The 52,569-nt window shown below is 33.1% G+C and carries 44 protein-coding genes; 6 read left to right on the top strand and 38 right to left on the bottom strand.

Features of this window, described 5'->3' with window-relative positions; translation table 11 throughout:
* Positions 1–121: 121 nt before the first annotated feature.
* The 9 genes from GMA06_RS04680 to GMA06_RS04640 form a co-directional block, all read right to left on the bottom strand.
* Positions 122–733, bottom strand: a complete 612-nt coding sequence (locus tag GMA06_RS04680; protein WP_163561849.1) for a hypothetical protein — start codon at positions 731–733, stop codon at positions 122–124.
* Positions 720–1,571 (bottom strand): class C sortase, encoded by an 852-nt coding sequence (locus GMA06_RS04675; RefSeq protein ID WP_163545743.1) that lies wholly within the window; start codon positions 1,569–1,571, stop codon positions 720–722. The genes GMA06_RS04680 and GMA06_RS04675 overlap by 14 nt, the downstream gene beginning before the upstream one ends.
* Positions 1,540–2,421: a class C sortase gene (locus GMA06_RS04670; RefSeq protein WP_163561848.1), complete on the bottom strand. Its 882-nt coding sequence runs from the start codon at positions 2,419–2,421 to the stop codon at positions 1,540–1,542. The genes GMA06_RS04675 and GMA06_RS04670 overlap by 32 nt, the downstream gene beginning before the upstream one ends.
* Positions 2,402–3,589, bottom strand: coding sequence for a prealbumin-like fold domain-containing protein (locus GMA06_RS08490; RefSeq protein ID WP_163561847.1), 1,188 nt, complete (start codon positions 3,587–3,589; stop codon positions 2,402–2,404). The genes GMA06_RS04670 and GMA06_RS08490 overlap by 20 nt, the downstream gene beginning before the upstream one ends.
* Before the next feature lie 198 nt (positions 3,590–3,787).
* Complete coding sequence (locus tag GMA06_RS04660; protein ID WP_163561846.1) at positions 3,788–5,542, bottom strand: SpaH/EbpB family LPXTG-anchored major pilin; 1,755 nt, start codon at positions 5,540–5,542, stop codon at positions 3,788–3,790.
* 245 nt (positions 5,543–5,787) lie between these two features.
* Positions 5,788–6,387: a response regulator transcription factor gene (locus tag GMA06_RS04655; protein WP_163561845.1), complete on the bottom strand. Its 600-nt coding sequence runs from the start codon at positions 6,385–6,387 to the stop codon at positions 5,788–5,790.
* The gene (locus GMA06_RS04650) at positions 6,384–7,475 is read right to left on the bottom strand and encodes a sensor histidine kinase (protein ID WP_163561844.1); all 1,092 of its coding nucleotides are present in this window, start codon (positions 7,473–7,475) and stop codon (positions 6,384–6,386) included. The genes GMA06_RS04655 and GMA06_RS04650 overlap by 4 nt, the downstream gene beginning before the upstream one ends.
* On the bottom strand, positions 7,475–8,203 hold the full coding sequence (locus GMA06_RS04645) for an ABC transporter permease (protein ID WP_163561843.1): 729 nt from the start codon (positions 8,201–8,203) through the stop codon (positions 7,475–7,477). The genes GMA06_RS04650 and GMA06_RS04645 overlap by 1 nt, the downstream gene beginning before the upstream one ends.
* Positions 8,203–9,078, bottom strand: a complete 876-nt coding sequence (locus GMA06_RS04640) for an ABC transporter ATP-binding protein (protein WP_163561842.1) — start codon at positions 9,076–9,078, stop codon at positions 8,203–8,205. Before GMA06_RS04640 ends, GMA06_RS04645 begins: the two co-directional genes overlap by 1 nt.
* 299 nt (positions 9,079–9,377) lie before the next feature.
* Between GMA06_RS04640 and GMA06_RS04635 the strand changes: the two genes are divergently transcribed.
* Both GMA06_RS04635 and GMA06_RS04630 read left to right on the top strand, forming a co-directional pair.
* Positions 9,378–9,668 carry a bacteriocin immunity protein gene (locus GMA06_RS04635; protein ID WP_163561841.1) on the top strand — a complete coding sequence of 97 codons (291 nt, stop codon included), beginning with the start codon at positions 9,378–9,380 and terminating at the stop codon, positions 9,666–9,668.
* 70 nt (positions 9,669–9,738) lie between these two features.
* A complete protein-coding gene (locus tag GMA06_RS04630; RefSeq protein WP_163561840.1) occupies positions 9,739–9,957 on the top strand; it encodes a hypothetical protein in 219 nt (72 codons plus the stop codon).
* Between the two features lie 401 nt (positions 9,958–10,358).
* Here the strand turns inward: GMA06_RS04630 and GMA06_RS04625 are convergent, their stop codons facing one another.
* From GMA06_RS04625 to alaS, 8 genes are all read right to left on the bottom strand, one after another.
* The gene (locus GMA06_RS04625; RefSeq protein WP_163561839.1) at positions 10,359–10,841 is read right to left on the bottom strand and encodes a hypothetical protein; all 483 of its coding nucleotides are present in this window, start codon (positions 10,839–10,841) and stop codon (positions 10,359–10,361) included.
* A complete protein-coding gene (locus tag GMA06_RS04620) occupies positions 10,838–11,101 on the bottom strand; it encodes a hypothetical protein (RefSeq protein WP_163545752.1) in 264 nt (87 codons plus the stop codon). The genes GMA06_RS04625 and GMA06_RS04620 overlap by 4 nt, the downstream gene beginning before the upstream one ends.
* A gap of 140 nt (positions 11,102–11,241) precedes the next feature.
* The gene (gene rlmN / locus GMA06_RS04615; RefSeq protein ID WP_163545753.1) at positions 11,242–12,357 is read right to left on the bottom strand and encodes a 23S rRNA (adenine(2503)-C(2))-methyltransferase RlmN; all 1,116 of its coding nucleotides are present in this window, start codon (positions 12,355–12,357) and stop codon (positions 11,242–11,244) included.
* 275 nt (positions 12,358–12,632) lie between these two features.
* The gene (locus tag GMA06_RS04610; RefSeq protein WP_345940873.1) at positions 12,633–13,703 is read right to left on the bottom strand and encodes a serine hydrolase; all 1,071 of its coding nucleotides are present in this window, start codon (positions 13,701–13,703) and stop codon (positions 12,633–12,635) included.
* Between the two features lie 102 nt (positions 13,704–13,805).
* Entirely contained in the window at positions 13,806–14,570 is a 765-nt protein-coding gene (locus GMA06_RS04605; protein ID WP_163545754.1) for a mechanosensitive ion channel domain-containing protein, read from the bottom strand.
* 141 nt (positions 14,571–14,711) lie between these two features.
* Positions 14,712–15,746: a M42 family metallopeptidase gene (locus GMA06_RS04600; RefSeq protein WP_163561838.1), complete on the bottom strand. Its 1,035-nt coding sequence runs from the start codon at positions 15,744–15,746 to the stop codon at positions 14,712–14,714.
* 85 nt (positions 15,747–15,831) lie between these two features.
* Complete coding sequence (locus GMA06_RS04595; RefSeq protein WP_163561837.1) at positions 15,832–18,456, bottom strand: family 20 glycosylhydrolase; 2,625 nt, start codon at positions 18,454–18,456, stop codon at positions 15,832–15,834.
* 238 nt (positions 18,457–18,694) lie between these two features.
* A complete protein-coding gene (gene alaS, locus GMA06_RS04590) occupies positions 18,695–21,325 on the bottom strand; it encodes an alanine--tRNA ligase (RefSeq protein ID WP_163561836.1) in 2,631 nt (876 codons plus the stop codon).
* 758 nt (positions 21,326–22,083) lie between these two features.
* On the opposite strand from alaS, the gene GMA06_RS04585 reads away from it, so the two are divergent.
* From GMA06_RS04585 to GMA06_RS04575, 3 genes are read left to right on the top strand one after another with little or no spacing between them, the layout of a single operon-like run.
* The gene (locus GMA06_RS04585) at positions 22,084–22,578 is read left to right on the top strand and encodes a hypothetical protein (RefSeq protein WP_163561835.1); all 495 of its coding nucleotides are present in this window, start codon (positions 22,084–22,086) and stop codon (positions 22,576–22,578) included.
* 10 nt (positions 22,579–22,588) lie between these two features.
* Entirely contained in the window at positions 22,589–22,819 is a 231-nt protein-coding gene (locus tag GMA06_RS04580; protein WP_163561834.1) for a hypothetical protein, read from the top strand.
* 11 nt (positions 22,820–22,830) lie between these two features.
* On the top strand, positions 22,831–23,082 hold the full coding sequence (locus GMA06_RS04575) for a hypothetical protein (RefSeq protein WP_163561833.1): 252 nt from the start codon (positions 22,831–22,833) through the stop codon (positions 23,080–23,082).
* A gap of 344 nt (positions 23,083–23,426) precedes the next feature.
* On the opposite strand, the gene GMA06_RS04570 is transcribed toward GMA06_RS04575, so the two are convergent.
* The 8 genes from GMA06_RS04570 to GMA06_RS04535 all read right to left on the bottom strand — a co-directional run bounded on the left by GMA06_RS04570 (position 23,427) and on the right by GMA06_RS04535 (position 33,451).
* Positions 23,427–24,005: a hypothetical protein gene (locus GMA06_RS04570; RefSeq protein ID WP_163545761.1), complete on the bottom strand. Its 579-nt coding sequence runs from the start codon at positions 24,003–24,005 to the stop codon at positions 23,427–23,429.
* A gap of 470 nt (positions 24,006–24,475) precedes the next feature.
* A complete protein-coding gene (locus tag GMA06_RS04565; RefSeq protein ID WP_163545762.1) occupies positions 24,476–26,197 on the bottom strand; it encodes a septation ring formation regulator EzrA in 1,722 nt (573 codons plus the stop codon).
* Between the two features lie 126 nt (positions 26,198–26,323).
* Positions 26,324–27,112 carry an MBL fold metallo-hydrolase gene (locus GMA06_RS04560; protein WP_163561832.1) on the bottom strand — a complete coding sequence of 263 codons (789 nt, stop codon included), beginning with the start codon at positions 27,110–27,112 and terminating at the stop codon, positions 26,324–26,326.
* Positions 27,113–27,140: 28 nt separating this feature from the next.
* Positions 27,141–27,980 (bottom strand): two-component system regulatory protein YycI, encoded by an 840-nt coding sequence (gene yycI, locus GMA06_RS04555; protein WP_163545763.1) that lies wholly within the window; start codon positions 27,978–27,980, stop codon positions 27,141–27,143.
* Between the two features lie 9 nt (positions 27,981–27,989).
* Entirely contained in the window at positions 27,990–29,237 is a 1,248-nt protein-coding gene (locus GMA06_RS04550) for a hypothetical protein (RefSeq protein WP_163561831.1), read from the bottom strand.
* A complete protein-coding gene (gene walK / locus GMA06_RS04545) occupies positions 29,237–31,093 on the bottom strand; it encodes a cell wall metabolism sensor histidine kinase WalK (protein WP_163561830.1) in 1,857 nt (618 codons plus the stop codon). Before walK ends, GMA06_RS04550 begins: the two co-directional genes overlap by 1 nt.
* Before the next feature lie 9 nt (positions 31,094–31,102).
* The gene (gene yycF / locus GMA06_RS04540; RefSeq protein WP_163545766.1) at positions 31,103–31,807 is read right to left on the bottom strand and encodes a response regulator YycF; all 705 of its coding nucleotides are present in this window, start codon (positions 31,805–31,807) and stop codon (positions 31,103–31,105) included.
* A 162-nt stretch (positions 31,808–31,969) separates the two neighbouring features.
* Positions 31,970–33,451, bottom strand: a complete 1,482-nt coding sequence (locus GMA06_RS04535; protein ID WP_163561829.1) for a UDP-N-acetylmuramoyl-L-alanyl-D-glutamate--2,6-diaminopimelate ligase — start codon at positions 33,449–33,451, stop codon at positions 31,970–31,972.
* A 101-nt stretch (positions 33,452–33,552) separates the two neighbouring features.
* Here GMA06_RS04535 and GMA06_RS04530 point away from each other — a divergent pair, with 101 nt between their 5' ends.
* On the top strand, positions 33,553–34,809 hold the full coding sequence (locus GMA06_RS04530; RefSeq protein ID WP_163561828.1) for an NAD(P)/FAD-dependent oxidoreductase: 1,257 nt from the start codon (positions 33,553–33,555) through the stop codon (positions 34,807–34,809).
* 952 nt (positions 34,810–35,761) lie between these two features.
* On the opposite strand, the gene GMA06_RS04525 is transcribed toward GMA06_RS04530, so the two are convergent.
* The 13 genes from GMA06_RS04525 to GMA06_RS04465 form a co-directional block, all read right to left on the bottom strand.
* Positions 35,762–36,961, bottom strand: a complete 1,200-nt coding sequence (locus GMA06_RS04525; protein ID WP_240328837.1) for an NlpC/P60 family protein — start codon at positions 36,959–36,961, stop codon at positions 35,762–35,764.
* 135 nt (positions 36,962–37,096) lie between these two features.
* The gene (gene purB, locus GMA06_RS04520; protein WP_163561827.1) at positions 37,097–38,395 is read right to left on the bottom strand and encodes an adenylosuccinate lyase; all 1,299 of its coding nucleotides are present in this window, start codon (positions 38,393–38,395) and stop codon (positions 37,097–37,099) included.
* A gap of 88 nt (positions 38,396–38,483) precedes the next feature.
* On the bottom strand, positions 38,484–39,371 hold the full coding sequence (hslO, locus tag GMA06_RS04515) for an Hsp33 family molecular chaperone HslO (protein WP_163546622.1): 888 nt from the start codon (positions 39,369–39,371) through the stop codon (positions 38,484–38,486).
* Between the two features lie 68 nt (positions 39,372–39,439).
* Positions 39,440–41,398, bottom strand: a complete 1,959-nt coding sequence (ftsH, locus tag GMA06_RS04510; protein WP_163546623.1) for an ATP-dependent zinc metalloprotease FtsH — start codon at positions 41,396–41,398, stop codon at positions 39,440–39,442.
* A gap of 133 nt (positions 41,399–41,531) precedes the next feature.
* On the bottom strand, positions 41,532–42,080 hold the full coding sequence (gene hpt, locus GMA06_RS04505) for a hypoxanthine phosphoribosyltransferase (protein WP_163546624.1): 549 nt from the start codon (positions 42,078–42,080) through the stop codon (positions 41,532–41,534).
* Positions 42,077–43,363, bottom strand: a complete 1,287-nt coding sequence (tilS, locus tag GMA06_RS04500) for a tRNA lysidine(34) synthetase TilS (RefSeq protein ID WP_163561826.1) — start codon at positions 43,361–43,363, stop codon at positions 42,077–42,079. Before tilS ends, hpt begins: the two co-directional genes overlap by 4 nt.
* A gap of 65 nt (positions 43,364–43,428) precedes the next feature.
* Complete coding sequence (locus GMA06_RS04495) at positions 43,429–43,902, bottom strand: S1 domain-containing RNA-binding protein (protein WP_163546626.1); 474 nt, start codon at positions 43,900–43,902, stop codon at positions 43,429–43,431.
* Positions 43,903–43,936: 34 nt separating this feature from the next.
* On the bottom strand, positions 43,937–44,293 hold the full coding sequence (locus GMA06_RS04490; protein WP_163546627.1) for a septum formation initiator family protein: 357 nt from the start codon (positions 44,291–44,293) through the stop codon (positions 43,937–43,939).
* A gap of 270 nt (positions 44,294–44,563) precedes the next feature.
* Positions 44,564–45,853, bottom strand: a complete 1,290-nt coding sequence (locus GMA06_RS04485) for a solute carrier family 23 protein (RefSeq protein WP_163546628.1) — start codon at positions 45,851–45,853, stop codon at positions 44,564–44,566.
* Between the two features lie 238 nt (positions 45,854–46,091).
* Positions 46,092–47,426 carry a branched-chain amino acid transport system II carrier protein gene (gene brnQ / locus GMA06_RS04480; protein WP_163561825.1) on the bottom strand — a complete coding sequence of 445 codons (1,335 nt, stop codon included), beginning with the start codon at positions 47,424–47,426 and terminating at the stop codon, positions 46,092–46,094.
* Positions 47,427–47,495: 69 nt separating this feature from the next.
* Complete coding sequence (locus GMA06_RS04475) at positions 47,496–49,379, bottom strand: ABC-F family ATP-binding cassette domain-containing protein (RefSeq protein WP_163561824.1); 1,884 nt, start codon at positions 49,377–49,379, stop codon at positions 47,496–47,498.
* A gap of 61 nt (positions 49,380–49,440) precedes the next feature.
* The gene (metG, locus tag GMA06_RS04470; RefSeq protein WP_163561823.1) at positions 49,441–51,456 is read right to left on the bottom strand and encodes a methionine--tRNA ligase; all 2,016 of its coding nucleotides are present in this window, start codon (positions 51,454–51,456) and stop codon (positions 49,441–49,443) included.
* A gap of 21 nt (positions 51,457–51,477) precedes the next feature.
* Entirely contained in the window at positions 51,478–52,113 is a 636-nt protein-coding gene (locus GMA06_RS04465) for a redox-sensing transcriptional repressor Rex (protein ID WP_163546632.1), read from the bottom strand.
* Positions 52,114–52,569: the final 456 nt, after the last annotated feature.

The following is a 52,569-nucleotide window of genomic DNA, read 5'->3' as shown; positions in this document are numbered from 1 at the left end:
GTCAATAATTTTTTTGTATAATAATCCATGAGAAATACCTCCTTGTTTAATTGTGGTGATTTAATCATACAGGTATTTCTCTTTTTTTGTCCACTTTTATATACAAAATCGTGTTGGTGGATTATTCCCACCAACACGATTTATTATAGAGCCAATCTTTTGTTGTCGTAAAGAATGTTTTTAAATCTCTTGCCGTATGGTTAATATTACCTGAAATATGTGTTTTATATACCCAAACGATTTTGGAACGCCCTTGTGAATCTGTCACAATATCTTGTTTATATAATGTTGATTTTTGTTCAAAATCTCCCAATTTAATTGGAATACTAAATTTACCTAGATCAAATGTCAATCGCTTAATCGTGTCCCACCAACGTGTGACAGTTGTTGTCGTCGTAGAACCGTCAGGGTTATTAACAGTTGTTGAATCTGCTACTGGTGTGTCGTCACTTAGTGGATTCTCTCGATTGGCTGAACGGAACATAACCGACCCTGCATTTTCTTCCGTTGTTTCTTCAATACGTTCCGTGACAGTTTGACTTAATGTTTGAATCTCTGTTTGACGGCTTGTTTCAGTTTCTTCTTTTTTTGGTTGAGATTGCTCATCATTCGCTTGCGAGATACTCATATCTGACGTAGAAACCGAAACATTTTCTTGCGCATAAACAAAACCTCCAAAAACATGAGATAAAATCAATAAACTAATGGCGATTATACGTCTAATTTTTTTCACGACTCAACCTTCCCTTCTTTCGCATTCTAATTATTATTCCACTCAATATAACGACTCCACTCAATGCGAGATAAAATAGCCATCTATATAACCACAATGTTTGATATTGATTGGTTTGTAATGTTTGTTCTTGTTCAACATATGGTACACGTTCTCCCATGACTAAAAGTCGATGACTATTTATCATATAAGGTGTGCATGTCAATAGTGTTGCATAATCTTTTCCTGTTTGGATAGCAATGGCTCCTAAGTCTGTAGGTTCTACTACTTTGACTTGAAACACACGATAAGCCAATGTTTCTTTGATATTGCGAATATAAAACATATCGCCGATTTCCATTTTATCTAAATCAGTGAATAACTTTGCCGTAGGTAATCCTCTATGCGCAGATAAAACGGTATGCGTACTTTCTCCACCAACGGGTAGCGACGTCAACTCTAAATGTCCCACGCCTTTTTGCAAAACATTTTCCGATGTGCCTGCATAAATTGGAATTTCTTCTAACAGCTTAGGTATACGTAGATATCCAATTTGTTCATTTATTTCTAACATACGGGCATACTCTTTGATACCGTCTTTTTGTAAATCCGTAAATGGATCTTGTATCCAAACTTTTTGAATCCTCGTTTCATTATATGCTTTTGCTAAAGCAATGCGTTTATCAACATCTTTTGTCGAAATATGCGATGCATTTTTTTCAAATTCTGTCACCACAACTTTTGAGGCAAAATAATACATGGTTTGACTAACAATGGGAAATAATGTTATTCCTAATCCAAGTAAAAAGATGATAATAAGTCCTCTCTTACGTCTTTTGGCGACTACCCTTTTTCGCATATCTGTTCTCTTTTCTATATTTTCGGTGCAATTTAACAAATAAAATAACTAAAATCACTAATACAAAAAACGTACCATAAAACAAGCGCTTGTATAAATCATTCTCTTTAAAATAACTAGTTTCTTTTTCTTCTATCGCTTCCACATAATCAATACGAAATCCTCTAACAAGTAAACGATGTGTGTTAACCATATAAGGTGTACACGTCAACAACGTCACATAATCGTGTCCCTCTTGAATACGTAAATCCTCAATATTAGTAGGTTCTACCACTTTGATTTGATCCACTTGATACGCTAATGTTCCACCAATATTATGAACATAAAACTTATCGCCAATTTCCAATTTGTCTAAATCTGTAAACAATTGTGCAGTGGGTAATCCCCGATGTGCTGTTAAAACAGCATGCGTACTATTCCCCCCAACAGGCAGAGAAGTTGCCTCTAAATGCCCAACACCTCGTTGTAAAACATTCTCCGAACTCCCTGCATAAATGGGTAAGTCTTGTACAATTTTCGGAATGGATACATGCCCAATCTGTTCATTTACTTCTAGCATACGGGCATATTCTGCTGTTCCTTCTTTTCTATCTTTTTCCGAATAAGGATCTTCAACATCTATATGTTTACTAGATATAAGCGCATCATTATAAGCATTTGCTAAAAAAATACGTCTTTTAATATCTGCTGTATCTAATTTTTTCACTTCTGCTTTAAAACTCGTCACTTGCACAATAGACGCACGATAATATAAATACTGACTAACTAAAGGGAATGCCAATATACCTAAACCAATTAAAAATACTAGATAAAAAAAGAAACGACTTTTTCTAGTTTTGGTTTTCTTCATTGTCATGTTTCACACTCTTTTTCTTTAAGAATATCCCTACAATAACGAAAACAATGCCCCATACATACCCATTACTCAACAATTCACCTGTATGTGGTAACCAACGCCCAATAAGATCAGGTGGTAAAGGTCTATTCACAATAATTGTCAGCGTATCATCTGTATATGATATAGGTGTAATCTCGAATGCAATATCTACACCCAATACAGCATATTCAACATTATCGACAATCGGTGCTTTTACTTCTCTTAAATAATATTTTCCATAAGGCAAATCCTGTACTTCAAAATATCCATTTTCCCCAGAGGTAAGAGTATATGTATGTCCACCTCTTAATAGTGGTTTTTTGTCAGCGTCTAACACTTCAAAAACAGCACCTTGTAAAGCCTTAGCGGGTGTTTGTTCATTCACTTTCTTAAATCGTTTCCCTCCAAAATGTGTTGGGTGATTTTCTATCGCAATATTCGTCACGTCATTCGCTTTAATCATAATCATTGGTGTATCTGTTAATAGTTGATACCCCGGCAACGCTTTGACTTCTTTGATAATATATTCCCCTTCAGCAAGACCGAAAATACGAATATTTCCCATTTCATCAGTGTTTAATACCGTTTCTCCGTCTGCATCAAGTGTTGCTAAGCCGTTTTTCACATGTACAATCTCATTATTTTTTGTATACAAAGAAAAGGCAACATTCGCTAGTGGTGTTCGCTCTTTTCCTTGTTGTTCATATTTAAACAAATGTAATTCTCCTGTTGGATGAAATTGCTTTGCATGAATCGTTTTATTTTCAAAATCATTCCCTGTTAAATCAATAAAAAAAGGTACAATTTCTGTTATAGCAAGCTCTGTTTTTTCAGATACTGCCAGTACATAATACAAGCCTCTCTCCAACTGGACTTTATAGGACTGGTCATTTAATGACACAACAGATGCAGTATATTTATTTTTCAAAGTGTGCAAATCTTGCGTTTTCACCCAATCTACTTCAGACTGGTCTGCTCCAATTTTAAACAGATGATATTGAATATCTTGATTATTGGCAAAAGCATTCGGACTAATAATTTCAATCGTTACCGTATCATTTGCATGCGCATGATTAGAAAATGGTAAACAGACAAACGCAATCAACACACATATTCTTTTGACTAATTTAGAAAATGTCATCCTATCTTCCTTTCCTTTTTAATATCTTTTCAATATCTTTCTAGTATCGAACATTCTTATCTTCTCAAACACGACTTAACGTATGTTATTCATACGCCGACAAACAAAGTATTGAGAATATGATGGGAACATACCTTTATTTATCGCTAAATCGTGTTTGAGAAAACAGGTGATAAACACCTGTTCTCTACTTACTGCTTATTTTTTTGATTTTTTCATACCAATAAAGGCAAAGCCCATTAAACCTAATCCTAAAGCAATAAAGATAACTGTACCAATACCACCTGTATCTGGAATGGTTGGACGTTTGTTATTATGCACTTTATCTGCAGTCGCATTTCCGTTCTCGGTTGCTGACATTATTGCTGTTGGATCTATATAGTATGATGTTTGTGATACTGTAAACGAAATTTTTGACGTTAATAGTTGATACCCAGTTGGTGCTTTTGTTTCTTTTAAGTAATATTGTTTTGAACCGTCACCAATTGCTGTGGTTGATGTATCTGGAAGATATCCTAACCCTTTAATTTCAAATTCTCCATGTTCATCAGAAACTAATACAATGTCTTCACCCGCAACAGCTAGTTTAAATTTACCCGCATCAATCGCTGCTTTATTTGCTGCAATTAATCCGTCTGTCCATTTCATAGGTGTTTCATCTTGATCAGTATTATACAGTTTAAATTCCGCTCCAGATAATGTCACATTTTCATTTGTTGCATCATCTTTTGTAAATCTTTTACCTCCTGTATAAACGTATACCGGTGGAGAAGGTGGTGTTTCCGGTGTTTCTGGTGGAGTATCTGGTGTACCCGGTGGTGTGCTTGGTGGTGTATTTGGTTTATGTGGATCATTTGGATCATGATGATTACCGCCACTGTTTTTATAAACGATTTTCGTTTCGTTTTTAATCCCTTTACCCATAATTGCTTTATCATTGATTTTTGCTTTTAACTCGACTTGAATAAATGGATTTGCATCTGTATTTTCTGTCACATTACCAATTTCCGTAGCACTTGGATGATTACGTTTATCTAGCGAAACGCTACGTGTGATTTTATCTAACCCCTCTGATGTTAAAGAAACAGTAACTGTTCTATTATCTGTTGTTGGAGGTGTTACTGTATAGTCTGTATCTTTAATCAATTCAGTTGTACCAAATTGAACTTTACCAACACCTACATAATCTAATGCTTCATCCAATGTATCTGTAAAGTCATATTTAGAATAGGTATCAATATTTGTCGGAATCGTTCCTTTTAAATAGAATTGAATGTCTTGACCAGCATTATAGCTACCCTCATTTGAACCAAGTTGATTCACATCCTTGTCTACTGACGGTAATTTACCTGTTACGTTTTTTGGATACACATGAGCTTCTGATAAATAGCCTGATCCATCACTTGCACTTAAAGGTACTGTCAAACGGAATGGCACAGCATATCCTGCTGATACTTCTGACGGTGCTGAATGTTCGATAATCCAATATGTACCATTTTGTTCTTTTGTACGAATAAATCGCACTTCTCCATTTTCAGCTGTTGGATCTAACAGTCCTGAGTTATCATTACCAGTAATTAACGCATCTAGCTGTGCTTCTGTTTTAGCCATCAGTTTTTCATTTGTCCATTCTGGATCATTTAGTTTATCCTCTGGAATTTTATACCATTTGAAGGTAACATTTGATAATGTTCTTACATTTGTCCCTAATGCTCCTATTTCTGTATTAGTCAATGCTTGACCATTTTCATTTACTTTAGGAACAGTACTGTTATACGCATCTGCTTGTAACTTCACAATGGTTACTGTTGTTCTATCAGGAACGCTAGCTGAAACACCGTTAATTGCAAAAACAGGTTGCGCATACGGAACAGCCGGAACAAAAGCACCACCAAGTAACATCATGGCTAAAGCAACACGATTAACCCGCTTTAACTTACTTGTTCTTGTCATAAGTTTTTCTCTCCTTTTTTATTGTGATAGACGAATTATAACGCTTGAATATTTATTCGTCAACTCTCCATAATAGCCCTCCCTCGTTAATTTTTATATATTTTAAAGCGTTTTTATTTAATACATAGGTTTTTATCTATCTACAAAAAAGGATTTTCTAACCCTCCCTCCCTAAAAAATACACAAAATATAGATTTTTTTGTTTTACGATCTATATTCTGTGTACTTCTCATTAAATTTTAATTTTAAACCCAGCCATTTTTTTCTGCAATGTTTACTGCTTCAATACGATTTGTTGCTTCTAATTTTAGTAAAATCGTTGACATATAGTTCCGAACTGTTCCATTAGATAAAAACATTTTTTGGGAAATTTCTTTATTAGACAATCCTAAAGATACTTGTTTTAATAATACTTGTTCTTGTTCTGTCAATGGATTTTCTTGCATAAACATCACTTCCATAAGTTCTGGGGAATACTCTTTTTGACCTTTCAAAACACTTTGAATGGTTATCATCAAGTCTGAAATGCTCCGTTCTTTTAATACGAAAGCATCTACACCTGCTCTAACTGCTCTTTGAAAATATCCCGGACGTTTAAATGTTGTCACAATAATCACTTTCGTGTTTAACTGTCGTTCACGTATCCATTCTAAAACATCTAGTCCTGTCATGTAGGGCATTTCAATATCTAGTATTGCTACATCAATCTGCTCTTTTTCTAAACAATCTATGGCTAATTTCCCATTAGATACTTGGTGAACATGACGAATTTCCTCTTGCATTGTAAGTAATTGACACATCGCATCTAATAACATCCCTTGATCTTCTGCAACTAATACATTCATATCAAGTCCTCCTCCAATGGTATCCACATTATCAAACGTGTTGGGTCTTTTAGTGATGTCATTTCTAGCTGTCCTTTTATTGTTGTCAATCTATCTCGTATTGAATGCAACTCTTGCCCTGTCCATGTATCAAATCCAACACCATTATCTTCTACCGTTATTAGCATTTCTTTACTTTTTCGTTCAAATCCTATATGACAATGGGTTGCTTGACTATGCTTGATTAAATTATTACCACATTCTCTTAATATCATCGTAATCACTGCTTGTAACGGTTCTGATAAAACTTTTATCATATCACGATTTGTCACATTCAATGTGATTTGTGCCATAGCAAACATATTTTGTAAAATGTGCAATTCCTCTTCCACTGTATGTTTTTTCAAAGACTGAACAATCTGCCTAACCTCTTTCATGGAAATTGTCGTCACTTCTCTAAGTTCTTCAATTTCTTTTCTCGCTTTGTCATACTCTTTATTTTCCATGAACGCTATTGCTAATTCACTTTTTACACTTAACATGGCAAAGACATGTCCCAATGTATCATGTAAATCTTGTCCAATACGGTTTCTTTCATTTTCCGCTAGTAGTAAATTGATAGATTCATTTTTTTCTTGAAGTATTTTCTTTAACCGCTCCTCTTTTACGCTTTTTCTCATCACATACATCATACCAACCGCTACTAAATGAAAAATTACCAAAAAGATAATTACTTCGATGTCTTTTACTTGGAATATACAATAAAGCAATACGGCATAGGTCATATAAAAAATAATGTAGCGTTTACTTGTTAAAGCATCATCTTGAAAATGCCATGTCAATATATTGGTAATATAGAAAATAAATAGTGATGACGTGACACTCCCAAATACCGTTAACACAATGGTGTACACACATAGATAAAGAAATAATATCCATTCAATGCTCTCTTGTTTAACCAGTATAAGCGATAAGTATGAAACAACAAAAAGAATTGTTAATGGTAAAAACCATAGAGAATATTCTCCCGTAAAAATGTAGTAAAATGGAAAAATAAGATAAACAAGTGATACAAAATACATTGGGTGTATTTTTTTGAAAATCGACATTATTTTACCTCCTGTTTTTTTCTCAAAATAAACGCTATTCCTCCTACTATTATGGCATACACAACAACAATTAGTAAAGTTAAGATATTCACGGTATCATTCTTTAAATACCCCAAGACCAACTGATTTGCATAATAACTTGGCGTCATATGAGCTACTTGCTGCATCCATTGTGGTAATGTTTCATAAGGCATCCACGAACCTCCAAAAATAGCCAAAACAAAATACAAAATATTCGCAACGATATTCATGGTTTGTGTTGTTTTAAAAAGGGTTAATAATAACCCAATCGCTAAGTACGTCAAACTGCCTACTAACAATAATAGAGCACTCACAATCCATTGCCCCACACTCATTGCTACATTTTTAATAAAAATACCTACAGCAAAATTGATGATAATCGAAATAACAAAAGATACAAACATGCGTATCACTTTTACCGCATAGTATTGTGCTAACGAAATCGGCGAATGCTGTATTTGTATCAACCAATTATTTTTCTTATCTGTATCCAGTAAAATTGGAAAACCGTATAATCCAAAACTACTCATACTAAAAGCGGTCATGGTAATTAAATAATTGCGTGTTAGTATCGCCACATCCCCATAACTACTATCAAACATAGATGAAAAAAGCAGGAAAAACAAAACGGGCATACCAATCCCTAAAACAAATGAAAACAAATCACGTTTTGTTAAAATCAATTCCATTTTTAATAAAGCACCCATTATTTTTCCTCCTTTGTATTATCAAACAGTGTATTTAATAATGTTTTGTTTAACATTTCCATATCTTCAATCGAACACCCTAAATTTTGTAGATATTCAAAGACTTTTTGGGGCTCTTTTGTCATAAACGTTATCGTATCACGTGATGTTTTGACATCATAAATTATCTCAAGTTTTTGGATACTTTTCTGATATATAATCGGTATATTAAACTGCTTTTCTCGTTCCTCCGAACGCATTTTATGCGGTGTCGTATCACGTAAAAGTTGCCCATGATGCAACACTAAAATTCTATCTGCCGTATGTTCTACTTCTTCGATGTAGTGTGAGGAGTAAATAATCGTGACACCCTTTGTTTTTAATTGAGAAATAATTTCCCAAAACCGTTGTCTTGTCGACGTATCCATACTTGCTGTTGGTTCATCTAAAAATAAAATACTTGGTTGACCAATGAGTGTTAGTACAAAAGACATCAACCGTCTTTGCCCACCCGATAATTTTTCGGTAACTTGATTTTTTTGCTCTGCTGAAAAACCTAGTAAAGCATCAATTTCTTCTGTGGATAATGAATTTTTGTGAATTTTTTGGAAGAATGTAATCAATTCGAATACTTTTAAATTTTGAGGTGCTACATTTTCCTGTGGTAAAATGGCGACTTTTGTTTTTAAGGACGCATGTGTGACAGGCATTTTATCAATCGTTATTTCACCCTTTGAAACAAATTTATCGCCAATTAAGCAGGACATTAACGTCGTTTTTCCTGCTCCATTCGGACCAATCAAAGCGACACAATCTCCTTTATTAATCGTAAAAGAAATATCTTTTAAAATATGTTGTCCACTTATCGCTTTATATATTTTATTTACTTCAATCATATAACACACTCCTCATGCTCCGTATTTAGTTTGATAGATATAGTATAATCTCTATTTCCAACTCTTATTAGTAAAAGATGTCACATAAAAAAATGACATTTGTCACATCACATGATATAAAGCTTTAGGTGGAGAGTACAGAAAATAAATGCTATATCATTTTTATGTTGATATATAAATTTACATTAATCTAACAGAGGTCTATAATATACTTATGAAAAGAAACCGGCGACACCAATGTACACATCGTTTTATAAGGACAATTTATGTTTAAATAGATATTATGGAGATGTACGATTATGAAAATAAAATGGGAAAATGAAAATCAAGAGTTATTAACTGTAATATATCGTTTAGTATTGAATTATCTTATAAGTGATAAAGAAAGAGAACTTTTATTAGAAGCAAAGAATAAGATAGAAAATAATATGTATGAGAGAAAAGTTGTGGAAGATTTAAAAACACAATTAGGAATACTTGCTTTGAAACGAGAATTATCACGAGATGTCAGCGTATTTTTTTCAGAAATTTCAAGAAAAACTCCAGGTCATAAATTGGGATATTCTTTCTATGATTCACTAATACGTTAAATGAAAGGTATCAATACTTGACTATTCTAGTGTTTAAAGGCATTCAAGATAATTGTTTTAGTGGTGATAGATGGACACAAAATTTTTCTTATATATCATACTTCTTCTTACACTCATAGCAGCATATGGAGAGGACAAACAGAAAAAAATTGTCATATACAATTTAATCATCAAAAATGAAAAAATGGCTATGTTAAAACAAGCAATCTCACAACAACAGTTGGATAAAATAAAAGCCATTCGCTTTATCAATAGGAAATATAGACTAGGCGTTTATTTTTCAAAATAAATATATGATAAACTTGTATGAAATCAAAAAGGCATGCACGTCATTCGTACATGCCTTTCTTAATGGCTGCTATATTGATAAATAAAAATTATCTCTATCATTTACCTATAATATACACAGTTGTTCGTTTTGCTAATGTACTGCAAGAAAAAAGCAGATTTCAAAAATTTTTAGCTTTTTTGAAGTCTTTTCCTTTTATTAAAATTATGAAAGTATACATTGACACTTAAGACACTTAATAACACCATTACACCTAACTTAATCAATGCACTAGTAGTATATTTCTATATATTAGGTAATCTAATTATCTCAACTCGAAATATAGAGGATGCACCCAGCTGATTATCTAATATTTTCTTCTATAGGCTATACAATACTTAGTCACTTTTCAAAATATTCTATTACATTAAGCAAAATCCTCGATTTAAAATTCTATCTCGTTCACTTTTCTCATCCTTTAATTTTTGCGTTTCTTTTTCAATATTCATAACTTTCATGTGATGATACTTATAATCTTGTATCCATAGACACGTTAATAGATACCAAATAAAAACATCTTTATCATTTTCAGAACCGTTCTCCATTAAATCATCTATTTCCTTATTTAATTGTTGTTTATCAATTATGTCTAATAATTTTGAACGACTTACTATCTCTTGTATGCTATCATCTTGTAATTTTGATTGACTAAATGAAGCCGTTACTTTAGAAAGCATTGGATATACAGAACACATTTGTTTCAGGTGAATATTTACAAAAATTTTATGTTGCCAGTGAACTTTTAACATAGCTCTATTCAATGTTTTTCGATGCTGAGATATATCCCATACGTAAAACACAATAGTAACAAAAATACATAGTATTAAAAAACTAGCATTGTTCATTTATCTTCCTCCAATTCTTTTTTATGAAATAACTTACTTTGAAGTTTTATAATCATCTCATCTTTTTTGTCAACGACACGCTCTAAACGGATAATTGCTCTCTCCTCAATAAAAATAATCACATCAAAATTTTTTCTTGCATGCCTTTGATGTAAAGTAAATCCAATAAATTCAAAAATAACAATTATTGCACATATACCAAATGGTACATTGGCATCTAAACTAGATTTTAAATGCTCTAACCAAGAAAAATAGTCCATATCTCACTTCCTTATCTACAAATTTTATCAACATGACACATCATGTACTATACATACTATATGCAAAGATAAAGAAATTTTCTATGTAGATAGACAAAAAGATGAAAAGACCTAACAAAAAAGTTCTCTAACCTACCATTTTAGGTTAGAGAACTTTTTTTATTAGCTTGCTTTTTCATTTGACTTGAACGTAATTGACCACATGCAGCTTCTATATCGTGTCCAAATTCTTTACGTACGACACAGTTAATACGATTTTTCTTTAAAACATCGTAAAAGGCAACTACTCGCTCTTTACTACTACGTTCATATTGGTCGTGCTCTCTTACTTTGTTATATGGAATTAAATTGACGTATGATAGATGTTTTTTGTCTTTTAATAAATCAACTAACTGTTGAGCCTGTTCAACAGAGTCGTTGACATGATCTAACATAATGTATTCAAACGTCACACGTCGATTTGTTTTACGAATGTATTCATCAATCGCACCCATGACAACTTCAATCGGATATTTACGATTAATACGCATAATTCTCGAACGTGTTTCATTATCTGGTGCGTGTAAAGATAAGGCGAGGTTCACTTGTAAACCATTATCTGCAAATTCTATAATTTTTGGAGCTAGTCCACTCGTAGAAACGGTAATATGTCTAGCACCTATCGCCAATCCTTTGTCAGAATTTACAACGGATAAAAATTTTATGACATTATCATAGTTATCAAAAGGTTCTCCTATTCCCATTACAACAATATGACTAACACGTTCGTCCTTACCTAAAGTATCTAATGTTTTTTGAACGTGCATCACTTGTGCAACAATTTCACCAGCAACTAAATCACGTTGTTTGGCAATGATACCACTGGCACAAAATGTACAGCCAATATTACAACCCACTTGCGTTGTGACACAAATAGATAAACCATATTCTTGAGGCATCAATACTGTTTCAATGAGTAAGCCATCTGCTAATTCAAATAGAAATTTACGTGTCCCATCAGTTGATTGTTGCTTAATTTTTTCATTTAAAACAGGAAAAGCAAATGTTTCTTCTAATAAATCAATTATATCTTTAGATAAATTTGTCATCTCTTGAAAAGAATTGACACGTTTTCGATATAACCAATCCCACACTTGATTGGCACGGAATTTTTTTTGTCCATTCTCAATAAACCACGCCTCTAAATCTGCTAATGGGTAACTATAAATCAGTGGTTTACTTTCTAATTCATATTTTGCTACTTTTTTATTAACCATATTTATCTCCTAATCAGTATCCTGTGCTTATTATAGCATACTCTCCTTTCGTTTATAAGATTTTCTCGTAGTAAATCAAGTAAAATCTCTGTAAAAATAAAAGAAAATAAACACTTCATAATATCAATTTTCCCTCGTTATTTAGATTTTAGCTCTATCGAGAATAAAGCAACTGTATTTTGATAATGTTTATACTAAAAGAAAAAGGCAGTGAATGACAAAGGCATTCACTGCCAAGTGATGTGCTCTTTACCAATACAATTGATAAAGAACTATTAATTCATATTCACTCTGTGCCACTCATTGATTACGTAAGCTAAAGCACCTAATTGATATGCACCTACACCACTTACTTCCGTACTATGAATAGTGCTACCACCTAATCCAGCAGTATAGATAGATACTAAATATGGCTTATTTTCTTCTACAATCGCACAAACATTCAAAGCTTCACGAACATATCCTGGTTTTTGATACACAGGTACTTTCACAAATGTCTTATAATACTCGTCTGGGAAAGAGTAGCCAAGATACATGATTAAATCACGATATTTCTCTCTATCATTCCACAAGTATTCTAATACTTGAATATAGTAATCTGTGGTTGTTTTATTATTCAAGTCGATTGTTTTAGTATCTGCTTTGGATTGCCCATACCGTCCAAACATGGCATACGCGGCTTCAATGCCTCCTACTCTATCTGCCAATGCGTAGGCGGGGGTATTCTCAGAATATTGTAAGGAATATTTTTGCATTTGTGGAATAGTCATAGCTCCGCCAAAAACTGAGACGTATGTATCATGCTCCCCTTTGTATTCATAGGTTGTTCCCGTAATATCAAATGCCTCATCTAAAGATAACCGCCCTGCTTCTACTTCATCAACTACTAACATATTTAATGGTAATTTATATGTACTACCAGCTGTCATCGGCTGTGTATCATTCATAGAAAAAGTTTCATTTGTGTCAATATCTTTATAAGAAAAAGCAATACTCTTATAATCAATACCAAACTCGTCTAAATAAGCTTTTACAGTATCTACTAAAGATAAATTGGGGTAGTCATAATACAAACCATACGCATCCATTTCTGCCAAATCGGCTTTCATCACATCTTGTTTTTCTTCCATTGATTTTTGTCGTTTTTTGACTGCTTTTTCCTCTATTTTCTCTACGGATTCTGATGATATTTCACTTTCTGTTTCTCTGATGGATTCTTGAGTTGTACTCTGCTGCGTATTTTCTACAAACATCACTTTTGGATTCGGCATGCAATAGAGTGCCAAACCAATAATAAATGTGACTAAAACACCTATAGCAATCCCTAATTTTGTTTTATCTTTCACGTCTATCCTCCATTATTGTCCACTTATTATAAGAGATTATTTGGAAAATAACAAGATACTTTACAAACAAAAATGACTAGTTTTTCACTAGTCATTTTATTCTTATGAAAGAGTCGTTTCAACACTAATTAAATCATGCTTTTGCAAGGCTTTAATAATATCCAATCGTAATGCCGATACCGTAATAAAACTTTCCTCAATATCTCGTGTCCAAATGAAAGCTTTCACCTCAACATACGTTGTACTCAACTCCGCCAGCGTCACTTTAGTATCTTCTTTATTCAGCACGAGATGATGACGAATAATTTGTTCTTTAATAATATCTATGACCTTATCTAAATCTTTATCCAATCGAATATAAAAGGAAATCGGATAGCTTGTTGTTGAATCCTTTTTGTCATTATTGATAACGACCGTTTCATTCATCACATAATTCGGAACAATCGCACGCTCATTCGTATACAATTTAATCACTGTATAATGTAAATTCATTTCTTCAATGACACCAGTAATATTTTTATCGGATAATCGTACTCTATCACCGATTTTGAAGGCATCTGATTGTATCAATAAAATACCTGCCAATAAGTTCCGAATCACATTTTGTAAAGCAAAACCTAATACTGCCACGACAAGTGCTGAGTTAGCTAGTAGAGATGTAATAAATCCTCTAAAATTTTCAAACTGACTTAAAATAAGAAAAAAGCCAAAAATCAATGCTCCTGTTTTACATAAATTTCCAATAAAACGTACAGATAAATTATTACGTTTGGCTAGAAGCCTATCCGAAATCGTACGTACGATGATATAAAATACAATGGCAAATAAAATCGTCCACACTTTAGTGTCTTTTAATAAATCTAGCATCTCCGTTTCCTTTCTAATAAAATATTCATTATTTATGAGAACATCTTGAATACACACCATTCATAAGTCTATGTCTAGTATTAGTCGGTGCATATCCATTATAGCCACTTCATACCCTACTCCTCTTAGTAGCCGATTTTTCTATTCTACTAACCCACTTTGAATGTACGCATCCACTAAGTTTTGTGTCGCCACAATAGAATCTATGTGTGTACGTTCATAGGAATGACTTGATTCAATCCCCGCTCCTAATAGAGCATGTTTCACATCTGCACCAGCACGCATTGCTGCGGAGGCATCACTCCCATAATATGGATAAATATCTAACTGAAATGGGATAGCATATTGATTCGCCAACGCTACTAAATGTTGACGAAATCCATAATGATATGGACCAGAACCATCTTTCACACAAATAGATACAGTATATTCATCTGTTTGTTGATCATCCCCCATTGCTCCCATATCCACAGCCAAATATTCTACTGTACGCTCATCAATAGATGAATTAGCACCGTATCCAATTTCTTCATTTGTTGAAAAATAGATATGTGTTGTATATGGTAGTACTATTTTTTCTAGTTGGTATTTTTCTAAAAGTGCCAGTAAAATAGCAGCACTCACTTTATCATCAAGGAATCGACTTTTGATAAATCCCGTATCGGTTAAGGTAGTTCTTGGGTCAAAGCTAACAAAATCTCCTACATTGATGCCTAATGCTTTTGTATCATCTGCTTTTTTGACTTTCTCATCTAAACGTACTTCCATATTATCTTGTGTACGTTCAATCGTACCTGCCTCACGATACACATGACAACTCGTTTGATGTAATAAAATTGTTCCTGTTACTTTCCCCCCCGTACTCGCAATATGTACTGTACAGTTTTCTCCCTCAATCATATTCCAAGGGAATCCACCGATTTTATCTAATTTTAATCGTCCATCTGGTTTAATCGCACGTACAATAGTACCTAAAGTATCCACATGTGCCGTCACTACTTTATGTTTAGTATCATCTTTACCCTGAACGGTTACTAAAACACCGCCTTTATTGGTACGTTTAGCTCTATATCCCATTTTTTCAGTCGTTTCTATCAAATACTCAATAACATCTTTTGTGAACCCTGTTGGAGATGCTATTGCCAACAATTCTTGTAAATAGTTTAATGTGTTCATCTTATTCTCCTTATTTTTGACTTTATTACATTTATTATATCAAAAAAACGCAATAAGCGTGACTTATTGCGTTTTTTTGATTTTCTTAATGTTGTTTTTTAAGCCATACAGCAACACCAATACAAAGTAGTCCAATGAACATTGTCCACAATGCCATTTGTTCTCCTGTTTTCACCAGTGTTTTATTTTTTGTTGTTTCTTTTGACAGTGTACTATTTGTTTTTATATTTGCATTTTCTTTAACAGTTGCTTTTTTCACATAGAACGTTCCCACTGCTTTACCATCACGAGAAACAATACTTAATTGATGTTTGCCTGTTGTTAATGTTGCTGTATACATATTTGATAATGTAACAATCGTACTACCACTTTTTACCGTATACATACTTTTATCTACCATTTTACCGTCAACCATAACAGATACGAATTTATTAAAATCAGCATTTGATGCCATTCTAAGTGTTTGTCCCGCTGAAATTGTTTGATTATTTCCATCAATTATCATATATTCTATTTCTGCATCTTTTGGTAGATGTGGTAATACTGGAGATTTTTTCAAGACAAGTGCTTTAATCGTTTCTTCTAATTTTTGCACATCATGATTAACATCATTTTGTTGTGTAATATTTTTTGTTTTATCAATATTTTTAATAAAATCTGTTAAAGCTTTTACGCTTTCTTCTGTATAGCTATCCAAATCTTTTGGTACTGTTGCTAGCACTTTATCTAATGCTGTGTAATCTGCTTTTTTCAATGTTAGTGCTTTTACTAAATCTTCTAACTGTTTCACGTATGCATCAACATCACTTTGTTGTGTGATATTTTTTGTTTTATCAACATTATTGATAAAATCTGTTAAAGCTTTTACACTTTCTTCTGTATAGCTATCCAAATCTTTTGGTACTGTCGCTACTACTTCATCTAATGCTGTGTAATCTGCTTTTTTCAATGTTAGTGCTTTTACTAAATCTTCTAATTGTTTCACGTATGCATCAACATCACTTTGTTGTGTGATATTTTTTGTTTTATCAATATCATTGATAAAATCTGTTAAAGCTTTTACACTTTCTTCTGTATAGCTATCCAAATCTTTTGGTACTGTTGCGACTACTTTATCTAATGCTGTGTAATCTGCTTTTTTCAATGTTAATGCTTTTACTAAATCTTCTAACTGTTCCACGTATGCATCAACATCACTTTGTTGTGTGATATTTTTTGTTTCATCAATATTATTAATAAAATTCGTTAGATTTTCAACTGTTTCTTCTGTATAGTTATCTAAATCTTGAGGTATTTTTGATATACCTTCAATTAATGCTGTATAATCTGCAGGTTTTAGTTCCAATGTATTTAACAATTCTTCTAATTGTTTAGCATATTCATTCACTTCTTCTTGTTGATCGTTTGTTTTTGTTCGATCAATCGAATTAATTAGTTTTGTTAATGCATCAACAACATTTGTGTTGTATATTGTCAAATCTTTTGGTACTCGTGCAAGTAATGCATCCACTTTTGCATAATCAGCATTCGGTTTTTTAGCAAACACATCTGCATTTTTTGTTGCAAAAGCTTGCATAAGTCTAAAGGCTAAATTTGGTTTATATTGTCTTGACGGTGTATCACACCATGTACAAACCATACTTCCGATAATATTCACGTTTGCACTTGGATCATCTGGATTATAAGTGGTACCTGCCACTTGTCTAAATGGTGCTTTTTGAACGCCATCTAATCCTTGTTGTAAGTTATACCAACCACTACCTGAATAATCACGACCCACCACATAATACCAAGCATCATTTGTATTTAGAATTTTATGTCCTTTTGCACTCAATGTTTTTGCAGAGGCAACATTATACCCATTCCAACCCGATGTCCAATAAGAAATAATAATATCTTTATCAAACGTTACCTCTTCACTATTGTTATAGTAAAATCCGTCATTAAACGCCATTGGTTGTAAATTTGCATCTTTAATAATCTGTGCCAGAGCGTTCACATATTCTCCGAATGTTTTATAAAGTCCTTTTGATTGTAATGCTTTAAATCCATTCGTGCCTTGTGTGTATAAGTCATTAGCAAATTCATCTGCCCCAAAATTAAAAATACGTACTTTTCCAGAAAAATAATTAGCATATTTTTTAACTAATTGTTTTGTAAAATCAACGGCTTCTGTATTCGTAATATCTAATGTTCTATCGGAACTTATACCATTATTTGTGTGGAACGGATTAGCAATCCCTAATTTTTCCATAGCAACTAAAATCGCATCCATATGTCCTGGGCTATTGACAGCTGGAATAATAGACACTTTCTTAGAAGCAGCATACGCCAATAACTCTGTCATTTCTGCTTGGGTTAAAGCATCCCCATTTCGATCATTATAATAAGATCTATTCCCTTCTTTTATCGCTTCTTTGACAGCATTACTTGGGTACGTTTTACTATTTGTTGTAATTTCCATGTCATCTAGAACGAATCTTAAACCATCATTACCTAATAAAACGTGTAAATCAGTAAAGCCTAATTCTTGTGCTTTATCGACAAGCTGTTTGAGTTGTTCTAATGAAAAATATTTACGCCCTGCATCAATCGAAAACACACGCATATAGTTCTCTTGATCGGAATACGCTTTCAAACTCGGTGAAATACCTACGAAAAGCACAACTACCATTAACCACTTTATCCATTTTTGTATCCATTTTCTCATACAAACCCCTCCAATATTGTGTTGTTGATTTTATTATAACAATATATAAATAAGAAAACTATATTTATGGGGATTTTTTCATGATACCGCTTTTATTTTTTCATATAATTAACTACACCCTATCATCCAATACTCATCAAATATTTAGACAAATCGTAGAATATTTTATACATTTTCTTAATTATCATGTTAAAAAACATCACACACCAAGATTGGTTGTGTGATGTTTTTTCTCTTTTTATTTTAATAATTCAATTACTTTTGCTAAAGCATCTTTGACACCTGCAGGATTTTTACCACCAGCTTGTGCCATATCTGGACGACCTCCACCGCCACCTGCCACAAGTGGAGCAATTTGTTTGATTAAATCTCCTGCTTTCACGCCTTTTTCATTGGCTTTTTTATTTGCGGCAACAAGCAAGTTCACTTTGTCATCTTGTACTGTAGCAACTACAAAGACATCTGAACTATCTTTTTCTTTCCATGTATCTGCTAGTCCTCTTAATGCATTCATATCTTTATTTGGTGTTTCCACTGCAATGATACGTAAATCATGGTAGACTTGTACATTATCAAATAAAGCATTTGATTCTTGCTTCAATAATTTTGCTTTTAATGATTCTAGTTCTGAACGCAATTCTTTTTGTTCTTGTAATAATTGTCCAACACGTGTTGGTACATCCATCACAGAAGATTTTACTGTTTTTGCTGTGTCAACAAGTGTACGTTCAAAGCTATTTAATAGTTCATATGCTTCTTGACTTGTAACAGCTTCAATACGTCTTGTTCCTGCACCGATACCTGATTCGGATACAATTTGGAATAAACCAATTTCTTGTGTGTTGCCTACATGAATACCACCACATAATTCAATCGAATAACCACCAATATTGACAACACGTACTACTTTACCATATTTTTCACCAAAGAGTGCCATTGCTCCCATTGATTTAGCTGTGTCAACATCTGTTTCAATCGTCACAACATCTAATGCTTCCCAAATTTTTTCGTTAACAATACGTTCCATTTGTTTTAGTTCTTCTGGTGTAACTTGTCCAAAGTGTGTAAAGTCAAATCGTAAATAAGTTGGAGAAACATAAGAACCTGCTTGATTAGCATGCGTGCCTAATACATCTTTTAAGGCTTTGTGCAATAAGTGTGTCGCTGTATGGTTGTTCGTGATTTTACGGCGACGTGCTTTATCAACAACTAATTTGTACTGTGTGCCAACGTGTAGTGGTAACACTACTTTAACACTATGCATTGGTTGTCCATTTGGTGCTTTTTTCACATTTTCAACAATCGCAACAACTTGTCCGTCCATTGTTTCCACAACACCCGTATCAGCAACTTGTCCTCCCATTTCAGCATAAAATGGTGTTGTTGAGAAGAACACATTTGCATATTGTTCAGCATCTACGTTATCCACTTGTTCGTTATGACAAACAATCGCATTTAATTCTCCTATTGCTTCATGTGTTTGATAACCAACAAACTCACTTGGCACATGAATTGATGTATATACTTCAGATTGAATAGCCATTGATTCTTCTTTTTGACGAGCCGCTCTAGCACGTTCACGTTGTTCGTTCATCGCAATGTCAAATTCTTCTGTATTCACTGTGAATTGATGTTCACTTGCATATTCTTGCGTTAATTCCAATGGGAAACCATATGTATCATATAATTTAAAGGCTTCTCGTCCAGATACAACCGTTTCTTTGTTCTCATCCATATTTTTGAAAATATGTTGTAATAATTCTAATCCACCATTAATTGTTTCGTGGAATTTTTCTTCTTCAGATCCGATTACTTTTTGAATAAAGGCTGTTTTTTCAACAATTTCTGGATAGAATGCACCCATAATTTCCGCAACAACTGGAACTAAGTCTTTCATAAAAGTGTGGTGAATACCTAATTTTTGTCCGTGCATAACAGAACGACGAATTAAACGACGTAAAATATAGCCGCGCCCTTCATTTGATGGCAATGCTCCATCTCCAATCGCAAAACTTACAGCACGAACATGGTCCGCAATCACTTTAAATGATGTGTCTGTCGTTTTATTATCACCATATTGAATAGAAGTTAATGTACCAATTTTGTCAATAATTGGTTTGAATAAGTCTGTTTCAAAATTTGTTGGTGTATCTTGTAAAACAGATGTTACACGTTCTAATCCCATACCCGTATCAATATTTTTACGTGGCAGTGGTTGATATGTATCATCTGGCATGTGGTTAAACTCAGAAAATACCAAGTTCCAAATTTCTAAATAACGTTCATTTTCACCACCAGGGTAGTTTTCTGGATCATCTTCAGGTATATCCAAATATTTTTCTCCACGGTCATAGAAAATTTCAGTACATGGTCCGCATGGCCCTGCACCAATATCCCAAAAATTATCTTCGAATGGTACTAAATGTGAACCATCAAAATTTGGTTGTTTTTTCCAAATATTTGGTGTTTCTGTATCTTCTGGATAATATGTTGCGTATAATTTTTCAGGTTCAAAACCTAACCATTTTTCATCTGTTAAAAATTCCCACGCCCATGAAATAGCCTCTTCCTTGAAATATTCTCCAATAGACCAATTCCCTAACATTTCAAATAGTGTGTGGTGACGTGCTGTTACCCCTACATTTTCAATATCATTTGTACGAATACATTTTTGTGCATTTGCCAAACGTGGTGTGTTTGGTACTTCTGTTCCGTCAAAATATTTTTTTAACGGTGCCACACCTGCGTTAATCCATAATAATGTTGGATCATTGACTGGGATTAAAGACGCACTTGGAATAATCTCATGTTGTTTTGATGCAAAAAAGTCTAAATATTTTTGACGTATTTCTTTACTTGTTAAAACCATTTTTTCCTCCTAAATTAAATAAAGTGCACCTTGCATGTAGGGGCACTTCCGCACGGTTCCACCCTACTTGCAATGCACACTTTCGTTCATTACATCTCTTCATGCCGATAACGTTGGCAAACGGTCATATTTCTATAACATCTTTATCTCGGGTAGCATTGTATCCGTGCTTTCTTTCACCACTCAAAAGCTCTCTAAATTGTCTACAACATGTCCCTCAACTTACCGCTTGAGTATAAAAGATTTCTTTGCTTTCGTCAATAGAAAATAGTTTTTTAACACATGAATAATGGATTTTTTTCAAAGACGTAGACTATAAAAAATACCCTAAGCATGAGAAATTCTCCGCTCGTGAAAATTATCATAAAAAACCAACAACTTCATCAACTGGTTGTCATATTTATAGCTATACCATCTATTTTCTATTTTAAAAATAGTGTGTTTTAAAAAGTAATTCTTTTTTGAAAGATATTGATTTTAATCTTTTTTTAATTTATTATTAAATATAGCAAATATGCATTAGCACTAACTACACACAATATTCAAAATTTTAGTGTAATTTTAAAGATGAAAACAAGAGCTCTAGTACTAGCAGATTTGTTAACAAATACGGAATTTCTAAAGTTAGTGATAGAATAGGTAATTATACTTCTACCTCATATACATTGGTAAGAGATAGAGCTGTGAATAGTAAAGCAGGACACATGGAGGCAGTTTTTGGAAACTATATGACAAATACGAAAATAGAGTAGGTCCTTTTGACAGAAATGGCATTGGCTAAACCTCTAATCCCGACAAGAAAGGAAACAAAGATGATTGAAATAGGCACGTATCGTGTACAGCTTGATGATGACTCTTGTTGTCTTTTTGATGAAAAACAACATCACTACACGATTATCAATAAACAACTTCCCAAGATTTATGCTACTATTAAAAAAAATCAAGGTGTAGAGATACAACTATACACTCAAGCAACATTAAACATAAAACAAAATGTGATATATCTCATATTTGACCCTGATATTTATAGTACACCGAGAATAGAAAAACCAAAAATACATACCTTTTGCGAACACGACGATTTTCGTTATACCGACTATTTACATGTCGTATTAGGAAAACACACACTTGTGACAAGCAAAGACGAAACAGTCGTGTATGCCATTTTAACAAAACACGAAGAAGAAAAAATCATTGTCAATCATGCACAGTTGACATACGTGGTGTCTGACAATTATCTATTGATAAAATAAAGGAGATTACATGAAAGAAAGATTGTCTTGTTTTGGATACACATTTATTATTTCAAATACATCTACATATACGTATGATGAAAAAAAACAAATGCTCGTTTTTTTCGATGAAAAAGAACCACATATTTGCCTTGTGATTGCTTACCACGCTGATACAGACGCATTGGACATCAAGGGAAATTATATGGCTTGTGATATAAAAGGAAAAGACATATACATTCGAGCAAAATGGGAAGCATGAAAGGAGATTAGATGAATACTTATACAGAATGCCAAGCTTTTGGGTATACTCTAAGATTTGACGACACACTCAATTATATTTTTGATAAAGAAAAACAAAGCATGGTTATCACGGATAAAAACATGACAGAAGCATGCTTTATATTAAAGTATAACACTGATACACAAACCCTTATAACCCAGCCAATATGGAATATGCATTATACAATACAAGGGCATACGATACATTTTTATGGTTATTCTGAAGAACATTTCTTTGTATAGTACCATCTATATAGACATATTAACAATACATACTGTAAAAAGTGGCTGACCCAAAAGTTAACCTATAGGGAAACCGGAGACAATCGAATGTCGATTATCTCCGGTTTATTATGGTTCTGCGTTAAATCGTATTGGTAGAGAGTAATAAATAACACTAAGAGAATTGAAAACACATTACGAGGTAATCCAAAATACTCAGAGTCATTTATATATTGGTGATTTTTATCCTCCAACAACATTTATTAAAAATCTCATAATTGAATATATTTGATAAGTTATATTATATACCAAAATGAACTCTAATAAATATATCAAGTACAGTTCATTTATATATATCAAATTTCTTATTTACCAGTACAATTATCTTGAATTTGCTGTATCCCTAAAATAGCACTTCCAGCAGCAATTAAACTATTTCCAAATCTTTGTATATTTTCTTGAGAGAAACCTGTTCTTGCTATTGCCATAATAGCGGTAGCTGCTGCTTGAATACCTCCTGCTGCTGCAATGAAATTTTTTAATTTAATCAATAGCCCAACACCTAAAGCAGTTGAACCTACAATAACAATAATCGCACCTACACATTTTGTAACACCCCAAATATCACCAAAAAAATCTCTAGAGCGATTATCAAAAGAATATTTGTTATATTGATTTTTGATATTAAAATCTATACCATATTTAGAAAAATGTTTTTGTATAGCATCCATATTTTTACTATCTATAAGTTTTTGGTCTAATTTTTCAACAGCTTCAAATAACAAATTTATTTTTTCATTACTTAAATTTTCAATTCCATTTTTCTTAAGTTCACTTATATTATTATTTATGCTATAATCAGCATATACTTTTAAAGGACTTATTGATAAAACAGAAAACAAACTAACTAACAAAATGAATTTACCTATAAATTTTTTTGACATACTAATTCCTTCTTTCAATTTTTTGTTAAGGAGATTCAAATGAAAAAAACAATATTACTTCTATCACTTACAATTTTCACAATATATTTCACTATACGTGGAATTGATAATGTTGCAAAAATATATTTACTATCGCTGATTTTATTAGGGCTTGCTCACACAACTAAAATCAAATATATTTTTGTCTTTTTTTGCATTATTACTTTCACGACACTCTTACTAACTATACAACTATTACTAAGGAATTAATTTTTTACATTATTACCAATCCATTCTTTCTTTATTGTCATGACAACTTCCTTTTACACCTTTTTTTAACAAAAGTCAAGATATTTTTCTTAAAATTATTTAAAACGAATCATTTTTATAATAATAGATTTTTATCTTTCACGACACGATTTGACGAAGAACTTAAAATAACCCCAGAGAGAATCTGTCGATTCTCTCTGGGGTTTCATATACTCGTTTGATTATAAATAAACACGTCTATTTTTATCTTCTTGGTACAGTTTTTCAACACGTTGGACAGCACCTGCTTCCACTTTACTTAATGCATTAGCAACCGTTTGTTTTGCTTCGGCATATTTGTATTGGTGTTGGTATAAATTGATTGCTGTGTTAATAGCTTTTTCAATTGCGGCATGTTCCATACGATAACGGTTAGCATATTGAATGAGTTGTTCTGTTAAAACGGCATTGTCAATAATATTTTCAGTTGCTTCGTCAAGTTGCTCGACATCTTCTGTACATAGAGCAACATGTTCATCAATTTCTTTCATATTGATTTTAATGCGATTTAATTTTTCAGATAATGTTTCAATACGTTTCGTTGTAGCGAAGAATAAGTCTAAGTATGTTTTGGACAATCCTGGTAAATATTGTTTTTCTAACGCACGTTTCATATTGCGTAAATCGACTTCAAACATATCTAACTGTTCACGTACATAACGTTCACGTTGACGCAAATCACCTAATTCTTTCATCAACGTTGCTTGTTCATTGTCAATTCGTGATAATGTTTCAGCCAGTTCAATAAAATATTCTTTTACTGTTGAAAAGACAATATCATGATTTTCCAATAAAGATTGATAATGTTCTAAAGCCTCTGCCTCTTTGTCTAATTGGGCTTTATATTCTGCCACACGTTCTTCTTCATTATCCGTTAATTCATAGTTTTGTGAAATACGGTCAATTTCCAATGTCACATAACGATTACTTTCAGAAATTTGTTTTAAGTGCGCATTTAAACGTACAGACGCTTTTTGAATGTACTCTTTTGCGTCAATTTCCTGTTCCATTACATTGTATAAACGTTCAATTTCTTTTTCAATATCTTGTTTTTTCTCTTTTGCAATACCGATATTTAAAGCTGTCACATCTTCTCTTGCTGAATCTATCAGATTCTCTAATGTTTCAATCGCTTTGTTTAAATCAATATCTTTAAATTTAAATTGTTGTTCTACTAAGCGTGCATGACCTTGCTTAATATCATCAAGTTGTTCTTTAAAATCTACGTCTACTAAATTGTAGAAGGCAGGTATCATTGGTAGAATTTCTTCTAAAGCAATGGTTTGTTTTTCTGCTTGCTTTAATACATCACGTGCCTCGATATAGTCCGCTTCTTCCATTAGAGTATCAAATTGTTGGAAAGATGCTTCAATATTGGACAAGCGCTCATCAATGGTTTCAAAAGCTTCTTTAAATTTCACACTATCTTTTAGCGCATTATTACGCAATGTTTTATAGTGTTCGCTAACCGCTTCAATTTCTTCGTGATTTTCTTTTTCACTGTCCACTAAACGTTGTAAAGCTTCATCAATCTGAAACACATTTTTTTCTGCTTCATCAATCATTTCTCTGGCTTCATCAATCGCTCGACGAGATTTGAAAAATCTTAATTGATCGGCATATTGTTCTGCATCAGATAATCTTGTTTCAATATTTGGCAATACTTCTTTTACTTGTTCATCCCAACGTGCTTGCCAACTTTCAGACAAGCGTTTTGTTTGCCCACTTAAATGCATATTTTTTAATTTAATAATGATGTCATCTATTGGGATATCGAAAATAGCAACTTTTTGTTCATCTAATGCTGAAACAGCTTGAACTTGTTTGCCTTTCATAAAAAGTGCTACTCCATAACTTCCTAGTACAATCACGATTAGCACCAAAAATAATATCACAATACCCATATCAGTTCCTCCAACAATAATTCTATCTATATAATATAAAATTCTCACATATCCTAATTAGTATAACATTTTGTCACTATATAAAACAATAGAAAACATAACAAATAGGTAACAAAATGATAACTTTTACAAGGTAAACAATGTCGTTGGTTCGTCTGGATCTGTATCACGAATGACAAAATCGTGATTGACAGCATGTCCTTTTTCTTTTAACACATGAGAAAAAGTTTCATTTGCCAATGTTTTTATATTATTTTCTTTACTCAAATGCCCTAAATAAATCTGTTTTGTATGGTACCCCAACATATCTGAAACAGCCAACGCCCCGTCTTCATTGGATAAATGCCCTTTATCACTTAAAATACGTTGTTTTGTTGACCATGGATAACTTCCTGCTCGTAATAAATCAACATCGTGGTTGCTCTCCATTAAATACGCTGTGGCATTCGTTAAAGCATCTCTTAAATATTGGCTAACATATCCTGTGTCGGTTAGCATGACAAAATTTTTGTGGTCTTTTTCAAAAGCATAAAACTGAGGAGCAATCGCATCGTGAGATACACCATAACTGATAATATCGACATCTCCCAATGTCATGCGTGTCCCCATTTTAAAAATATGTTTTTGCGACACGTCAATCTTACCAACCAATCTATCTAATTCTGTCCATGTTTTTTCATTGGCATAAATATCCATACCATATTTTCTAGCTAGAACACCTACACCGTGAATATGATCTTTATGTTCATGAGTCACAAAAATACAATCAACATCTGCAATATTGCGATTGATACGTTGTAATAGTTGTTCGATTTTTTTTCCACTTAAGCCTGCATCTACTAAGATTTTCTTTTTTGGTGTTTCAATATAGGTCACATTCCCTGAACTACCACTTGCTAACATACTGATTTTCATTGTAAAATCGTCCACTATATGACCTCTTTCATTTGTTACTTTCTATATTATTTGTTAATGGCACATTTGTGAGCGCATCAACACGCAAAACACTACGTGTCCCATCAGATAGTTTCACATCTAAAAACCACACAGGTGTATAAATAAACATATCCTCAACAGGTGTGTTTCGTTGATAAACTAATGTCATCAATTCAATAACACTTCCTTCAGGCAATAACGCACTCGCATATAAACTTGTTAGAGCATCTTTTTCACTAAATAAAATACGACTTTCATCTTCTACTGTAAATTGACCTGTATACGTTTGTGTATACCCTGTTATATGATTGCCATTCAACACAAACACAACTCTAGCATTATCATCTACAATAGGCATGTCATCAATAAATTGTACACACACAATTTCTTGTCGAACAGCGGAATAATATAAAGGTTTATATTTATCGCCATTGTAAACCAACAATTCATTATGCAATATATTATTCACTTGTTCTTGGTCTTGCTTAGTTAATTGTCCATTTTCTAAAGTTAGTGAAATAGGTGTATGAAAGACGACATTCACTTTTCTTTTTTCAATATCATACGTTACCGTTTGTTGTTTAATAGTTTGCTCGACAACCGATAGGTCTTCACCTTGTCTTAAACTACTAATGTAAGGTACTCTTTTTTCGGTGTATTCTTGCTCGAGCATATCCGCTATATGTTTATCCAATTTAACGTTTTTACTTTTTAATTCGGACAGAACATTGAATGCCACGGCATCTGTTCGATAAAAGACTGTTTTATCAAGAAACAATTTCAAAAGAAATATATCTAATAATAAAAATGTGATAATAAAAATGAATTGTACTTGCTTAAAATTCATATATCCACCTCACTCTGCCAAGTAATCGACAAGTCGTTTGGCTGTGTCATTCACAAAAACATACCATTCCGGTACAAGCGTAATGACTTTTGTCTTACTTGGTTGTATCGTGTAAAAAATACCTACACCATCAATATCTGCCATACTTTTATCTTGTTGTTCAAATGCTTCTTGCATATCTTGAAACGACATCATCGCAATATCTTTTCGTTTCATGGATAATTCTGTTTGTAAAATATACGACGATGACATGGTTGTAATAATACCGTCTTGTCTTACTTTTAACCGTGTTGTAGAAAAATTCTCTACCGTATCCATAATGGGTAATTTAGCGACATATCTTCTAAAATGCAATGTTTCACCATTTTGCCCTGCAAACAATACTCTTTTTGGCCATTTTTCAAAATAATCTAGTTGTGTCGCAATGGTTTGTAAATATTGTGGCGTTGAAAAGGTTCGATACTGAGTAGACAAGACCAATCCTGTATCTTTACCTATCGTTAAATCAAATTGATTATTCACGTATCTATACGCCGTGGATGTTGATTCATTTTTTAAATTAATTGTTGAACCAAATAAAGTTTTTATATACTGTGTTGGGTTGATTTGTTCTAATAAATACATACGTTGTTTGAAAATTTCATTATGCGATAACACATAATAGTACGTATCTTTTCCTTGTACAGCTTCCACATCAAAAAAACTTGGTCGATACTTTTGTTCAAGACTGTAAAAAGTATCATAATTCATTGGTTTTTCAAGTGAAAAACTATACACATGCTTTGTTTTATCATTCACTGCATAAAGTGTATTGCTATCTGAAAAAACAAACACAAATCGTGTAAATGTTTCTTCTATTTTATCGCCACTATCTATATTACATAAATATTTTGCAATTTGAAAAGTCATTGGTGCAGGAAAAATATATTGTGCACTTTTTTGAGATAAAAATGCTAAATAATCTGCCGAAGATAATACTCTATCACTTGAAAAAGTCATCTTTTGATGATCTAACAAATTTACAAAAGCATCTATACTCTCTTCTTCATACGTCAGTTGTAATGTGTCATTGTGATACATAAGCATTTGATTAGGTTTGAAGAACGCACCAATTTGTTTATCATTTTTTGCGACTGTTACAATCGTTGTGGTATCCACCTTATCTTGTTTTGGTTTAAACATAACCCAGTATGTACACACTAAACTTATCGCCACTAAAACAGCTAAAATGACTGTATAAAATCGTGAAACTTTCATCACCATTCCTCCTCATCGCCATAGAACGTTACTTTTGGTAATGAAATAAAAAATGTTGACCCTTTATTTTCTTGACTGGTTACCCACACATTCCCACCATGAAGTGTAATTACTTCTTTAGAAATAGCCAACCCTAGTCCCGTTCCGCCTTGTGCTCTTGAACGAGCTTTATCAACGCGATAAAAACGTTTAAAAATATGCGGCAATGCTTTACGTGAAATACCTAAACCTTGGTCTGTGACACTCACAACAATATTGTCATCTGTTTCTACTAAACGGCATGTAATAGTTCCTCCGTCTGGAGAATATTTAATCGCATTGTCCATAATATTGTCGATAACTTGTGTTAACTTATCTTGATCTGCCTCAACCCATAACGTATGGTTTTTTACTTCTCGTACAATTTTATGAGATTTATGTGCATAGTCTTCTGTTGATAAGAGCATATCAAATCTATCTAAAATACGATTTAACAATTTTGTTACATCAATCATTTCAAGCTCTAGTTTTTGAATACCTGCATCCATTTTTGACAAGTTTAATAAATCTGCAACCATACGAATCATACGATTTGCTTCAAACTGAATAACTTCTAAAAAGTTTGGTGCCAGTACATCATCTTTCCACGTCCCATCAATTAACGCTTCTGTATAACTACGAATACTTGTTAGTGGTGTTCTTAATTCATGTGATACATTCGACACAAACTCTTTACGCTCACGATCAATTTTTTCTTGTTCTGTAATATCTGACAGCACACATACCAATCCACTAATAAAACCCGATTCCCTTTGAATAACAGAAAATTCACCACGAATAATCGTTTCTTCTCCCTCACTAACAGACGACAAAATCAATTCATCTTGCGTTTGTAATAATTGTCTATATGTATATTTTTGACGAATACCAAATACATCCATAATAGACGCATTAATAACATCTTCTTCATTAGTATCTAATAGACGTAAAGCTGCTTCGTTGATAATCACAACATTCCCACGTCTATCTGTGGCAACCACACCATCACTCATGTGTTTTAACACACTATCTAAACGTTGACGCTCCGCTTCGATAGACGCATTTGCCTCTTTAATCCGAATAGCTAGGTTATTTATTGAATTTGCCAATGTCCCTAATTCATCGTTTCCATATACTGTAACATCGCCAGAGTCGTATTCTCCCTCAGCAATTTTTTCAGTTTTATTTTTAATTTCTGATACGGGTTTTGCAATTCCTCTGCTAGAAATGACAAAAGCAATAGCCACTGTCGCAAATAATGCAATGACCATAACGTTTAAAAATAAAGATGAAATCTCTTGTAGTTGCACATACACACTAGAAATATTAGCGTCTACAACGACAACACCCATTAACGTTCTATCTTGTGACATCACAGGCATAATAACACGTAAAATGGTTTGATTCCCTTCAGAAGATGAATATTGATATTTTTTAGAGGCACCTGTTAGTAGTACTTCTTTCACATCAGGTTCTTCGGTCAATTTCCCGACAACATCACGATTCACTTGACTGGCTACATCAACCACTTCATTATGTTTATCAACAATTTGAATATTTAAAATATTTTGCCCTTGTGTTGCTTGAAATAATTCGGAACTTTTTTCAATACGTTTTTCTTTGTTTATTTCTTGCAAAACAGCAGTAGCGCTATTGGCTAAGAAATTCGTCTGTCCTGTTACTTGCGTTTCAAAGTTTTGAATTAACTGTGTTTCTAATTGTCGTGTAAAAAAGACACCTACTAATTGAAACGATACTAAAAATAACAATCCAAAAATAGCTGGTACTTTAAAATGGATGGAACGAAAATTTAAATTTAATAAAAATTTTCTAAACATATCTCTATCCTATTCTTGTTCACTACTTTTCACAAAATAGCCAACACCACGACGTGTCATTAACCAAGTTGGATGACTTGGAACATCCTCAATTTTTTCACGCAAACGACGAACGGTCACATCGACTGTACGCACATCTCCAAAATAGTCATATCCCCAAACGGTTTGTAATAAATCTTCTCGAGTCATGACTTGATTTAAGTGTTTTGCTAAGTAGTGTAATAACTCAAACTCTCGATGTGTTAATTCAATTTCCTCTCCACGTTTAGATACGATATATGCATCTTCATGAATGATTAAATCTCCCAATACAATTTCATTAGCAGGAGATGTTTCTTCCACAACAGCTTTAGTTGCTTTTCTTCTTAAATTCGCTTTTACTCTCGCTACAAGTTCGCGATTTGAAAAAGGTTTTGTCACATAATCATCTGCACCTAATTCTAATCCCAATACTTTATCAATCTCTGAATCTTTAGCTGTTACCATAATAATTGGCATATCATGCGTTTGACGTACCGTACGACAAACTTCTAAACCATCAATTTTTGGTAACATTAAGTCTAGTAGCATCAAGTCAGGAGATATTTTTTTTACCATTTCAATCGCTTCTTCTCCGTCAAAAGCTACATAAACATCATAACCTTCTTTTACTAAATTAAATTTCACAATTTCTGCAATTGATTTTTCATCATCTACTACTAAAATTTTTTTCATCGTTAATCTCCTTATATTTCGTCTATATGCCTTTTTAGATACACTAAGACCATTCTATAATAAGTATACCAATACACTTACAAAAACTCAATAAATAGGAGGGGATAATACATTGAGTTTACACATAAAAATAGCGAATGACTATTGTCATTCACTATTTTTCTAAATAGATATTGTTCCCTCTTTTTCAAATGAATTTATAATAAATTGCTTTTCATCAAATGGTACTTTTTCACTGCCTATTAACTGATATGTTTCATGTCCTTTTCCAGCAAAGACGACAATATCTCCTTTTTTGCTTAATGAAGCCGCAAGTTCAATAGCTTTTTGTCTATCAATTTCTTCATACACAATACAATTTGTGTCTGTAAAGGATTGTTTAATATCATCAATAATATGTTGAGGATTTTCATGTCCTGGATTATCCGATGTAATAATCGCAATATCTGCATATTTAGACACAACATCCCCTAATTCTTTTCGTCTAATTTGTGAACGATCTCCAACAGAACCAAATAAAATAATCAATCGTTCATAGTTATAATGGTTTAATGTCAAAATAACATTTTCTAAACTAAATCCATTATGGGCATAATCCAATACAGCTAATACTTGCTTATGATTTGGAATGAGTTCCATACGTCCTGCTACTGTTGTTTGGTTCAATAAAGAAATAACCTTTTGTTCATCTTGATTCAAAATATCTGCAACAGCTAAAACAACTAAAGCATTATACACATTAAATTTTCCTGGCACAGGTAGTAAAACAGATTTCGTTACATGTTGTTTGTGATAAGCAAAAGACATGCCCACTTGACGTTTATCAAATAAATACTGTAATTCTGTCGCTTGATAATCACTCTTGTTATCCAATCCATACGTATACACTTTTTGGTTTTGTTTGATAAAGTGATTAACATACCTATCATCATGATTGACAATTGCTATTTTTGTTAAATCAAACAAATGTGTTTTCCAGTGCAAATAGTTTTCAAAAGTCGGATGCTCTAAATCTCCAATATGGTCATAGGCCATATTGGTAAAAATAGCTATATCAAAATCAATATGCTCGACACGGCTCATCATCAACCCTTGGGAAGACACTTCCATAAAACAGGTTGTAATCCCTTGTTGGAGCATTTGATGCATCACTTTATGTAATTCATAACTTTCTGGTGTTGTATTGGCCGTTTGTAAATATGTATCTCCATAATAAATACCGTTCGTTCCGATAACTCCAGTCTTTAAGCCTACATCCTTCAAAATTTTATAAAGTAATGTTGTTATCGTTGTTTTTCCTTTTGTTCCCGTAATGCCTACTACTGTCATTTTCTTAGACGGTTCTTCAAAAAACAAAGAGGATACTTTACTTAATATATATCGACTATCTTCAACAAGAATCAGTAGTGCATCTTCAGGCACTTGTACACGTGTTTGTCCAACAAATACCCGACATCCTTTTTTGTACGCTTGGGGTATAAATGTCGTACCATCACTCGTTCTACCTTTTAATGCAAAAAATATTGTCTTTTCTTTAACTGTTTTCGTATTATAACTTAAATCCTCTATCGCCGTTTCTAATAGACTTACATTCCCAATATATTCAATGACCGGTATATCTACAAACATCTGACTGACTTTCATTTTTTAGCCCTCTTCCTTCTTCACGTAGATTTACTATATCACATTTTTTATTCTTTTGGTATGATAGTATGTAAGAATAGACAGAAGAAAGGAAATGAATAATGTACGATGTAATTGTCATTGGTGGTGGTTCAAGCGGATTAATGGCTTGTGTTTCTGCTGCAAAGACGGGTGCCAAAGTTTTACTCCTAGAAAAAAATGCTTCTTTAGGACAGAAACTTTTATTAACAGGTGGAGGACGTTGTAACATTACAAACAATCGCCCTGCTGAAGAAATTGTAGCACATATCCCAGGAAACGGACGTTTTTTATATAGTGCTTTTTCTCAATTTGATAATTATGACATTATTAAATTTTTTAAGGAAAATGGCGTGACCTTAAAAGAAGAAGATCACGGTAGAATGTTTCCAACAACTGATAAAGCAAGAACTATTTTAGATACTTTTATTTCTTTGATTAAACAACATGGCATACATGTACAAACAAAAAATACTGTTTCTAATCTCTTATTTGACGAAAATAAAGTATGTGGCGTTCATCTGGAAGACGGAACAACTATTCATGCTAAAAGCGTTATTATTGCTACTGGGGGGAAATCTATCCCAAAAACAGGTTCAACAGGCGACGGCTTTAAATGGGCAGAACAAGCAGGACATACGATTGTTCCTTTATTCCCAACTGAAGTCCCTCTCACATCAAGTGAGCATTTTATTCAACAAAAAACATTACAAGGTTTATCTTTAAGAAATATTTCATTGAGTGTACTAAACCAAAAACAAAAACCAATTATTTCTCATCAAATGGATATGATTTTTACGCACTTTGGTATTTCGGGTCCTGCTGTACTAAGATGTTCCAGCTTTGTATACAAAGAACAAAAAAAACAAAAGAAAAATGACATACACATGCACTTAGATTGTCTACCAGATATATCTATCGGGCAGCTTGAACAGGACTTTATGAAACACCAAAAAGAACAAAGTAAAAAAGAAATCAAAACCATTTTAAAACAATACATTCCTGAACGTTTGGCTCTTTTTTACTTAAATCAAGCCAATCTTATACCTGAAACGCCATTACAAACATTATCTCATCAAGACATAAAACATATTTGTCATCTACTAAAACATTTCACTTTTACGGTTAATGGCTCTTTACCCCTTGAAAAAAGTTTTGTCACTGGCGGAGGTGTAAACACAAAAGAAATCAATCCTAAAACAATGATGTCTAAATTAAAAGAAGGCCTATACTTTTGTGGAGAAGTACTTGATATTTACGGTTACACCGGTGGATACAATATTACATCTGCTTTTGTCACAGGTTATTTAAGTGGCTTTCATGCCGGACAACAAAAATAAGCTCTTCATCAAATCGCATTAGTAAATTCCCTCTATCAACATGATTTATGATAAACTCAAAGAGCCGACCACGCGGTCGGCTCTTTTCATATCGCTATAAAAAATAAGAGCAGTTAGAAACTAACTACTCTTACGGTTATAATAGGGGTCTAAATCAAAAGGGGATAAGATTTAGAACAAACAAGTATAGTTAGAAAAAATTCATTATCATTCAGCAATAGAACAAAAGGGGAGAATTCTATGCAATGATAAATGACTTTTATCAAACTATGACACATAAGCATAAAATGATTGAAAAAGGGGGAACAATCATTTTATACCCAATCAAAGGACGTAATCCTTTGACTTGATAAATTATAGCACATTATTTTTTATTTGTCTTTAAAAAAAATAAAATTTTTATAATTTTTTATAAGAAAATTATTTTTTCTTAATGTTCTATTATTTTAAGCTCTCTACGATTAAAAATCTTATGTTTCAGAAGAAACAATCCCATTTATTATGTCTTTTACGCTAACTTTTTGTTATATTACATTAAAAAATAAAAAATATAAATAATCCTTTTTTAATAAGCGTTTTTATTTGTTTCAATACGTAAAAAATATACATTTTATACAATTAAAAAATACTCACTCGCTCACCACTATAAAAGAAATATCTGTCATTATACGATGCATTTTCAATAGTACAAATAGAAATATAGCCATTATCATCATTTTATGAGCATAACCATATTTTTCAAATAAACTAGCACACATATTAGATATAGTAGAAAATAATCATACATGCTTTTATCAAAATCATTCCGTAGATTTCCTAACATACTATTTAAAAAATAAAAAAGTACTAAATAACTAATAAATGCCTTTCATTATCTAAATCTCTCCACCCACACGATTTGACACAGAAAATAAAAAGAACCACTAAAGAAATCTTTAGTGGTCTTTTTCAACTATTTTACACGAATGAAAACTGGACCTGAACCAACATAAGCTGTATTTACAACTGTTGTATTTCCATTCCATCCACCATGAACAGCCTTACCATTTCCAATATAAACAGCAATATGTGCTAAGCCCATACCACCATTTGCGTAATAAATCAAATCTCCTGGTTGAGCTTCAGCTGCTGAAACAACTGTTCCCAATGACATATAACCAATTGGCCAACCATGATAATTGATACCTGCTGCTCTTAATGCATTCGTTGCTAATCTTGTACAATCTTGCATCACACCTAATTGTGCCAAGGCTGCTGCTGCAATAGCTTGACCTTTAGCACTTGATGTTGCACCAATGGATACATCTGCTTGTGATGTAATCGATTGTTGAGATGATGTCGCTGTCGCAATACCTTGCCCCACTTGTTGTGCTGCCAAAGCATTACGTGTTTGTTGCTCTTTTGCTTGTTGTTCTTGTGCTGCTTTTAATTTCGCAATACGTTCTGCTTCTGCTTTTTTAGCTGCTTCTGCTTGACGAATTGCTTCGTCACGTTTTGCTTCTAAATCTTTTTTATCTTTCTCAGCACTTGCTTTTTCAATGGCAATCGAAGAAACGTATACTTCACGTTCTGCTTTTTTTACAGATAATTCATTTTGTAAGTCACTTAACTCTTTTGCATTTTGAGATTGTTCTACTAATTTTTTCTCAACTTCTACTTTTTTATTTTCAACACTTTCTTTATCACGTACTTGTTGTTCACGCATTTCCGCTCCAGATGTTACTAATGCAGAAATAGCATTGAAACGCTCGATAGCATCTACAATAGAACGAGAACTTAAAATAACCCCTAGATAGTTTTCTAATGTATTTTCTGTTTGCTCTGCACGTGCTTGTGTTTGTAATTTAACCGTGCGTTTAGCAATAATTTCTTCTAAAGTTTTAATATCTTCTGTTAATGTTGTTAACGTTTTTTGCGTTTGTGTCATTGCTTCTTGTAATTGAGCAGATTTTTCTTCTGCTTCAGTAATTTGTGCCGACACATTTGCCAATTCTTTTTCAGCTTCACTTAACTTATTTGTTAAATTCTCAACTTGATTTTTTGCTTTCTCAATTTGACTATTTACATCTTCGGCATAAGCCATATAAGGTGTTACAACTGATGTTACAGTTAATGATGCAACAGCCAATACTGTCAATAATTTCTTATTCAAGTCTATTCCTCGCTTCGTGAGTATGACAAAATCATACATATATTGTTACGTTATACATTTTAACACAATATATACTGAATACATGCCTTTTTACGAAATTGTTTTCACTTTGTAATATAAATGTAACAAAAGATACTAATCGAGTAATCCTACTCGTTTAAAAATAGTATCTACTTGTTTTAAATGGTAATGATAGTCGAAAGCATCGTCTAAATCTTCTTTCGTTAAGACAGCCATAATTTCTGACTGAGCTTCTAAAATCGGTCTAAAAGCTGTTTGATTATCCCATGCTTTTGCTGTACAAGGCTGAACCAAATCATATGCTTGTTCACGACTCATCCCTTTATCAATCAGTTTCAGTAAAACACGTTGTGAATAAATAAGACCAAATGTTGCATCCATATTACGTTTCATATTTTCAGGAAATACCGTTAAATTTTTTACAATATTTGCAAAACGATTTAACATATAATTTAACAGTGATGTACTATCTGGTAATATAATACGTTCTGCTGAGGAATGTGAAATATCACGTTCATGCCACAAAGCAACATTTTCATAAGCTGTTACCATATGCCCACGAATAACACGAGCAATACCACACATATTTTCTGAACCAATGGGATTACGTTTATGAGGCATAGCCGAAGATCCTTTTTGACCTTTAGCAAAATATTCTTCAACTTCCCTTGTTTCAGATTTTTGCAATCCACGAATTTCAACAGCAAAATTTTCAATACTTGTTGCGATTAAAGCTATTGCTGATAAATAATCTGCATGTAAATCTCGTGGTAAAACTTGTGTTGACACTTCTTGAGGACGAATGCCTAATTTTTGACAAACGTACGCTTCTACTTCTGTTGGAATATTTGCAAAAGTCCCTACAGCACCACTAATTTTTCCTGCTTCTACACCTTTGGCTGCATGTTCAAAACGTTCGATATTCCGCTTCATTTCAGAATACCAACGTGCCATTTTCAATCCAAATGTTGTTGGTTCTGCATGTACACCATGCGTACGTCCCATACATACCGTATCTTTATAGGTAATTGCTTTTTCTTTTAATACATTCAAAAAGTTCTCTAAATCTTTTCTTAAAATATCATTAACTTGTTTTAGCTGATAGCCATAAGCTGTATCCACAACATCTGTACTCGTTAATCCATAATGCACCCATTTTTTTTCATCACCTAAAGATTCTGATACAGCACGTGTGAATGCCACCACATCATGTCTTGTTTCTTCCTCAATTTCTAAAATACGTTCAATAGAAAATGTTGCATTTTTTCTAATTTTTTCAACATCTTCTCTTGGAATTTCACCTAATTCTGCCCAAGCTTCATCAGCTAAAATTTCTACTTCTAACCATGTTTGATAACGATTTTCCTCTGACCATACTTTTGCCATTTCTGGACGTGTGTAACGTGATAACATACAATACATTCCTTTCGCTTATGATTACCTTTATAACATACATAAAAAAACAATGTTAAGCAAGTATAAACATTGTTTTTTTCATTCTTTATGCTTTTGTTTCAATTGATTGTATCAATTCTTGTAAATCCTCTTCAGAAAAATAATATTTATCATTACAATAATGGCATACAATCTCAGCGCCTTTATCTTGTTCCTTAATTTCTTTTAAATCCTCTAGTCCAAGTGTTAATAAGCCTGCTTCAAATTTTTCTCGTGTACAGTCACAATGAAAAGCAACTGGTAATGTTTCTAAAATATTCACATGCTCTTTTCCAAGTACCCATTCTAATAGTTCTTCTGGTTTACAGCCTGAATCCATTAAATCTGAAATTTGAGGCATTTTTTGAATACGATTTTCTATCTCAGTAATCACATCATCAGTGGCACCTGGCATCACTTGTATCATAAATCCACCGGCTGTTTTGACGCTATCATCGGTATCCACTAAAACACTCACACCAACGCATGACGGTGTTTGTTCAGAAAGTGCCATATAATATGTAAAATCTTCACCCAATTCTCCATCAATAATTGGTACTTGCCCAGAAAAAGGTTCTTTTAATCCTAAATCTTTACGAACGGTTAGCGTTCCTTGTGTGCCAACAGCACCACGTACATCTAACTTGCCATATACATTTAACGGTAAGGATAAATTAGGATTTTGAATATATCCTCTTACTTGTCCACTACCATTGCTATCGACTACAATTTTACCCGCCGGTCCATCTCCTTTGACTTCAACCGTTAATTTTTCTTCTCCTTTTAAATTATAGCCTAATAATAAAGCGCCAATCATCGTTCTACCTAAAGCAGCCGTTGAAGTATGCCACGTATCATGACGTTTTTGGGCTTCTTTAACCGTCTGTGTTGCATCAACAGCAAATGCGCGAATTTGCCCGTCAAATGCCAATGCTTTTACAAAATAATCCGACATATTTATATATTCCTTTCATGAAAAATGGCGTTAAGTGGCACGACGTGCCACTTAACGCATTCATTCGTTTATGCTTCTTGTTCTTTTATATTTTCTTCTGATGTTTCTTCCACTACTTTTTCACTTGGATAGTCAACCTCTTCTGGCATTTTTCCAGTTTCAAATAATGTTTTAATTGCACGACCATCAATCGTTTCAAGTTCAATTAATTTTTCCGCAATTAAATCTAATTGTGTTTTATGTTTTTCTAAAATGTGACGTGCTTTTTGTTTTGCTTGATTCATAATATCAATAACTTCTTTATCAATCGCACTCGCTGTATTATCAGAGTAATGTCTATTTGTCATAAAGCCATTATTATCTAATTTATAATCAACCATACCAAGCTTATCACTCATCCCATAAACCATAACCATAGAACGTACAATTTGAGATGCCTGTTCAATATCATTACTTGCACCTGTTGAAGATTCATTAAAAATTAACTCCTCTGCTGCACGTCCCGCAAGCAAACCAACTACTCTATGGAATAATTCTTCTCTTGAGTAGACAACTTGATCTTCTTTTGGAACAGAAATCACGTATCCTGCTGCACGCCCACGTGGTACAATCGTCACTTTATGGACATCTTGTGCAGATGCTAATACTAGACCGGCAATGGCATGTCCTGCTTCATGGTAAGCAACAACACGATTTGCTTTTTCTGTTCTCACACGATCACGTTTTGCCAAACCGGCTATAATACGATCTTGTGCTTCATCTATATCTTCCGCATCAATCATTTTTTTGTTTAAACGAGCCGCAATAAGTGCTGCTTCATTTAATAAGTTTGCTAAATCAGCACCTGAAAATCCCGGTGTTTTTTCTGCAATATCTTTTAAATGAACATCTTTAGCCATTGGTTTTTTTCGTGCATGAACAGCTAAAATTTCTTCACGTGCTTTCACATCTGGATTACCAACTAAAATTTTTCTATCAAAACGTCCTGGACGTAGCAAGGCTGGGTCTAAAACATCTGAACGGTTTGTTGCAGCAATAACAATAACACCTTCATTACCTTCAAACCCATCCATTTCAACTAACATTTGGTTTAATGTTTGTTCACGCTCATCGTTTCCGCCACCCATACCAGCTCCACGGCGACGACCTACTGCATCAATTTCATCAATAAAAATAATTGCTGGTGCAGATTTTTTTGCTTTTTCAAATAAATCACGCACACGACTTGCACCAACCCCAACAAACATTTCCACAAACTCAGAACCTGAAATAGAATGGAATGGTACATTTGCCTCACCGGCAACTGCTTTTGCCAATAATGTTTTACCAGTTCCTGGAGGGCCTTCTAATAAAACACCAGAAGGTATTCTAGCTCCCAAGGCTGTAAATTTACGAGGGTCTTTTAAAAATTCAACAATTTCTAATAATTCTTGTTTCTCTTCTTCTGCACCGGCAACGTCAGTAAAACGTACTTTACTTGGTTTACCTTGTGTATCTTCAGGACGTAATTTCCCAAAACTCATTGGATTACGGCCTCCGGCACCACCCATATTGCCCATCATGCTAAACATGAAGAAAATAAGAACAGCTGTTGGAATTAAATTGGCTAAAACAGAAATCCAAATACCTGATTGATCTCTTTGCTCTGCTTTGACTTCTACACCTTTTTCCAATGATAATTTTTCAATCGTTTCTTTCATGTATTCAGAATTACTAATGTAAAGTTTAAACTTTTTAACTTTAGATTGACCAGAACCTAAAAAGTTTGTAAAAATACCTGTTTCAACAGCTTTAACATCAATAGATTCTTTCAACTCACCCGTAACTTCAACCGCATCATCTACAGGTTGTGTTTTTATGCTCTTGACATTATTTTTTTGTAATTGCTCAAATAATTCTGTCGTTGTAATGGCATTTTGCCCTGATGACGTGCTCCCGCCCGTTGCCAGAGAGAAAAAGCCCCAAACGACTGTTATACACAAGAGCAAATACAACACATTGCTTCCTATAAAGCGTTTTTTATTCATTTATACCTCCTACATGCCATATTGTCATGTTTCAAACTATCTTCAATCTATTCTTACGCTAACAGCGTCACGTTATATCTTAGCATAATTGATTTTAAAAATACATCAATTTGCAAAAAATCAACCTTTAGTCTTAGTCTTTTTCTGAATAGACAGATTCTTTTAATACACCGATATATGGTAAGTTACGATATAGTTGAGCATAATCTAATCCATAACCAACAACAAACTCATTTGGAATTTCAATACCTACATAATCTGCATCTAATGAAACAACTCGTCTTTCTGGTTTATCTAATAAGGTCACGACTTTAATAGACTCTGCTTTACGGTATTCAAACAATTCTTTCAATTTCATCAATGTTCTACCTGTATCCACAATGTCTTCAATTAAAATCAAGTGACGTCCTTCAACAGATGTATCTAAATCTTTCAAGATTTTGACATAACCAGAAGACTCTGTTTCATCCCCGTAACTACTCACATCAATAAAATCAAGTTCTAAAGGAATAGACATATTTCGTACTAAATCTGTCATAAACATAATACACCCTCTTAAAACTCCTACGATTAAAGGCTTTTTCCCGTCATATTCTGCTGACAATTGTTCACCTAAACGTTTTACACACTCTTCTAATTCTTCTTTTGTCACAAGAACTTTTTCAATATCTTCATGTATCATGATTTTTCTCTCTTTCTATAAATAATATATCGCTCACTTATTTTACCAGTTTCTCTAAAATTAGACAATCGTTGACAACGCTCATCTAAAATCGCTAAAACATCATTTTTTTTATTTACAATTAAATAAATACTATCTCGTTCACTTTTAGGTATTTTTTCGTCAATAAAAATACGATTGATTTTTTTTGAAAAAGTACCTAAACACATCTTATCTCCTGTTTGTCGTGTTCGTATAGTCAATGGCAAATCATCTATGGATACCGGACAAATAGCATGCTCTGTACTATCAGACACATATAAGCAATAATCTTGTATATCCACTGTGTCATCTTCGGTCATATTTAGTGCTTTATACTGGTGATTCGTTTTTCGTTCTAGAAATCCATTCCCGTAACGATTAACGCATTGCCATCCATTTTTTAAATCACACACTTTTTCTCCTGCTGTATGATTAAGTAGATTCAAAACGTCCTCAATAGCACTCTTTGTCACGAGTTGATGTTGCCGAAGCCATTTAACAATAATTTGTTTTTGTAGATAAGTTGGCAAAGTTCTGAATGTTTCTCCTTGAATACAATTCTTTTGCACAACATGCTCATACGTATGAACGATATGCTCATTAGCAATCTGTAGCACATCTATTAATTCTTTTGAAAAATCTTCTATATGTTTTGAAAATTGATGATTTTCTTTTTTTAATAGTGGCAAAATATGGTGTCTAAAACGATTTCTTGTATAAGCATCAGAATGATTGGTACTATCTTCTAAATAGTCAATTCTATGATTTTTTGCATAGTCCATCAACATTTCTTTTCCATATAATAATAAAGGACGAACGAGTTGACAATTTTCAGTAAAAAATCGTACTTGTTGCATACCTACCAAGCTCTCAAGACTACTCCCTCGAACGAGTTTCATCATGATTGTTTCAACTTGATCGTCTAAATGATGGGCCGTCACAAGATGCGTACATTGGTGCTCTTGAACAATTTTTTTCAAAAATCCATAGCGATACGTTCTTGCTTCGTCCTCAGAAAGAAGAGTTGGAATATCCTCATTGGTTACGAACGGAATACCTTCCCTTCGACAAACATTCTGAATAAGTTGAATATCCTTATATGCCTCTTGACGAATACCGTGATTGACATAAGCTACCAATGCTCTAGGACGATTTTTTAACTGTATATATAAATCAAGTAATACCATGGAATCTACTCCTCCTGAAATCGCCAATAAGAGCTTGCTCGTTTTATTCCAAAAATGCGGTAACTCTACTGTCATAATAATCTCCATTCAATAAAAGATAAAAGCCCCTCCTAACAATAGGCTAGGATAGGGGTTCTTTTTTAACTACGACGTCCACCACGTCCACCACGTTTTCCTTCTGTATTACGTTTTAAAGAAAGCAATCTTTCATCACTATCTTTTAAGAAGGCACTCATTAACGCATCAAAATCATCTTGTTTTTTTACTTCTTTTGGTTTTTGTGGTGCTTTTGATTGAAATGACGGACGTTCTTTAAAACTTGTGTGGTTTTCGGATTGTTGTTTTTTAAATTTAGGTTTAGATTGTTCAGAAGCTGGTTTTTCAATCGTTTGTTTAATGGATAAACTAATTTTTCCATCTGGAGAAATATTTGTCACTTTTACATTCACTGTATCTCCAACAGCCAACACATCGTTGACATCATTAACAAACGTATCTGACACTTCACTGATATGCACAAGCCCTGTTTGATTATTTTCCAACTGTACAAATGCTCCAAATTTTGTAATGCTTGTCACTTTACCAGACAATTTATTTCCTACTTCAACTACCATAAAATGATATTTCCTCCACTATACATTAAATTGTTTATTCTTTGTTTTCTTGCTCTTCCCTTTTCTGTTCTTGCTTTAATAACATGTTTTCACTTGGAATATTAAAAATGATTTCATCTTTTGTTCCCATAAATCCTCTGCTTCTAGCGAGTTTCAAAATATAATCATCATCGTTTAGCAAATCCACTTGGGCTTGTAATTCCATTTTCTGAACTTCAGCTTTTTCCTTATCCGCCTGAACATTTTTAAGGGTTTGTTGAAATTCTTGATTTTGTTTCACATTTTGCCATATTTGAAAAACCAATAAGCCTGCCAACACACTACTAATAAGCAACCATATAAACACTCGATTGGTGGCGTGCTTTGCACTATTTTTATTTACTTTTGCCATATAAAAGCTATCAGTGATAGCACTATCCTCCTATCTTGCCTATACAATTTTATAGTTACTAAAAGTATAGCAAGTTTTGAATAATTTTGTCTATGATAAAACGTAATTTTTTTATAATTTATTAAAAAATACATTTTATCAATATATATGTACACTATAAAACACTGCTCTTTTTGGATATTCCTTACAAAAATACGTTAAATAGCCCGTGACTATTTAACGTATACGTCTTTTGTGTAAAATCTATTTAGTATCAAAGATGCCTCTTATCTATAACACTTCTTTTCCTGCTTCGCCTTTTTTATTTGGTAAAATTAAATTCAAAATAATCCCCGCTAAAGCACTTAGTGCTGTCCCTGATAGTGTCAATTCTGGTGTTACTTGTAAAACCGCTCCACCAAGTCCTAAAACCAACATTGCACTTGCGATAATTAAATTTTTAGATAAACCAAAGTCTACTTTTGCTTCAATCAACACTTTTAAACCATTACTTGCAATAACTCCATATAAAAGAATAGACATCCCACCGATAACTGCCGTTGGAATAGTAGAAATAAGTGCTGTAAATTTACCTAATGTACTCAACCCAATCGCAATCAATGCAGCGTTACGAATAACAGATACAGAAGCAATACGTGTCATACCAATGACACCCGTATTTTCTCCGTATGTTGTATTAGCTGGTCCTCCCAAAAAGGCTGATACAGAGGTTGCTACACCATCTCCAATTAACGTCCATTTTAATCCTGGATCTTTCAAAAATTGTCGTTTACAAATTTCACCTAATACTGTGTGATCTCCAATATGCTCTGAAATCGTCACAATCGCAATCGGAACGATTGCCAATGATTCTGCTCCAAAATCTAATGTATATGATTTAAACCATGGTGTTGCAAATGGTAAAGAAAAATCAGGAATACTAATCCATGGTGCACTCACTACGGCAGAAAAATCAACTAATCCAACAAATATTGCGACAATATATCCCGCTAAAATACCTAGTAAGAACGGAATAATTTTGAAAAAGCCTTTTGCCGTTGTATTGATATAAGCTGTCACTAGAAATGTTGCGACTGCAACAAAAATTTGTTTCAAATCAGCATCTTTTATAAAACCTGCATTTGTTACGGCTGAATTTGCTAAACCTAATCCAATAACCATAATCATTGGTCCAATCACAATAGGTGGTAATAATTTATCTACCCATTTTGTCCCAATTACACTAATCACACCGGCAATCAATACATAAACAAAACCAACTAAAATAATACCTGTTTGTGCCGCTGAAATATCCCCATTTTTTTGTTGAATAGCTAAACTCATTGCACTAATATACGCAAACGAAGAACCTAAATAAACAGGAACTTTTGCTCTTGTAGCAAGTATATAGATCAATGTCCCTAATCCACTACAAAACAACGCTACTGATACAGACATGTTCAGTAAAATCGGTACTAAAATCGTTGCACCAAACATCGCAAAAATATGTTGCACACTCAATAATAATCCCATTTTCCATTCCGGCTTTTGATGCACGTCTAATAATAATTTCTTTTCCATATTTTCCTCCTATATTTTTGGGCATAAAAAAAGCCCGAAATAATGGTATTCGGCCTGAAAAATTTGATTATTCAATTCTTTCTTTGTTATCTCACGGAATAACGTTAAAGACCTATACAACAAAACTATATCATTTTTTTAATATTTATGCAAGATGTACACCCTTAGTCTAATTGAATAATAATTATACCCTAAAAATAAGCAACGTGAAGTAACCTCGTCACTTCACGTTGTTTGTTTATTTATGTACCATAACTGAAAAATCAAAAGGTTCTCCGAGCTGTCTATTAGGCAAAACACATGCAATCAGCATACAGACTATATCTGGTAATAGCCAACCCAATGATTGTTTCGTCAGTGGCAACTGTGCCAATACCTCTGAAATACCACTCACTTTAATCACAGAGAAAATAGAAATGAATACAACCACTCCCACGGTTAATTGCATACCAAATTTAGACATTGGGACAAACTTATTCACAATCACAAGCAATACAATACTAATCGCAATCGGATATAATATCAATAAAACTGGAACTGAATATTTAATCACATTACTTAATCCTAAATTAGCAATGACTAAGCCTACTAATGTAAATACTCTTGCATACATTTTATAACTAATTTTTGAATATAATTCACTAAAAAATTCACTGGCAGATACAATTAAACCAACTGTTGTTGTAAAACACGTTAAAATAACCATACCTCCTAAGAAATATTGGCCTACCGAACCAAATAAATCTTTCGTAATTTCTGTCAATAAATAAGCCCCTTTGTTAATGTTACTATTAGACAAAACCTCTTGTGGAACAGGAAATTTATTTCCTAATAGCCCTAATCCTACATAAAAAACACTAAATCCAATTGCTACTAAAATACCTACACCCCAAATAGTTTGTAAATACTCTTTTTTTGATTGAAACCCAAACTGTTTCAATGTCTGTAACGCAACCACACAAAAAGCAATGGCTGCTAATGCATCTAAGGTATTATATCCTTCAATAAATCCTGTTAAAAAAGGCGCTTGAACATACTCTGGACTAGCTATTGACACTGGATTTTGATGATATTTCATAATACCTAATACCATCACAACCACAATCATAAGAGCAAACATCGGTGTTAAAATTTTACCAACACTTTTTAAAATACTATTTGGATTAACCGATAATAAATACGCACATCCAAAATACAATACAGTAAAAATAAACAAACCTATTTGTAAACTATTTTCAGGTATGAATACTTTTACACCAATTTCAAATGATGTTGTCGCTGTACGTGGAATAGCAAAAAATGGACCAATCGTTAAATATAAAGCAGATAAAAATAAGGCAGAAAACCATCTTGATATTTTCCCCTCTATTTCTTTTTTATAGCCATCTTTTCCAAGTGTTCCAATAATTAGAGTTAAAACAGCGACACCCACTCCTGATAATACAAACCCTGTCATTGCAGGCCAAAAATATTGTCCAGAATATAATCCTAATGCTGGTGGAAAAATTAAATTTCCTGCACCAAAGAAAATACCAAATAACAACAAAGCTGTTAAAAAACTTTTCTTTAACATAGTTCCTCCATTTATTTTATCATTTTTGTTCATTATAAAAGATATGATAACCGTTTTCAATATAGATTTTTAGGCATCATAAAATGTACTTAAATATTCCCAGCGCTCCATTTTATCTAAGAGTAAGGCTTCTTTCTCTTCTAGCTCAAGCTGTAATGACTGCAATATATCAAATGCACTTGCTTGTTGTACCATTTCTTCCTGAATTTTTGCAATTTCTTGTTCTAAATGAGTAATATCATCCTCAATCGTTTCCCAATCTTTTTTCTCTTGATACGTCATACGCTTTTTCACTGTTTTTTGTTCTTGTTCAACGAATGATATTGCCCTTTCTCTTTTTTCATGGACATTCTCTATTTTCTTTTTCTCTAAATAATCCGTCATACTTCCAATAAATGTATCGTATTGTCCATTCCCATTTAATACAATAAGTTTATCTGTTGTTCTGTCTAAAAAATATCTATCATGTGACACAACAATCACAGCCCCGGAAAAAGTGTCTAAGTAATCTTCCAATACTTGTAACGTCGCAATATCTAAATCATTTGTTGGTTCGTCCAATAGTAATACATTAGGCTTTTGAATAAGCAACTGCAATAAATATAAACGTCTTTTTTCTCCTCCCGATAATGTTCCGATAAGAGCACCATGCATATGACGAGGAAATAAAAATGTTTCCAGTAATTCTGTCACACTCATTTTTTGCCCTTGTCCCACTTCAACTTCCTCTGCTACTTCTTGCATATAAGTAACCACTCGTTTATCTTCTGGCAAGTCGTCTGATAATTGTTTGTAATAGGCAATTTTAACAGTTTCTCCAACTTTAAATAAACCACTTGTAAAGGGTAGATTTTGTGCAAATGCGTGTAGCAAGCTCGTTTTACCAACACCGTTTTCTCCAACAATTCCTAATCTATCATGCGTTTGAACAATATATGTAAAATCTTCCACAACTGTATGTTCTCCTACGGTTAAAGTAACCTGTTCACACTCAAAGACACGTTTTCCTAATCGTGAGCCTTCTACATTCAATGACATCGTTTGTGTTTCGACTTTATTTTTGACTTGTTCTTCAATCTCTTTAAAACGATGAATACGTGCCTGTTGTTTTGTCGTTCTTGCTTGTGCTCCTTGACGCATCCACGCTAATTCACTAGTATACAATTTTTCCATTTTAGCGTGCATACGCTCTTGAATAGCTTGTCTTTGAGATTTTTGCTCTAAATACGTTTCGTAATTTCCCTCATAAACCTCAATTTTTCCATTTATCAATTCAAACATTTTGGTTACAGCACGTTCTAAAAAATACCGATCATGCGTGACTAAAATCAATGCTCCTTTATACTGCGCTAAATATTGTTCAAGCCATTCAATACTTTCATAATCTAAATGGTTTGTCGGCTCATCTAAAAGTAACAAATCAGGCTCTTCAATTAACACTTGCGCTAATCCCACACGTTTTCTCTGACCACCCGAAAGTGTACTAATTTTTTGCGTTAAGTCTAGAATACCTAATTTTGTTAAAATCGTTTTAATTTGAACATCGTACTGCCAAGCATTCGTTTGCGTCATCTGCTGCTCTGCGTGTGTGTATTGTTTTTGATAAACTGGATTTTCAGGGTCTTGCTCTAGTGCCAAAACAGCCTGCTCATATTGTTTAACCACTTGTAATAAAGGTGCATCTCCATTATAAACCGCTTCAAAAACCGTATCCTGCTCAGATAAAAATGGATTTTGCTTTAAATAACCAATTCTAAAGTCATTGGCACATTCAATCTCTCCACTATCTGCTACATCTTCTCTACTTAAAATAGACATCAAAGAACTTTTTCCAGTTCCGTTTTGTCCAATTAGTCCTATATGTTCACCTTCACGAATATGAAATGAAACACCATTTAATAAAGTTTTAATGCCATATGTTTTATGTAAATCAATTACTTTAAAATCTTTCATGATAACTCCTAATCAAAAGAACAGCGTTAAACCGAGTTCGGTTTAACGCTGCATTTACTCATTACGCTACTGTTGAACCAATTTGTGATTCTTCTGGAGCAAAAACAACTTGTAGTTGACCGTCTTTCTCAGCAGATAAAATCATACCTTGACTAATATACCCTCTTAGTTTACGTGGTTTTAAATTTGCAACAATCACAACTTTTTTCCCTATAAACTCTTCAGGATTTGGATACCATTGCGCAATACCAGATAGTATTTGACGATGTCCTCCTTTATCACCTGCATCTAGTCTGAATTTTAATAGTTTATCAGCGCCCTCAACACGTGAACAATCAACAACTTGCGCGACTTTTAATTCAATTTTATCAAAATCTTCATAAACAATCGCATCTTTTTGACAACTTAATTCTGTTTTTTCAGGTTCAAAAACCTCTACCTCTTCTTTTACTGGTGCTCCTGCTGCCATACGTTCTTTAATATACGCAACTTCTATATCCATATCTAAACGTGGGAAAATCGGTTCTCCTTTTTCCACAACTTTTGTGTTGACTGGAATAACACCAAATGTGTGCATAGACGGATAATCTTTTAATGTTTCATTTTCAATACATAGTTGCTCAAAAATACGTTTTGGTGTATCTATTAAAAACGGTTGTAAAGAAACAGCAATGATACGTAAACTTTCTGCTAAATAGTTCATTGTACGTGCCAATTCCTCTTGTCTTGTGTCGTCTTTTACTGCTGCCCATGGTGTTGTTTCGTCAATATATTTATTTGTACGAGAAACAAATTTCCAAATAGCTGTTAATGCCACTGAAAATTGCATATTATCCATTGCTTGTTCGACTTCATCAATCATATCTTTTGACGCTTGTATCAGTTCTGAATCATAATTAGAAACAGGTTGTGTAAAACTTGGAATCACACCGCCACAATATTTATTGATCATCGCAATCGTACGATTTAATAAATTCCCCAAATCATTTGCTAAGTCATAGTTAATACGCTCTACAAAAGATTCTGGTGTAAAAATACCGTCTGAACCAAATGGTACTTCACGTAATAAATAATAGCGCAATGCGTCTAATCCATAACGTTCAATTAATGTATTTGGATCAACAACATTTCCTTTTGATTTAGACATTTTCCCGTCTTTCATCAATAACCAACCGTGTGCAAAAATTTTCTTAGGTAATGGTAAATCAAGTGCCATTAACATAATTGGCCAATAAATCGTATGGAAACGAACGATTTCTTTTCCAATAAAATGCACATCTGCTGGCCAATATTTGTTAAAGAGTGTTTCATCATCTGAACCATATCCTAAAGCCGTAATATAGTTTGATAATGCATCAATCCATACGTAAATAACATGTTTTGGATCATTTGGTACTTTAATACCCCAATCAAACGATGTACGCGATACCGCTAAATCTTCTAAACCCGGTTTAATAAAATTGTTAATCATCTCATTACGACGTGATTCTGGTTGAATAAAATCTGGGTGTTCTTCATAATATGCCAATAATCTATCTGCATATTTACTCATTCTAAAGAAGTAAGATTCTTCTTTCACAAGTTGTACTTCATGACCGCTCGGCGCAATACCACCAATCATTTTTCCGTTTTCATCACGAAACACTTCTTGTAATTGTGATTCTGTAAAATATTCCTCATCAGATACAGAATACCACCCTTCGTACTCACCTAAATAAATATCTCCATTATCAACTAATTTTTGGAAGATTTTTTGAACAGATTCTTTATGTCTTGTCTGTGTCGTACGAATAAAATCGTTATAAGAAATATCCAATAATTCCCACAACGATTTAATACCATGAATAATATTATCTACAAATTCTATTTCAGTAACTCCAGACTCTTGCGCTTTTTGCTGGATTTTTTGTCCGTGCTCATCTGTTCCTGTTAAAAAATAAGTATCAAATCCTTGTAATTTTTTATAACGTATCATTGCATCACTTGCAACCGTTGTATAAGCATGCCCTATATGCAGATTCCCACTCGGATAATAAATAGGCGTTGTTAAATAAAAAGATTTCTTGTCTTTTGCCATACGATTCCTCCTTATTTTGTATTATTCAACATTATCCAAGAAATAAATCAATGTTTGTAATTCATTTGTTAAGTCAACATTTTGTACACGTACACCTTCTGGCACAGATAAACGTAGTGGTGTAAAGTTTAAAATCCCTTTTACACCTGCTTTTACGGCTATTTCTGCTGTTTCTTGAGCAACAGTTTGTGGTACCGTTAAAATGATAATATCAATTTTTTGTATTTTTAACTGCTTTTCCATATCATTCATATCATATATAGGTACACCACTTTGAATTGTACCAACAATGTCTTTTGACACATCGAACGCTGCACTAATACGCACACTATTACTTTGTTGGAAATTATAATTTAACAACGCATGTCCTAAATTCCCAACACCAACAAGCGCCACATGTGCCAGTCGATCTTGATTTAATGTTTTATTGAAAAAGGCTAATAAAGCCTCAACATCATACCCATACCCTCGTTTTCCAAGTTCTCCAAAATGTGAAAAGTCACGGCGTATAGTCGCACTATCTACTTTAATAATCTCACTTAATTCAGCAGATGAAATTCTTGTTTTACCAGAGTCTAATAATAACTGTAAGTAACGATGATACAAAGGTAAACGTTTAACCGTAGCATTTGGAATTTTACTTATATTTTCACTCATCTCAATGCCCTCGTTTTCTTAAATATTCTATATTGATATTACTATACTTTAGTGAAAAAAACTACAAAAAGAAATCAATTTGTCTAATTATAACAAATAAATTCACTCATATCTATTCGATATATACGAATATCAATATGAATGCGAACAAATAATGTACAAAACGTTTGTTCTTTATAAAAAGAATACTAATGTGCATGGTACCAGACATCATATCAAATGAAAAAGGTAGTAAAAACGGCTGTATAATTTTTAGGGTTGATGGCATAAGCCACCAACCCTAATTTTATGTAGACAAAAAGGCAATTTTCTCTTAAATTAAAAGTACCACCAAATAATAAGGAGAAATTGCCTATGTCTAATATAACAGAAATCTTACTACAATTAAAGGATAAAAACATCACATTTGATCATGAAAACATATCAGAGTGTGACATTCGACATAAAAAATCATTG

The organism is Granulicatella sp. zg-84, from assembly GCF_010892375.1.
Taxonomy (GTDB): domain Bacteria; phylum Bacillota; class Bacilli; order Lactobacillales; family Aerococcaceae; genus WM01.
The sequence above is the reverse complement of the archived record's forward strand: the minus strand, read 5'-3'. Positions and strand labels throughout refer to the sequence as shown.

What these genes read in the sequence shown, in the direction of transcription:
- GMA06_RS04675 (WP_163545743.1), bottom strand. Translation starts at nt 1,571, where the DNA reads ATGCGAAAAAGGGTAGTCGCCAAAAGACGTAAGAGAGGACTTATTATC.
- GMA06_RS04670 (WP_163561848.1), bottom strand. Translation starts at nt 2,421, where the DNA reads ATGAAGAAAACCAAAACTAGAAAAAGTCGTTTCTTTTTTTATCTAGTA.
- GMA06_RS08490 (WP_163561847.1), bottom strand. Translation starts at nt 3,589, where the DNA reads ATGACATTTTCTAAATTAGTCAAAAGAATATGTGTGTTGATTGCGTTT.
- GMA06_RS04660 (WP_163561846.1), bottom strand. Translation starts at nt 5,542, where the DNA reads ATGACAAGAACAAGTAAGTTAAAGCGGGTTAATCGTGTTGCTTTAGCC.
- GMA06_RS04655 (WP_163561845.1), bottom strand. Translation starts at nt 6,387, where the DNA reads ATGAATGTATTAGTTGCAGAAGATCAAGGGATGTTATTAGATGCGATG.
- GMA06_RS04650 (WP_163561844.1), bottom strand. Translation starts at nt 7,475, where the DNA reads ATGTCGATTTTCAAAAAAATACACCCAATGTATTTTGTATCACTTGTT.
- GMA06_RS04645 (WP_163561843.1), bottom strand. Translation starts at nt 8,203, where the DNA reads ATGGGTGCTTTATTAAAAATGGAATTGATTTTAACAAAACGTGATTTG.
- GMA06_RS04640 (WP_163561842.1), bottom strand. Translation starts at nt 9,078, where the DNA reads ATGATTGAAGTAAATAAAATATATAAAGCGATAAGTGGACAACATATT.
- GMA06_RS04635 (WP_163561841.1), top strand. Translation starts at nt 9,378, where the DNA reads ATGAAAATAAAATGGGAAAATGAAAATCAAGAGTTATTAACTGTAATA.
- GMA06_RS04630 (WP_163561840.1), top strand. Translation starts at nt 9,739, where the DNA reads ATGGACACAAAATTTTTCTTATATATCATACTTCTTCTTACACTCATA.
- GMA06_RS04625 (WP_163561839.1), bottom strand. Translation starts at nt 10,841, where the DNA reads ATGAACAATGCTAGTTTTTTAATACTATGTATTTTTGTTACTATTGTG.
- GMA06_RS04620 (WP_163545752.1), bottom strand. Translation starts at nt 11,101, where the DNA reads ATGGACTATTTTTCTTGGTTAGAGCATTTAAAATCTAGTTTAGATGCC.
- rlmN (WP_163545753.1), bottom strand. Translation starts at nt 12,357, where the DNA reads ATGGTTAATAAAAAAGTAGCAAAATATGAATTAGAAAGTAAACCACTG.
- GMA06_RS04605 (WP_163545754.1), bottom strand. Translation starts at nt 14,570, where the DNA reads ATGCTAGATTTATTAAAAGACACTAAAGTGTGGACGATTTTATTTGCC.
- GMA06_RS04600 (WP_163561838.1), bottom strand. Translation starts at nt 15,746, where the DNA reads ATGAACACATTAAACTATTTACAAGAATTGTTGGCAATAGCATCTCCA.
- GMA06_RS04595 (WP_163561837.1), bottom strand. Translation starts at nt 18,456, where the DNA reads ATGAGAAAATGGATACAAAAATGGATAAAGTGGTTAATGGTAGTTGTG.
- alaS (WP_163561836.1), bottom strand. Translation starts at nt 21,325, where the DNA reads ATGGTTTTAACAAGTAAAGAAATACGTCAAAAATATTTAGACTTTTTT.
- GMA06_RS04580 (WP_163561834.1), top strand. Translation starts at nt 22,589, where the DNA reads ATGAAAGAAAGATTGTCTTGTTTTGGATACACATTTATTATTTCAAAT.
- GMA06_RS04575 (WP_163561833.1), top strand. Translation starts at nt 22,831, where the DNA reads ATGAATACTTATACAGAATGCCAAGCTTTTGGGTATACTCTAAGATTT.
- GMA06_RS04570 (WP_163545761.1), bottom strand. Translation starts at nt 24,005, where the DNA reads ATGTCAAAAAAATTTATAGGTAAATTCATTTTGTTAGTTAGTTTGTTT.
- GMA06_RS04565 (WP_163545762.1), bottom strand. Translation starts at nt 26,197, where the DNA reads ATGGGTATTGTGATATTATTTTTGGTGCTAATCGTGATTGTACTAGGA.
- GMA06_RS04560 (WP_163561832.1), bottom strand. Translation starts at nt 27,112, where the DNA reads ATGAAAATCAGTATGTTAGCAAGTGGTAGTTCAGGGAATGTGACCTAT.
- yycI (WP_163545763.1), bottom strand. Translation starts at nt 27,980, where the DNA reads ATGAATTTTAAGCAAGTACAATTCATTTTTATTATCACATTTTTATTA.
- GMA06_RS04550 (WP_163561831.1), bottom strand. Translation starts at nt 29,237, where the DNA reads ATGAAAGTTTCACGATTTTATACAGTCATTTTAGCTGTTTTAGTGGCG.
- walK (WP_163561830.1), bottom strand. Translation starts at nt 31,093, where the DNA reads ATGTTTAGAAAATTTTTATTAAATTTAAATTTTCGTTCCATCCATTTT.
- yycF (WP_163545766.1), bottom strand. Translation starts at nt 31,807, where the DNA reads ATGAAAAAAATTTTAGTAGTAGATGATGAAAAATCAATTGCAGAAATT.
- GMA06_RS04535 (WP_163561829.1), bottom strand. Translation starts at nt 33,451, where the DNA reads ATGAAAGTCAGTCAGATGTTTGTAGATATACCGGTCATTGAATATATT.
- GMA06_RS04530 (WP_163561828.1), top strand. Translation starts at nt 33,553, where the DNA reads ATGTACGATGTAATTGTCATTGGTGGTGGTTCAAGCGGATTAATGGCT.
- purB (WP_163561827.1), bottom strand. Translation starts at nt 38,395, where the DNA reads ATGTTATCACGTTACACACGTCCAGAAATGGCAAAAGTATGGTCAGAG.
- hslO (WP_163546622.1), bottom strand. Translation starts at nt 39,371, where the DNA reads ATGTCGGATTATTTTGTAAAAGCATTGGCATTTGACGGGCAAATTCGC.
- ftsH (WP_163546623.1), bottom strand. Translation starts at nt 41,398, where the DNA reads ATGAATAAAAAACGCTTTATAGGAAGCAATGTGTTGTATTTGCTCTTG.
- hpt (WP_163546624.1), bottom strand. Translation starts at nt 42,080, where the DNA reads ATGATACATGAAGATATTGAAAAAGTTCTTGTGACAAAAGAAGAATTA.
- tilS (WP_163561826.1), bottom strand. Translation starts at nt 43,363, where the DNA reads ATGACAGTAGAGTTACCGCATTTTTGGAATAAAACGAGCAAGCTCTTA.
- GMA06_RS04495 (WP_163546626.1), bottom strand. Translation starts at nt 43,902, where the DNA reads ATGGTAGTTGAAGTAGGAAATAAATTGTCTGGTAAAGTGACAAGCATT.
- GMA06_RS04490 (WP_163546627.1), bottom strand. Translation starts at nt 44,293, where the DNA reads ATGGCAAAAGTAAATAAAAATAGTGCAAAGCACGCCACCAATCGAGTG.
- GMA06_RS04485 (WP_163546628.1), bottom strand. Translation starts at nt 45,853, where the DNA reads ATGGAAAAGAAATTATTATTAGACGTGCATCAAAAGCCGGAATGGAAA.
- brnQ (WP_163561825.1), bottom strand. Translation starts at nt 47,426, where the DNA reads ATGTTAAAGAAAAGTTTTTTAACAGCTTTGTTGTTATTTGGTATTTTC.
- GMA06_RS04475 (WP_163561824.1), bottom strand. Translation starts at nt 49,379, where the DNA reads ATGAAAGATTTTAAAGTAATTGATTTACATAAAACATATGGCATTAAA.
- metG (WP_163561823.1), bottom strand. Translation starts at nt 51,456, where the DNA reads ATGGCAAAAGACAAGAAATCTTTTTATTTAACAACGCCTATTTATTAT.
- GMA06_RS04465 (WP_163546632.1), bottom strand. Translation starts at nt 52,113, where the DNA reads ATGAGTGAAAATATAAGTAAAATTCCAAATGCTACGGTTAAACGTTTA.